The organism is Azospirillum doebereinerae (assembly GCF_003989665.1).
In the GTDB taxonomy this organism is placed as follows: domain Bacteria; phylum Pseudomonadota; class Alphaproteobacteria; order Azospirillales; family Azospirillaceae; genus Azospirillum; species Azospirillum doebereinerae.
Genome location: NZ_RZIJ01000004.1, coordinates 221,941 through 277,699 on the forward strand (window position 1 = coordinate 221,941; position 55,759 = coordinate 277,699).

General features: G+C 69.6%; 54 protein-coding genes (1 of these 54 cut by a window edge). 33 read left to right on the plus strand and 21 right to left on the minus strand.

Translation table 11 applies throughout. The features are described 5' to 3' along the window. The 9 genes in view from EJ913_RS32945 to EJ913_RS07645 are tightly spaced (at most 56 nt apart) and all read left to right on the plus strand, a layout consistent with a single transcriptional unit that may run on beyond the window. On the plus strand, positions 1-145 hold the end of the coding sequence (locus tag EJ913_RS32945) for a methyl-accepting chemotaxis protein (RefSeq protein ID WP_126996387.1). It extends 2,420 nt beyond the left edge of the window; 145 of the gene's 2,565 nt are visible here — the last part of the coding sequence; its start codon lies beyond the left edge, outside the window; its stop codon occupies positions 143-145. Between the two features lie 15 nt (positions 146-160). After that, the gene (locus EJ913_RS07610) at positions 161-1,072 is read left to right on the plus strand and encodes a CheR family methyltransferase (protein ID WP_126996389.1); all 912 of its coding nucleotides are present in this window, start codon (positions 161-163) and stop codon (positions 1,070-1,072) included. Positions 1,073-1,075: 3 nt separating this feature from the next. Continuing rightward, a complete protein-coding gene (locus EJ913_RS07615) occupies positions 1,076-1,777 on the plus strand; it encodes a chemotaxis protein (RefSeq protein WP_126996391.1) in 702 nt (233 codons plus the stop codon). A gap of 4 nt (positions 1,778-1,781) precedes the next feature. Then, positions 1,782-2,840 carry a protein-glutamate methylesterase/protein-glutamine glutaminase gene (locus EJ913_RS07620; protein WP_126996393.1) on the plus strand — a complete coding sequence of 353 codons (1,059 nt, stop codon included), beginning with the start codon at positions 1,782-1,784 and terminating at the stop codon, positions 2,838-2,840. Between the two features lie 25 nt (positions 2,841-2,865). Continuing rightward, positions 2,866-3,984 carry a methyl-accepting chemotaxis protein gene (locus EJ913_RS07625; protein WP_238521166.1) on the plus strand — a complete coding sequence of 373 codons (1,119 nt, stop codon included), beginning with the start codon at positions 2,866-2,868 and terminating at the stop codon, positions 3,982-3,984. A 56-nt stretch (positions 3,985-4,040) separates the two neighbouring features. Then, positions 4,041-4,346, plus strand: a complete 306-nt coding sequence (locus tag EJ913_RS07630; RefSeq protein ID WP_126996397.1) for an STAS domain-containing protein — start codon at positions 4,041-4,043, stop codon at positions 4,344-4,346. Then, positions 4,346-5,140, plus strand: a complete 795-nt coding sequence (locus EJ913_RS07635) for an ATP-binding protein (protein WP_126996399.1) — start codon at positions 4,346-4,348, stop codon at positions 5,138-5,140. The genes EJ913_RS07630 and EJ913_RS07635 overlap by 1 nt, the downstream gene beginning before the upstream one ends. Then, positions 5,140-6,345 (plus strand): fused response regulator/phosphatase, encoded by a 1,206-nt coding sequence (locus EJ913_RS32950; RefSeq protein WP_126996401.1) that lies wholly within the window; start codon positions 5,140-5,142, stop codon positions 6,343-6,345. Before EJ913_RS07635 ends, EJ913_RS32950 begins: the two co-directional genes overlap by 1 nt. After that, a complete protein-coding gene (locus tag EJ913_RS07645) occupies positions 6,342-7,565 on the plus strand; it encodes a PP2C family protein-serine/threonine phosphatase (RefSeq protein ID WP_238521164.1) in 1,224 nt (407 codons plus the stop codon). Before EJ913_RS32950 ends, EJ913_RS07645 begins: the two co-directional genes overlap by 4 nt. Before the next feature lie 213 nt (positions 7,566-7,778). Here the strand turns inward: EJ913_RS07645 and rpsD are convergent, their stop codons facing one another. Further along, positions 7,779-8,393 (minus strand): 30S ribosomal protein S4, encoded by a 615-nt coding sequence (gene rpsD / locus EJ913_RS07650; protein WP_126996403.1) that lies wholly within the window; start codon positions 8,391-8,393, stop codon positions 7,779-7,781. 228 nt (positions 8,394-8,621) lie between these two features. Between rpsD and EJ913_RS07655 the strand changes: the two genes are divergently transcribed. From EJ913_RS07655 to EJ913_RS07675, 5 genes are all read left to right on the plus strand, one after another. Beyond that, the gene (locus EJ913_RS07655; protein ID WP_126996405.1) at positions 8,622-9,743 is read left to right on the plus strand and encodes an NAD(P)/FAD-dependent oxidoreductase; all 1,122 of its coding nucleotides are present in this window, start codon (positions 8,622-8,624) and stop codon (positions 9,741-9,743) included. A gap of 142 nt (positions 9,744-9,885) precedes the next feature. Beyond that, entirely contained in the window at positions 9,886-10,362 is a 477-nt protein-coding gene (locus EJ913_RS07660) for an Hsp20 family protein (protein ID WP_126996407.1), read from the plus strand. Positions 10,363-10,367: 5 nt separating this feature from the next. Further along, positions 10,368-10,589: a DUF1150 family protein gene (locus tag EJ913_RS07665; protein ID WP_126996409.1), complete on the plus strand. Its 222-nt coding sequence runs from the start codon at positions 10,368-10,370 to the stop codon at positions 10,587-10,589. A 207-nt stretch (positions 10,590-10,796) separates the two neighbouring features. Next, complete coding sequence (locus EJ913_RS07670; RefSeq protein ID WP_126996411.1) at positions 10,797-11,879, plus strand: hypothetical protein; 1,083 nt, start codon at positions 10,797-10,799, stop codon at positions 11,877-11,879. Between the two features lie 132 nt (positions 11,880-12,011). After that, complete coding sequence (locus tag EJ913_RS07675; protein WP_185909707.1) at positions 12,012-12,437, plus strand: tellurite resistance TerB family protein; 426 nt, start codon at positions 12,012-12,014, stop codon at positions 12,435-12,437. Between the two features lie 83 nt (positions 12,438-12,520). Here EJ913_RS07675 and EJ913_RS07680 read toward each other — a convergent pair whose 3' ends face one another. Continuing rightward, positions 12,521-12,967 carry a DUF2141 domain-containing protein gene (locus EJ913_RS07680; protein ID WP_126996413.1) on the minus strand — a complete coding sequence of 149 codons (447 nt, stop codon included), beginning with the start codon at positions 12,965-12,967 and terminating at the stop codon, positions 12,521-12,523. A 156-nt stretch (positions 12,968-13,123) separates the two neighbouring features. Between EJ913_RS07680 and EJ913_RS07685 the strand changes: the two genes are divergently transcribed. Both EJ913_RS07685 and EJ913_RS07690 read left to right on the plus strand, forming a co-directional pair. Next, positions 13,124-13,984 carry a LytTR family DNA-binding domain-containing protein gene (locus EJ913_RS07685; RefSeq protein ID WP_244939281.1) on the plus strand — a complete coding sequence of 287 codons (861 nt, stop codon included), beginning with the start codon at positions 13,124-13,126 and terminating at the stop codon, positions 13,982-13,984. Between the two features lie 301 nt (positions 13,985-14,285). Beyond that, on the plus strand, positions 14,286-17,285 hold the full coding sequence (locus EJ913_RS07690; protein ID WP_126996415.1) for a PAS domain-containing protein: 3,000 nt from the start codon (positions 14,286-14,288) through the stop codon (positions 17,283-17,285). Positions 17,286-17,319: 34 nt separating this feature from the next. Here the strand turns inward: EJ913_RS07690 and EJ913_RS07695 are convergent, their stop codons facing one another. Together EJ913_RS07695 and EJ913_RS07700 are read right to left on the minus strand one after the other, a co-directional pair. Further along, a complete protein-coding gene (locus EJ913_RS07695; protein WP_126996417.1) occupies positions 17,320-17,967 on the minus strand; it encodes a 3'-5' exonuclease in 648 nt (215 codons plus the stop codon). A gap of 14 nt (positions 17,968-17,981) precedes the next feature. Further along, positions 17,982-18,596 carry an NUDIX domain-containing protein gene (locus EJ913_RS07700; protein ID WP_238521160.1) on the minus strand — a complete coding sequence of 205 codons (615 nt, stop codon included), beginning with the start codon at positions 18,594-18,596 and terminating at the stop codon, positions 17,982-17,984. 256 nt (positions 18,597-18,852) lie between these two features. Here EJ913_RS07700 and EJ913_RS07705 point away from each other — a divergent pair, with 256 nt between their 5' ends. The 4 genes from EJ913_RS07705 to EJ913_RS07720 all read left to right on the plus strand — a co-directional run bounded on the left by EJ913_RS07705 (position 18,853) and on the right by EJ913_RS07720 (position 24,931). After that, positions 18,853-19,902 (plus strand): class I SAM-dependent methyltransferase, encoded by a 1,050-nt coding sequence (locus tag EJ913_RS07705; protein ID WP_238521159.1) that lies wholly within the window; start codon positions 18,853-18,855, stop codon positions 19,900-19,902. Between the two features lie 515 nt (positions 19,903-20,417). Beyond that, positions 20,418-23,108 carry an aconitate hydratase AcnA gene (gene acnA, locus EJ913_RS07710; RefSeq protein ID WP_126996423.1) on the plus strand — a complete coding sequence of 897 codons (2,691 nt, stop codon included), beginning with the start codon at positions 20,418-20,420 and terminating at the stop codon, positions 23,106-23,108. Between the two features lie 106 nt (positions 23,109-23,214). Further along, positions 23,215-24,186, plus strand: a complete 972-nt coding sequence (locus tag EJ913_RS07715; protein WP_126996425.1) for an amidoligase family protein — start codon at positions 23,215-23,217, stop codon at positions 24,184-24,186. Positions 24,187-24,199: 13 nt separating this feature from the next. Then, a complete protein-coding gene (locus EJ913_RS07720; protein ID WP_126996427.1) occupies positions 24,200-24,931 on the plus strand; it encodes a gamma-glutamyl-gamma-aminobutyrate hydrolase family protein in 732 nt (243 codons plus the stop codon). Between the two features lie 136 nt (positions 24,932-25,067). Here EJ913_RS07720 and EJ913_RS07725 read toward each other — a convergent pair whose 3' ends face one another. Continuing rightward, the gene (locus tag EJ913_RS07725) at positions 25,068-25,421 is read right to left on the minus strand and encodes a hypothetical protein (protein ID WP_126996429.1); all 354 of its coding nucleotides are present in this window, start codon (positions 25,419-25,421) and stop codon (positions 25,068-25,070) included. 271 nt (positions 25,422-25,692) lie between these two features. Between EJ913_RS07725 and EJ913_RS07730 the strand changes: the two genes are divergently transcribed. Then, on the plus strand, positions 25,693-27,309 hold the full coding sequence (locus EJ913_RS07730) for a phospholipase D-like domain-containing protein (RefSeq protein ID WP_126996430.1): 1,617 nt from the start codon (positions 25,693-25,695) through the stop codon (positions 27,307-27,309). A 92-nt stretch (positions 27,310-27,401) separates the two neighbouring features. Here EJ913_RS07730 and EJ913_RS07735 read toward each other — a convergent pair whose 3' ends face one another. The 3 genes from EJ913_RS07735 to EJ913_RS07745 all read right to left on the minus strand — a co-directional run bounded on the left by EJ913_RS07735 (position 27,402) and on the right by EJ913_RS07745 (position 29,424). After that, positions 27,402-28,178: an OmpA family protein gene (locus EJ913_RS07735; RefSeq protein ID WP_126996432.1), complete on the minus strand. Its 777-nt coding sequence runs from the start codon at positions 28,176-28,178 to the stop codon at positions 27,402-27,404. Continuing rightward, positions 28,175-28,702 (minus strand): DUF4398 domain-containing protein, encoded by a 528-nt coding sequence (locus EJ913_RS07740; protein WP_126996434.1) that lies wholly within the window; start codon positions 28,700-28,702, stop codon positions 28,175-28,177. The genes EJ913_RS07735 and EJ913_RS07740 overlap by 4 nt, the downstream gene beginning before the upstream one ends. Positions 28,703-28,806: 104 nt before the next feature. Continuing rightward, the gene (locus EJ913_RS07745) at positions 28,807-29,424 is read right to left on the minus strand and encodes a DedA family protein (RefSeq protein ID WP_126996436.1); all 618 of its coding nucleotides are present in this window, start codon (positions 29,422-29,424) and stop codon (positions 28,807-28,809) included. A gap of 153 nt (positions 29,425-29,577) precedes the next feature. On the opposite strand from EJ913_RS07745, the gene EJ913_RS07750 reads away from it, so the two are divergent. The 3 genes from EJ913_RS07750 to EJ913_RS07760 all read left to right on the plus strand — a co-directional run bounded on the left by EJ913_RS07750 (position 29,578) and on the right by EJ913_RS07760 (position 31,008). Further along, the gene (locus tag EJ913_RS07750) at positions 29,578-30,243 is read left to right on the plus strand and encodes an NnrU family protein (protein WP_126996438.1); all 666 of its coding nucleotides are present in this window, start codon (positions 29,578-29,580) and stop codon (positions 30,241-30,243) included. A 61-nt stretch (positions 30,244-30,304) separates the two neighbouring features. Beyond that, positions 30,305-30,739, plus strand: coding sequence for a CBS domain-containing protein (locus EJ913_RS07755; RefSeq protein ID WP_126996440.1), 435 nt, complete (start codon positions 30,305-30,307; stop codon positions 30,737-30,739). Positions 30,740-30,768: 29 nt separating this feature from the next. Continuing rightward, complete coding sequence (locus tag EJ913_RS07760) at positions 30,769-31,008, plus strand: DUF2934 domain-containing protein (RefSeq protein ID WP_126996442.1); 240 nt, start codon at positions 30,769-30,771, stop codon at positions 31,006-31,008. Between the two features lie 171 nt (positions 31,009-31,179). Here EJ913_RS07760 and EJ913_RS07765 read toward each other — a convergent pair whose 3' ends face one another. The 3 genes from EJ913_RS07765 to EJ913_RS07770 all read right to left on the minus strand — a co-directional run bounded on the left by EJ913_RS07765 (position 31,180) and on the right by EJ913_RS07770 (position 32,803). Continuing rightward, positions 31,180-31,917, minus strand: coding sequence for a cold-shock protein (locus tag EJ913_RS07765; protein ID WP_126996444.1), 738 nt, complete (start codon positions 31,915-31,917; stop codon positions 31,180-31,182). A 130-nt stretch (positions 31,918-32,047) separates the two neighbouring features. Further along, positions 32,048-32,224 (minus strand): hypothetical protein, encoded by a 177-nt coding sequence (locus tag EJ913_RS31560; protein ID WP_185909708.1) that lies wholly within the window; start codon positions 32,222-32,224, stop codon positions 32,048-32,050. 24 nt (positions 32,225-32,248) lie between these two features. Further along, complete coding sequence (locus EJ913_RS07770; protein WP_126996446.1) at positions 32,249-32,803, minus strand: hypothetical protein; 555 nt, start codon at positions 32,801-32,803, stop codon at positions 32,249-32,251. A gap of 223 nt (positions 32,804-33,026) precedes the next feature. On the opposite strand from EJ913_RS07770, the gene EJ913_RS07775 reads away from it, so the two are divergent. After that, complete coding sequence (locus EJ913_RS07775) at positions 33,027-33,899, plus strand: DMT family transporter (protein ID WP_244939282.1); 873 nt, start codon at positions 33,027-33,029, stop codon at positions 33,897-33,899. A 33-nt stretch (positions 33,900-33,932) separates the two neighbouring features. Here EJ913_RS07775 and EJ913_RS07780 read toward each other — a convergent pair whose 3' ends face one another. The 7 genes from EJ913_RS07780 to EJ913_RS07810 form a co-directional block, all read right to left on the minus strand. After that, entirely contained in the window at positions 33,933-36,506 is a 2,574-nt protein-coding gene (locus tag EJ913_RS07780) for an ATP-binding protein (RefSeq protein ID WP_244939283.1), read from the minus strand. Between the two features lie 162 nt (positions 36,507-36,668). Then, positions 36,669-37,307: a maleylacetoacetate isomerase gene (gene maiA / locus EJ913_RS07785; RefSeq protein WP_126996450.1), complete on the minus strand. Its 639-nt coding sequence runs from the start codon at positions 37,305-37,307 to the stop codon at positions 36,669-36,671. A 158-nt stretch (positions 37,308-37,465) separates the two neighbouring features. Next, a complete protein-coding gene (locus tag EJ913_RS07790; RefSeq protein ID WP_126996452.1) occupies positions 37,466-38,170 on the minus strand; it encodes an ABC transporter ATP-binding protein in 705 nt (234 codons plus the stop codon). A 12-nt stretch (positions 38,171-38,182) separates the two neighbouring features. Further along, complete coding sequence (locus EJ913_RS07795) at positions 38,183-39,007, minus strand: ABC transporter ATP-binding protein (RefSeq protein WP_238521149.1); 825 nt, start codon at positions 39,005-39,007, stop codon at positions 38,183-38,185. Beyond that, complete coding sequence (locus EJ913_RS07800; RefSeq protein WP_126996454.1) at positions 39,004-39,963, minus strand: branched-chain amino acid ABC transporter permease; 960 nt, start codon at positions 39,961-39,963, stop codon at positions 39,004-39,006. Before EJ913_RS07800 ends, EJ913_RS07795 begins: the two co-directional genes overlap by 4 nt. Before the next feature lie 11 nt (positions 39,964-39,974). Next, entirely contained in the window at positions 39,975-40,850 is an 876-nt protein-coding gene (locus EJ913_RS07805) for a branched-chain amino acid ABC transporter permease (protein ID WP_126996456.1), read from the minus strand. Between the two features lie 152 nt (positions 40,851-41,002). After that, positions 41,003-42,157, minus strand: a complete 1,155-nt coding sequence (locus tag EJ913_RS07810; RefSeq protein WP_126996458.1) for an ABC transporter substrate-binding protein — start codon at positions 42,155-42,157, stop codon at positions 41,003-41,005. 309 nt (positions 42,158-42,466) lie between these two features. On the opposite strand from EJ913_RS07810, the gene paaX reads away from it, so the two are divergent. The 3 genes from paaX to EJ913_RS07825 all read left to right on the plus strand — a co-directional run bounded on the left by paaX (position 42,467) and on the right by EJ913_RS07825 (position 45,891). Continuing rightward, positions 42,467-43,423: a phenylacetic acid degradation operon negative regulatory protein PaaX gene (paaX, locus tag EJ913_RS07815; protein ID WP_126996460.1), complete on the plus strand. Its 957-nt coding sequence runs from the start codon at positions 42,467-42,469 to the stop codon at positions 43,421-43,423. Positions 43,424-43,689: 266 nt separating this feature from the next. Next, entirely contained in the window at positions 43,690-44,718 is a 1,029-nt protein-coding gene (locus EJ913_RS07820) for a hypothetical protein (RefSeq protein ID WP_126996462.1), read from the plus strand. Between the two features lie 117 nt (positions 44,719-44,835). Further along, entirely contained in the window at positions 44,836-45,891 is a 1,056-nt protein-coding gene (locus EJ913_RS07825) for a 2Fe-2S iron-sulfur cluster-binding protein (RefSeq protein ID WP_126996464.1), read from the plus strand. A 45-nt stretch (positions 45,892-45,936) separates the two neighbouring features. Here EJ913_RS07825 and EJ913_RS07830 read toward each other — a convergent pair whose 3' ends face one another. Next, positions 45,937-46,953 carry a fumarylacetoacetate hydrolase family protein gene (locus EJ913_RS07830; RefSeq protein ID WP_126996466.1) on the minus strand — a complete coding sequence of 339 codons (1,017 nt, stop codon included), beginning with the start codon at positions 46,951-46,953 and terminating at the stop codon, positions 45,937-45,939. A 148-nt stretch (positions 46,954-47,101) separates the two neighbouring features. On the opposite strand from EJ913_RS07830, the gene EJ913_RS07835 reads away from it, so the two are divergent. Then, the gene (locus EJ913_RS07835; RefSeq protein WP_126996468.1) at positions 47,102-47,644 is read left to right on the plus strand and encodes a MarR family winged helix-turn-helix transcriptional regulator; all 543 of its coding nucleotides are present in this window, start codon (positions 47,102-47,104) and stop codon (positions 47,642-47,644) included. 29 nt (positions 47,645-47,673) lie between these two features. Here the strand turns inward: EJ913_RS07835 and EJ913_RS07840 are convergent, their stop codons facing one another. Further along, positions 47,674-48,291, minus strand: a complete 618-nt coding sequence (locus EJ913_RS07840) for an acyltransferase (protein ID WP_126996470.1) — start codon at positions 48,289-48,291, stop codon at positions 47,674-47,676. Between the two features lie 439 nt (positions 48,292-48,730). Between EJ913_RS07840 and EJ913_RS07845 the strand changes: the two genes are divergently transcribed. The 3 genes from EJ913_RS07845 (at position 48,731) to EJ913_RS07855 (ending at position 52,850) form a co-directional block, all read left to right on the plus strand. Further along, the gene (locus tag EJ913_RS07845; protein WP_126996472.1) at positions 48,731-50,992 is read left to right on the plus strand and encodes a hypothetical protein; all 2,262 of its coding nucleotides are present in this window, start codon (positions 48,731-48,733) and stop codon (positions 50,990-50,992) included. A gap of 291 nt (positions 50,993-51,283) precedes the next feature. After that, positions 51,284-51,541 (plus strand): hypothetical protein, encoded by a 258-nt coding sequence (locus tag EJ913_RS07850; RefSeq protein ID WP_126996474.1) that lies wholly within the window; start codon positions 51,284-51,286, stop codon positions 51,539-51,541. Positions 51,542-51,626: 85 nt separating this feature from the next. Next, entirely contained in the window at positions 51,627-52,850 is a 1,224-nt protein-coding gene (locus EJ913_RS07855) for a BaiN/RdsA family NAD(P)/FAD-dependent oxidoreductase (protein WP_274389965.1), read from the plus strand. A 4-nt stretch (positions 52,851-52,854) separates the two neighbouring features. Here EJ913_RS07855 and EJ913_RS07860 read toward each other — a convergent pair whose 3' ends face one another. Next, positions 52,855-55,101, minus strand: coding sequence for a transglycosylase domain-containing protein (locus EJ913_RS07860; protein ID WP_238521143.1), 2,247 nt, complete (start codon positions 55,099-55,101; stop codon positions 52,855-52,857). A gap of 238 nt (positions 55,102-55,339) precedes the next feature. Here EJ913_RS07860 and EJ913_RS07865 point away from each other — a divergent pair, with 238 nt between their 5' ends. Further along, positions 55,340-55,651 carry a polyhydroxyalkanoic acid system family protein gene (locus tag EJ913_RS07865; RefSeq protein WP_126996480.1) on the plus strand — a complete coding sequence of 104 codons (312 nt, stop codon included), beginning with the start codon at positions 55,340-55,342 and terminating at the stop codon, positions 55,649-55,651. Positions 55,652-55,759 lie beyond the last annotated feature (108 nt).

The window sequence follows — 55,759 nt, forward strand, 5'->3', positions numbered from 1 at the left end:
CGAGATGACCCAGAAGAACGCCGCGCTGGTCGAGGAAAGCACCGCCGCCGCCCGCTCCCTTGAGGATCAGGCCGACCAGCTTCGTCAACAGATGACCTACTTCACGCTCGACCGGGCTGGCGACGCCCGCCGCCGCCGCGCCTAAGACTGACAGCCCCCAATGACCGAACCCGCGTTCCTCCCGCCCGCCGATGCCGACGACAACGCCAGCTCCCTTGGCCGCCTCCCCGGCCGGGCGCGGGAGTTCCGGTTCGAGCGGCACCATTTCGACCGGATCGCCCGGCTGCTGCACCAGCTGGCCGGCATCGCGCTGGCCGCGCACAAGGTCGAGATGGTCTACGCGCGGCTCGCCCGCCGGCTGCGCGACCTGCGGCTGCCCGATTTCGACGCCTATTGCGCGCTGCTCGACAGCGAGGAGGGGGCCAAGGAGATCGGCTTCCTGGTCAACGCGCTGACCACCAACCTGACCAGCTTCTACCGCGAATCCCACCACTTCGCGTTCCTGGAACAGACCGTCCTGCCCGAGTTGCGCGCCCGCAACGCCGGGGTGCCGAAGCCCCGGCTGCGCGTCTGGTCGGCCGGCTGCTCCTCGGGGCCGGAGCCCTACAGCATCGCCATGGTGCTGGCCTCCACGCTGGGGCCGGATCTGCGGCGCTGGGACGCCCGCATCCTGGCGACCGACATCGACACCCACATGGTGGAGACCGCCCGGCGCGGCGTCTACGCGGCCGAGGGCACATCGGGCATCCCGCCGGCCATCCGCACCCGCTACACCGAGCCCGCCATGCTGAACGGCGAGCCCGCCATCGCGATGAGCGAGGAGCTCAAGCGGCTGATCACCGTCAAGCCGCTGAACCTGCTGGAACGCTGGCCGATGTCCGGTCCGTTCGACGCGATCTTCTGCCGCAACGTGCTGATCTACTTCGACCGCCAGGGCCGCACCCAGGTGATAGAAAGCTTCTCCCGTCTGCTGGCGAGTGGCGGCTACCTGTTCCTGGGGCATTCGGAGAGTCTGTACGGCGTGTCGAACAGCTTCCGCCAAGCTGGCCCGACCATCTACCAGAAGGTCTGAGCGATGACCGGCCGCCTCCAGCGCCGCGCCGCTCTCGCCGCCATCGCCGGCCAGACCCTGCCTCAACCGGCGGCGACCGAAACCTCGTTGCCGCGCCGGCTGGGCAGCGGGCGCTACTACAACGCCGAATTCAAGGCCGACACCGTCAAGGTCTTCCTGGGCCAGCACGAGGTCAGCGACCGGCCGGACGTGATGATGGCGACGACGCTGGGCTCCTGCGTCGCCGCCTGCGTCCATGACCCGGTGCGCGGGGTCGGCGGCATGAATCACTTCCTGCTGCCCGACCTGCCGGAAACGGAACTGCGCGGCGACGGCGCCGCCGCGCGCTACGGCTCGGTCGCCATGGAGCGGCTGATCAACGCGCTGCTGGCCTTGGGGGCGGAGCGCCGGCGCCTCCAGGTCAAGCTGTTCGGCGGCGCCCGCGTCATCGAGTCCAGCTACGACATCGGCGGCTTGAACAGCCGCTTCGCGCTGGAGTATGTGCGAACGGAGGGGCTGACGCTCGCCGGGCACGACCTGGGGGGCGCGTCGCCACGCCGCATCCATTATTTTCCACACTCCGGACGTGCGATGCGCCGTATGCTGCGCCCCGAGGCCGCGACCGAGACAATGACCCAGGAAAGGCGTTTCATGTCCGATCTGCGGCGGCAGCCGGTGGATGGCGACGTGGAACTGTTCGACCCCGGCCTTTCGGGAGGCAACTGAGAAAATGGCACGCCCCATCCGTGTCGTGATCGTCGACGACAGCGCGTTGATGCGCGAGATGCTGAAGGACATCCTGACCAACGAGCCGGGAATCGAGGTCGCCGGGGTCGCCCGCGACGCCGCCGAGGCGCGTCAGGTCATCAAGGTCGCCAACCCCGACGTGGTCACGCTGGACGTCGAGATGCCGGGGATGGACGGTTTGTCCTTCCTGGAAAAGATCATGACGCTGCGGCCGACGCCGGTCATCATGATCTCCTCGCTGACGCGGGAGGGGTCCGACGCCGCCATCCGCGCGCTGGAGCTGGGGGCGGTCGACTGCCTCGCCAAGCCCGGCGGCTCCGACGGCAAGGGCTTCGAGGAGACCGCGCGGGAGCTGGTGACCAAGATCCGCGTCGCCGCCACCGCGCGGCTGTCGATGCGCCGCCCCCCCACCGCGCCGGCCACGCTGCCGGCGCCGCGCCGCGCCGGGATCGGCGGGCGGCTGGTCGCCATCGGCGCCTCGACCGGCGGGGTGGAGCGCATCCGCGACGTGCTGGCCGTGATGCCGGCCGATTGCCCGCCCATCGTCATCACCCAGCACATGGGGCCGGGCTACGTCGCCAGCTTCGCCGCCCGGCTCGACCGGCTGTCGGCGCCCGCGGTGCAGGTCGCGACGCACGGCGCGCGGCTGGCCCCCGGCCTCGTCTACATCGCCCCCGGCGACCGCCACCTGACCGTCGCCCGCGACGGCACCGGCCTCGTCTGCCACATCCAGGACAGCCCGCCGGTCACCGGCCACCGCCCGTCGGTGGACGTGCTGTTCGGCTCGGTCGCCAAGGCCGCCGGCCACAACGCGGTCGGCGTCATCCTGTCCGGCATGGGCCGCGACGGCGCCGTTGGCATGAAGGCGATGCGCGACGCCGGCGCCCACACCATCGGGGAGCAGGAATCGAGCTGCGTCGTCTACGGCATGCCGCGCATGGCCTTCGAGGCCGGCGGCGTCGCCGTGGAATTGCCCCTGCACCAGATCCCCGCCGAGATGCTGCGCGCCTACGACGCCATCGGCGAGCGGCCCCGCGCCTGACGCGGAGGAATTGAGGAAGATGACCATGGCTTTCGACGGCGCAACGCAGAAGACCGACACCCCGAACGGCGGCGGGCCGGACGGCAAGGTCGCCGTCACCACCGAACTGCTGTCCACATGGCTCGGCTTCGCCGACGTCCAGCGCCGCACGCTGGATGTGGTGCAGGGCGAGCTGACGCGCACCTCCACGACCGTGGAGAATGCCACGCTCGACCTGTCCGACCGTTTCCGCCAGCTGGCGGAGAAGGCGCTGGAGCAGTCGGAGAGGGTCGAGCAGATCGTCCAGCTCGCGGGATCGGTGTCCATCGACGGCGAACGGGTGCCGATGGACCAGCTGGTCGTCGGCATGCAGGACATGATCACCGACATGGTGAGCAACATCGTCACCCTGTCGCGCCACGCCATGAGCATGGTCTACCTGCTGGACGACGTGCAGAAGGACGTCGGCGACCTGGAGAAGGCGATCGGCGACATCGACGCCATCAACCGCCAGACCAACTTCCTGGCGCTGAACGCCACCATCGAGGCGAGCCGGGCCGGCGAGGCCGGGCGCACCTTCGCCGTGGTGGCGCAGGAGGTGCGGCACCTCTCGCGCTCCACCGGCGAGCTGGCGGACCGCATGCGCAACAAGGTGACGGCGGTGGTCAAGGGCGTGCGCAACGGCCACGACATCCTGCGCCAGATCGCCAACACCGACATGTCGCCGCAGATGCTCGCCAAGGAGCGGGTCGATAAGACCATGGACAGCCTGGTGGAGCAGACCTCCCATTTCCAATCGGTGCTGGAGACGGCGGCCGGCGTGTCGTCGGACATGTCCTCCACCATCGCGCACGTCATCACCGGCATGCAGTTCCAGGACCTGACCAAGCAGCGCATCGAGGCGATCAACGACAGCCTCGCCATCATGGGCGCCGGGCTGGCCGAGCTGGAAACCCGCATCCGCGCCCAGATCCCGCCCGGAATCGGCGCGCAGGAACCGCAGGAATGGTTGAACCATCTGCTCGACCGGTTCACGCTCAGCGAGATGCGCGAGCGCTTCGTCCGCCGGCTGCTGCTGGAGGGCACGGCGCTCGACGAGAACGGCGTGCTTGACGTGGACGCTGGGGCTGGCGACAGTTCCGGCGGCGACATCGAACTGTTCTGACATGAAAATTGCCACGAATAGACGAATAATAACAACGAATTGAGGATCACTCGGCCATGGATTACGGTGTTGAGCAGCGCGACCAGGAAGCCGTCGTCCGCCTGCGCGGGCGCCTGACCTTCAACGACCACGCCAAATTGCGGGCGCTGATCGGCGAGATGGCGCAGAACAAGGCCAAGCGGCAGGTTCTCGACCTGTCGTCGCTGGAATTCGTGGATTCCGCGGGCATCGGCATGCTGCTGATCGCGCGCGAGGAGATGGTCAACGCCGGCAAATCCCTCGTCCTGCGCACCGCCGCCGGGCAGGTGAAGCGCGTGCTGACCGTCGCCCAGATCGGCAAGATCGTAACCATCGAGGATTGATGCCTTTGGCCAGCACCTCCGCCCTCCGGCCCGCCCGCACCCGTTTCACGGCCCTGCACGGCTTGGCCGTGGCCGCCGACCGGCTGGCCGCCCTGGCGACGGCGCTGGCCCTGCCCGTGCGCGCGGCGGACGCTCCCGAGCCGGTGCTGGCGCTGATGGACGGCCCGGCGGGGGCCGGGGATGTGGAGGCCTGGGAGCGCCCCTTCGCCGCCTGGATCGAACCGGACCGCGTGGGCGGAACCGGCGGCGGATCGGGCGGCGCGACCGGCGGCGTTCCGGCGCTGCCCACCCATCTGGCCGCCCCCCTGCCGGTGCTGGTGGAGCGGGCCGGCGCTTCCGATCTCTACATCAACCTCACCACGGCGACGGCGAACGAGCTGCATCTGGCCGGGCGCGTGCTGACCGCGCTGGCCGAGCGCCACCCCCTGCCCGACGACCGCCGCAACGACCTGGAACTGGCGCTGCACGAGGCGATCAGCAACGCGCTGGTCCACGGCAACCTCCAGGTCGACGGCATGAAGGAGCTGAGCGCCGTCGAGCTGGAGCGCTTCTCGCACGAGCTGGTGGCGCGGCTGGCCGATCCGGCGCTGGCCCACCGCCGGGTCGAGGTCGCCGTCCTGCTGGAGGCCGGAACCGCCGTGATCGACGTCGCCGACGAGGGCGCCGGCTTCACCCCCACCCCGCAGGACGGGCGGGGCGCCTCGGGGCGCGGGCTGGACCTGATCGCCACCATCGCGGAATCGGTGGAGCTGTGCGACGGCGGCCGCCGCATCCGCATGAGGTTCCCCCTCTGATGCCGATGACCGCCGTCCCCATCGCCGCCGAGGCGGCCGAGGCCGAGGCCCGCGCCGCCATCCTCGACTGCGCGATCCTGGTGGTCGACGACACCGCCTTCAACCGGACGCTGATCGGCGCCATCCTGGAGGAGGCCGGCTTCCGCAACGTGGCCTACGCCGAGGGCGGGCGGGAGGCGTTGGAGATGATCGCCGCCAAGCTGCCCGACCTGCTGATCCTCGACATCATGATGCCGGGGATGGACGGCTTCGAGGTCTGCCGCCGCCTGCGCGCCGATCCCGACAAGGCCGATTTGCCGATCCTGGTGCAGACCGCGCTGTCGTCGGGCGACGACCGCAACAAGGCGTTCGCCGCCGGCACCACCGATCTGGTCTCCAAGCCGCTCGACCGCACGGAACTGCTGGCCCGCGTCCGCATCCATCTGGAAAGCCGCGTGCTGATCCGCCGGCTGCGCGCCTACCGGGCGCGGGTGGAGGGGGAGCTGGCCATCGCCCGCTCGATGCAGGAACACCTGCTGCCCTCGCCCGCGCTCTGCGCCGCGCTGGGCGAGCCGGCTGGGGCGGCGCTGCGCGCCCACACGGCGATCGCGCCCAACTTGGGCGGCGATTTGTGGGGCGGCGTGCGGCTGGACGGGCGCCGCTTCGGCGTCTTCCTGCTCAACATGGGCGGCCAGGGCGTGTCGGCGGCGATGAACGCCTTCCGCCTGCACACGCTGGTCCACGAGTTGGCGCCCGACCACGGCGGCGATCCGGCCACGCTGCTCGCCATCCTCAACGACCGCGCCGTGGAGTTGCTGAGCGACGGTCAGCACGCCACCGTGATCTACGGCGTGGTGGACGCCGCCGCCGGCCGCTTCGTCTACGCCGCCGCCGATGCCGCCCCGCCCATGGTCCTCGATCCCGCCGGTGGCGAGGCCCCGGTCTTCGGCGAGACGGAAGGCATCCCGGTCGGCGTCAGCCCCGGCACCCGCTACGAGACGCGGAGCCTGCCGCTGCCGCCCGGCGCGGTGCTGGTGCTGTGCTCCGTCGCGGTGCTTGACGCGCTGGAGGGCGAGGACGGGTTGGGCCGGATCATCGGCGAGGCCGTCGCCGACGGCGGCGGCGAAACCGGCTTCACCGCCATCGTCGGCTTCCTCACCGCCGCGCTGGGCAACGCCAGCGGCGACGACCACACCCTTCTGTGGATCGAACGGAGCGACGCATGAGCAGCCAGGGCATGAACGACCAGGGCACGCCCGCCGGCCTGTTTTCCGCCGAGGCGCCGGACGCGCCGTTCACCCTGGGGCAGGCCCGCGTCCTCGTGGTCGACGACAACCGGGTCAACCGTCACCTGCTGCTCGCCCTGCTGGAGCGTGGCGGAGTCCGGCAGGTGGAGGAGGCGGAGGACGGCAACGACGGGCTGGCCCGGCTCGACAGCTTCAAGCCCGATCTGGTGCTGCTCGACCTGATGATGCCGCACCTCGACGGCTTCGAGATGTGCCGGCGGATGCGCGCCGACCCGCGCTGGAAGGGCTTGCCGGTGCTGGTGCAATCGAGCCTGAACCGGGCCGAGGACCGCGCCCGCGCCTTCGCCGCCGGGGCGACCGACTACGTCACCAAGCCGATCAACGCGGTGGAGCTGGTCGCGCGGGTGCGCATCCATCTGCAGAAGCGCGCCCTGCTGCGCGACCTGGAGCAGTACCACACGCGGGCGCGGCGCGAACTGGCCCAAGCCCGGCGGATGCAGGAAAAGCTGATGCCGGGGCCGGCGCGGCTGGCCGAGCTGCGGAGCACGCTGGGGATCGCCATCGACTCCCATTTCGCGCCCTCCTCGGAGCTGGGCGGCGATTTCTGGGGGATCCAGCGGCTGCCCGACGGGCGGACCGGGGTCTATCTGGTCGATTTCTCCGGGCATGGCGTGGGAGCGGCGCTGAACACCTTCCGCCTGCACGCGATCTGCCAGCAACTGGCCCCGGCTTGCGGCGACCCGGAGGATTTCCTGGCGGCGGTGAACACGCGGCTCTGCGCCCTGCTGCCGAGCGGGCAGTTCGCCACCATGCTGACCGGCATCGTCGACACGGAGGCCGGCGTCTTCGACTACGCCTCGGCCGGATCGACCGCGCCGATGGTGTGGGCGCCGGGCGAGACGGAACCGCGGCTGGGGGACGGCACCGGCCTGCCGCTGGGGCTGCTGGCGTCGATGCGCTACGAGCGCCGCAGCCTGCCCCTGCCGCCGGGCGGGCGTTTGTTCCTCTACTCCGACGCGGCCATCGAGATCCAGCAAGGCTGCGACGTGCTGGACGAATGCGGCCTCGCCGCGCTGGTCGGCCGCCACATGGCGCAGGCCGAGGGCGCGCGCTTCCTGGAAGGGGTGCTGGAGGATCTGCGAGCGGCCGGGCCGATCGACGACGATCTGACCGCGCTGGTGCTGACGCGGTTGTCATAGAAGCGCCGGGCTCCGTTTGCCCCCTCCCCATCCCTCCCCCGCTGCGCGGGAGAGGAAGCCGGAACCTTGTCGGCGCTCGGCGGCAGTTCCCTCTCCCGCCAAAGGCGGGGGAGGGTTAGGGAGGGGGCAAACGCAACCTTCCCTCCAAAGCCCCAAAAAGAAAAAGGCCGCTCCCGAGGGAGCGGCCTTTTCCGTTCGACCGAAGCCGACCGATCAGCGCGAGTAGAACTCGACGACCAGGTTCGGTTCCATCTGGACCGGGTACGGCACGTCGGCGAGCAGCGGCGCGCGGACGAAGCGGCCCTTCAGGGCGCCGCCGTCGACTTCCAGGTAGTCGGGGATGTCACGCTCGCCCGAGGAGGCGGCTTCCAGGATCAGGGCCATCTGCTTGGACTTGGACTTCACCTCGACGACGTCGTTGTCCTTGAGGCGGGCCGACGCGATGTTCAGGCGGCGGCCGTTGACCAGGATGTGGCCGTGGTTGATGATCTGGCGCGCGGCGAACGGGGTCGGCGCGAACTTCATGCGGTACACGACCGCGTCCAGGCGGCGCTCCAGCAGGCCGACCAGGTTCTCGCCGGTGTCGCCCTTGCGGCGGACGGCTTCGGCGTAGATGCGGCGGAACTGCTTCTCGCCGATGTTGCCGTAGTAGCCCTTCAGCTTCTGCTTGGCCATCAGCTGCAGACCGTAGTCCGACGGCTTCTTGCGGCGCTGGCCGTGCTGGCCGGGGCCGTACTCGCGCTTGTTCAGCGGGCTCTTGGAACGGCCCCAGAGGTTGACGCCGAGGCGGCGGTCGATCTTGAACTTGGACTCTTGACGCTTGCTCATAACGCTCAATGCCTCGTTGGAACACGAGTTGATGTTGTCCCGGTAGTTCCGCCAGCCTCGCGGCGACGGACGGGGCGCGCGCACGAAGGCGGCACCCGCTTTCCCAGGAGACGAAGTCGCGCACTATACGCATCGGCGTTCCGGAGTCAAACGCCGAGTCAAACGTCCCTTGCGCGCCGCACCGCTTTGCGCTCCCCTTCCCCCGGAAACGCGGAGCGGGGACGGGCGATGGAGTGGGTCGAGTGCGTGGTGGTCGGGGCCGGGGTGGTCGGGCTGGCGGTCGCCCGGCGGCTGGCCCAGGCCGGGCGCGAGGTGATCGTGCTGGAGGCCGCCGACGCCATCGGCACCGGCACCAGCTCCCGGAACTCCGAGGTCATCCACGCCGGCATCTACTACCCCACCGGCAGCCTGCGCGCCCGGCTCTGCGTCGCCGGGCGGGACGCGCTCTACCGCTACTGCGCGGAGCATGGGGTCGAACACCGCCGGATCGGCAAGTTGATCGTCGCGACCGAGGACAGCCAACTGCCGAGGCTCGACGCGATCCGCGCCCAGGCCGCCGCCAACGGCGTCACCGACCTGTACGCCATCGACGCCGCGACCGCCCGCGCCTGGGAGCCGAACCTGCGCACGGTCGGCGCCTTGGTCTCCCCCTCCACCGGAATCGTCGACAGCCACGGGCTGATGCTGGCGCTGCTGGGCGATGCGGAGGATGCCGGCGCCATGCTGGCGCTGCTCAGCCCGCTGGAGCGCACGCGCCGCGCGGCGGACGGCTTCGTGCTGGAGGTCGGCGGGGTGGAGCCGATGCGGCTCGGCTGCTCGCTGCTGGTCAACGCCGCCGGGCTCGGCGCCTGGGGCGTGGCGCGGGGGCTGGAGGGCTTCCCCGCCGATCAGGTCCCCCCGCGCGTCCTGGCGAAGGGCAACTACTACGCGCTGGGCCAGGGGCGGTCGCCCTTCGCGCGGCTCGTCTATCCGGTGCCGGTCGAGGGGGGGTTGGGCGTCCATCTGACCCTCGACCTCGCCGGACAGGCGCGGTTCGGGCCGGACGTGGAGTGGCTGGACGGTCCAGAGGGTGCCGCCATCGACTATGCCGTGGACCCGGCGCGGGCGGAGACCTTCTACGACTCGGTGCGCGCCTATTGGCCGGGGCTGCCCGACGGGGCGCTGGTTCCGGCCTATTCCGGGATCCGCCCGAAGCTGGGCGGTCCGGGCGTCCCCCAGGCCGACTTCCTGCTGCAAGGCCCTGAAACCCATGGAATTCCGGGGCTGGTCAACCTGTTCGGCATCGAATCGCCGGGGCTGACCTCCTGCCTCGCCATCGCCGATGCGGTCGCCGGGCTGGTGGACGTATGACGGGATCCTTGACCGGGACGCCGCGTCCCCCAATCTAGGAGATACGGCAGCGCCGAAACGCGTTTGGGCTGCCGATCCACCGGACGCCGGAAACGGGTCCATTTTCGTGCAACTCGCTCGCGCCTGGAGGAGAATTGCGCCCATGACGACCCGTCTGTCCCTCTTCAACAGCCCGCTTCTGCTGGGCTTCGATCAGTTCGAGCGCACGCTCGACCGGATCGCCAAGAATTCCGCCGAGGGCTACCCGCCCTACAACATCGAGCAGACCAGCGACGACGGCCTGCGCATCACGCTCGCGGTGGCCGGTTTCACCTCGGAAGACCTGTCGGTCCAGATCGAGGACAACCAGCTGGTCATCCGCGGCCGCCAGACCGACGACAAGTCGCGCATCTATCTGCACCGCGGCATCGCGGCCCGCCAGTTCCAGCGCAGCTTCGTGCTGGCCGACGGGATCGAGGTGATCGGCTGCTCGCTCGACAACGGGCTGCTAAACATCGACCTGACCCGCCCGATGCCCGAGCCCAAGGTCCGCACGATCAAGATCGAGCAGCCGGGACCCAGCGCCAGCGGCGCCGCCGGCCCGCAGACGATCGATGTCGCCGCCGACCGCCAAGGATGAACGCCATGATGAACAGCACGCTCACCCAGCTGCGCCAGCTCTCGACCCAGGATTTCGCGGCCTTCGGCGTCGATCACGTCGCCTACATCCGCACCGTCGAGGTTGAGGGCGCCACCGCCTATTCGATCCACGCCGCCGACGGCACGCCGCTGAGCGTCCTGCCGGAGCGCGAGGTGGCCTTCGCGGCCGTCGTCCAGAACGATCTGGAGCCGTTGAGCGTCCACTGACCACGCCCATCACCATCGGCCAAAGGCCGGCCTTGCCAGCTTGGGCGGGGCCGGCTTTTTCTTGGGGACCGGCAGCCGCCGCAAGTGGCGGCGTGAATCCCCTATAGAAGTGGTGACGCAAAGCGTGGCATCTCGTGGCTTGTCTGCCGGTCCGCCTGTTGTATGGTGCGGCGGTGACGGTGGTTGCATAGTCCAGGAGACGGTGGGGTGGAGGGCGACACAGCGCAGGCCGAGACCGAGACAGCGAAACCCGCGACGCCCGGCGGTGGCGAGGCCAGGCGCAGGACCTCGGACGACGAGGCGCGCGATTCGCTGCACATCCTGCCGCTGTCCAGCATCCCGCTGGAAACCCCCGGCCTCCAGCACGCCCGCCTGATCAAGAACGTCCGGCTCCAGACCGTCGTCGAGATGTTCCACGACGCGCAGACCGGCAGCGGCCAGGTCATTCCCCGGCACATCCCGGCCTATTTCGAATCCTACAAGGAGGAGGTCGAGCGCGATCTGGTGAAGATCGAGAAGATCGCCACCGCCTCCAGCTTCGACGTCTACTCCTCGCGCATCGAGCTGCGCCGCCTGAACATCGACGTCAACAGCGTCGAGTCCCTGACCCTGTCGGACAGCAAGAAGGCGGAGTTGACCAACTACATGCGCGTCTTCACCCGCCCGCTGATGGAATACGTCTACGGGCAGGAGGAGGTGCAGGTCGCCGACGTCAGCGACATCATCCGCATGTTCGCCACCCCCAACCGCGACGAGGCCCTGCGCAACCTGCGCATGATGGCCGACCGGCTGGACATCGGCCTGACCGAAATCCCGCAATTCCTGGAGGAATACGGGGACATCTTCCTGTCCTTGGCCTATTTCCGCAAATGCCTGGACGAGATCGTCCCCGAGGTCCAGAAATTCGTCACCTGGATGGGCGAGATCCGCAGCTCCGCCGAGGTGAAGCGCGACTCCCGCCAGATGAAGATGCTGGAGGACATCGCCAACGACCTGACCGACATCTCGACCTCGATCACCGGGCGGTTCGAGAGCTTCGACAACCGGTCGAAGGACTTCTGGAACGACATCAACGCCGACACCTTCCGGGCGATCCGCGAGCTGATCGCCTCGCACCACGTCACCATCGGCGGCGTGCTGTGCGGGCTGGCGGTGAAGATGAACCTGTGGAAGAGCCGCTTCCTGCGCGGCGGCGGCGGCCCCAACCGCCGCCTGGAGTTCGTTAAGTCCGAGATCCTTCCCGGCCTGTCGCACATCAAGGCGCTGGAACAATCGGCGCGCAACGTCTGAAGGACCGCGCCCGCCCTGCCCCCGCCCCTGCGGCAACGCCGCGACATGAACGATTTGTCATCTTCCGTTGCCCTGTGACGGCCGCCGGACGCCCCCATATGCGCGGCAGTTTCACAGAGACGGAGGACTTCCATGGGCCTGTTCGACAAGTTCAAGGGCGCCGCCCCGCTGGACATCACCCCCCGCCGCGCGCTGGCGGTGGCCCTGATCCAATGCATGGGCTCGGACGGCGAGATCGACCCGGAGGAGGTGGCGCATCTCGTCTCCGTCCTCGGCCGCAACGCCACCCGCGACGAGTTGAACAACTGCCTGAAATTCGCCCGCGCCACGACCCCCGCCGCCTTCCTGCAGGAGGTGACGCCCCGGCTGAACCAGCCGCAACGGCTCTGCATCCTGCTGAACATGATCGACAGCGCCATGGCCGACGGCGAGGCCGAGCCCGGCGAGCGCGACCTGATCATCCAGTACCAGCGCGCCTTCGGCTTCGACGACGCGACGATGGAGCCGTACTTCAACGCGCTGGTCGCCAAGAACGAGCGCAGCGTGCTCGACGTCTGACGCCGAACGGGAGTCACGGGATCGCGGGCGGCTCCGGAAGGGGCCGCCCGTTTCCGTTTCGGCACGGCGCCGAAGGCGTCGGATCACGGAGTCATCCGGACGTCCGTGGTCACCACGCCATCGGCGGCGACGGTCAAGGCGAACCGGTCGAAGGACGGGGGCAGGCGCGGGGCCGGGCCGGGCATGCCGAAACCATAGGGCTCGGTCGGGATGCCGACCAGATTGGTGTCGAGCCGGCCGTTCCCGTCGCGGTCCTGGTAGACGGCGACGCCGTAGCGGCCCGGCGGCAGGCCGGTGAACACCACCGTCAGCTCCGACCCGGTCGAGGGCAGGAACTGCCCGGCCCAGGGCCGGTCGGCCTGCCGGGCGGCCTCGCTGTCGTAGAGCGCGACCATCAGCCTCCCCTGATTGGGCTTGACGTTGTGGATGGTTGCGCGAAGCTCCCCGGCGTCAACGTCGGCGGCGGCGCCCACCAGCGCCAGCAGCGTCAGCGGAACGGTCCAAAAGGCGGTCTTCAGCGGTGCGGTCATCGGTCGTCTCTCCCCTGGTTTTCCCATGGCGTCCATGGGCGTCGCCGGCCGGTCTCCGGGACCGCCGCATTGCGGATCGGCGTCCCCATGGGGCGCCAGCCCGCTTGCGGCAACGGACGGCTCCGCTTCGCGAAACGCGACGGAAGGCGGTTCGCGATGCGTGAAGCGACCGGTCGTTTCCAGGGGCCGCCCGCCAACGGCGCCCCGAGCCGGATGCTGACCCACCGCTTCGCCGTGCTGGGCGTCACCGTCGCCGCCCTCACCATCCTGGGGCCGTTCGGGACCTTCCAGGACATGGCGCTGCCCGCCCGGCTGGCCTATTGGGGTGGACTGATCGCCGTCGGGGCGCTGCTGTTCGATCTGGTCATGCTGGTCGCCCAGCGCGTGCTGACCGACCACGCCCGGACATGGCCGCTGATGCTCGGGGCGGCGGTGCTGACCGTCAGCCTGGTCCAGACCCTGCTGGTCGCCACGCTGGAGCACGAGCTGCGCCGGTCGAGCGTCGCCGCCTCGCTGGGGTTGGTCGAGTTGTATGGCTACGTCCTGGTCGTTACCCTGCTGGTGTCCGCCGTGCCGATCCGGCTGGAGCTGCACGCCCGTGGATTGCTCGGGCATCCACCGCAGGCGGAGGACCCCGTGGAAGCGACACCGGTCGCGGCACCGGCACCCGTTTCCCCCGCCCCGCTCACCGCCCCTTTCCTCGACCGCATCCCGGACCGGCTCGGGCGCGAACTGCTGGCGCTGGAGATGGAGGACCATTACGTCCGCGTCCACACCACGGCGGGCAGCGATCTGGTCCTGATGCGGCTGCGCGACGCCATCGCCACGCTGAACGGGATCGACGGCTTGCAGGTCCACCGGTCCCACTGGGTCGCCGCGTCGGCGGTGACGGGGGTGGAGCGCAGGCCGGACGGCAAGCTTGTCCTGCGCTTGAGCAACGGTCTGCGTGTTCCGGTCAGCCGCAGCCACGCCGCCGCCGTGCGCGCCGCCGGCTGGGCGGAACACCGCGCCCCCTGACGCAATCGATGGACTCAGGATCGATCCAACTTTAGGAATCTACTGGATCGCTCCATTGAAACTTTCGCAAAACCGACCACCCAAAGATCATATATCTTAAATTTTATGATATTTTCTTGGACTATTGCCTTTTTCCCAAGCCATGTCCCTTTGCGACGGCCGGGGATAACTGTACGGTCCTAGAATCGTTTGCCTCAATTAACCTTGATTTAACCATGATAGGGCTATTCCAGGATCTGCGGTGCGACGGGCACGAACGGTGTCCGGTACGGCCCGCTTCGGGTGGGAGCCTGTCGACGCCATGACCCTTCTGGCACGCCTCTTCGTCCTGGTCCTCCTCGCCGTGCTGCCGGCCATCGGCATCCAGGTTCACGGCGTGCTGAAGTTCCGCGCCGAGCGCGAGGCGGAGGTCGCCGCCCAGGCCGAACGCATGCTGAGCCTCGTGGAAGGCGAACAATCCCGCATCGTCGACAGCGCCCGCCTGATGGTCACCGCCGTGACCGAGGCCTCCTTCCTGCGCAGCGGCGACACCGCGCGCTGCCAGGAGTATTTGGACCGGCTGGCCCAGCGCTCCGCCGACTACCGCACCGCCTCGGTGGCGGGCGGCGACGGCCGGGTGCTGTGCAGCGGCGATCCCTCCAGCATCGGCGTCTCCCTGGCCGGCCAGCCGCATTTCCGCCGCGCGATGGCGGAGGACCGCTTCGTCATCGGCGAATGGACGCCGGGCCGTTCCGGGGAAACCGGCGGCGAGCTGCCGATGGCGGCCCCCTTCTACGACGACGCCGGCAAGCCCGCCGGGGTGGTCACCCTGTCGCTCGACGTGTCGTGGCTGACCGCCAACTTCGCGGCGCGCCCGCTGCCGGACAACGCCACGCTGACCGTCGCCGACCGGGCCGGCACGATCCTGGTCAAGCTGCCCGGTGGCGTCGCCCAATCCGGCGAGCGTCTTCCCGAAGCCCATCTGCGCCTGCTGCGCGGCACGGCGGACGGGGTGACCACGCTCGACGGGCTGGACGGCGTGCCGCGCGTCACCGCCTTCTCCCCCGCCGCCGTCGGGGTGCCCGACCTGTTCGTCAGCGTCGGCATCGACCAGCGCACCGCCATGGGCGCCGCCGACCGCGCCACCCGCGACGGGCTGATGATGAGTCTGGTCGGCTTCCTGGTCGCCGCCGCCGCCGCCTGGATCGGCGGCACCCTGTTCATCCGCCGCCCGGTGGACGCGCTGGTCCGCGCCGCCCGCGACTGGAGCGCCGGGGAGACGTCGGCGCGCGCCAACCTGCCCGACCGCTCGTCGGAGATCGGCCAGCTCGGCCGCGCCTTCGACGCCATGGCCGACACGGTGGAGGCCCGCGCGGCGGCGCTGCGCCAGTCCGAACGCCACACCCGCGCCGTGCTCGACGCGCTGCCGGCCTTCATCGGCGTGCTGACGCCCGACGGGGTGGTGGCCCAGATCAACCACGCCGCCGCCGAGGCCGCTGCCCTGCCCCTGAAGGACATCGTCGGCCGTCCCTTCGACTCGATCTGCTGGCTGTCCTTCGACGAGGACGGGCGCGCGCGGCTGCGCGCCGCCGTGGCCAGCGCGGCGGCCGGAACGGCCGACCGCTTCGACGCCGACATCCGCGTCGCCGGCGGCCGGACGCTCAGCGTCGACGTCGGGCTGACCCCGATGTTCGACCAGCAAGGCCGCGTCACCCACCTGATCGCGTCGGGCATCGACATCACCGAGCGCAAGCGCACCGAGGAGGCCCTGCGGGTCGCCGAGGAACGGTTCCGCACCGGCCTGCGCAACTCGGGCGTGGTGGTCTTCAACCAGGACCGCGAGCTGCGCTACACTTGGGCGCACGCCGCCATGCTGGGCCGCAGCCCGGAGGCGATGCTCGGCCGCACCGACCACGACCTGTTCGAGCGCGCCGAGGACGCCGACCGCACCACCGCGCTCAAGCGCCGCGTGCTGGAGACCGGCGAGGGCGCCCGCGCCGAAATCTCCATCCGCAGCCAGGGCGAGGACCGCTTCTTCGACCTGACCGTCGATCCGCTGCGGGTCGGCGACCGGGTGGAGGGGGTGACCTGCGCCGCCGTGGACGTCACCGCCCGCAAGCAGGCCGAGGCCGACCTGAGCCGCGCGCGGGAGGAGGCCGACCGCGCCAACGAGGCCAAGTCGCGCTTCCTCGCCGCCGCCAGCCACGACCTGCGCCAGCCGGTGCAGTCGCTCTACCTGTTCGCCGCCGCTCTGGCCGACCGGCTGCAGGGCCACCCCGGCCTGCCGATGCTGGAAAGCATGCGCCAAGGGCTCGACTCGCTGAAAACCCTGCTGGACGGGCTGCTCGACATGTCGCGGCTGGAATCGGGCAAGATCGCCGTGGCCCCGACCGACGTGCGGCTGAACCAGCTGCTTGGCCGGCTGGTGGTCGAATACGGCCCGCGCGCCGCGCAGAAGGGGCTGGAGCTGCGCGCCATCCCGACCCGCGCCTGGGTCCGCACCGACCCCGCCCATCTGGAGCGCATCCTGCGCAATCTGGTGGAGAACGCCCTGCGCTACACCCAGACCGGCCGCATCCTGCTGGGCTGCCGCCGCACCGCCGCCGGGGTCCGGGTCGAGGTGTGGGACAGCGGCGTCGGCATCCCCGCCGACCGGCTCGAGGACATCTTCGAGGAGTTCACCCAGCTGGGCGAACCCAACGAGCGCGGCCTGGGGCTGGGTCTGGCCATCGTCCAGCGGTTGTCGCGGCTGCTCGGCCACCGGGTGACGGTGCGCTCGACGGAGGGCAAGGGCTCGGTCTTCGCGGTGGAGCTGCCGCGCGTCGTGCTGGGGGGCGCGCCGCGCGCCGCCGCCCGGCCGGCCATCGCCCACCCGGCCGCCACCCGCTCGGGCGGCACCGCCGCCGCCGCCGCGTCGCTCGCCCTGCGCTCGGTCGCCAACGACGGCGCCACCAAGGGGGTGGTGCTGGTGATCGACGACGAGGCGATCATCCTGCTGGGCCTGAAGGCGATGCTGGAGGGCTGGGGCTACGACGTGCTGACCGCCAAGTCGGGCGATCAGGCGCTGGAACGCCTGCGCGCCGACGGCCGCCGCCCGCAGATCGTGCTGGCCGACTACCAGCTCCAGCAGGGCCGCACCGGTCCGGAGGCCCTGGTCGCGGTGCAGGGGATGGTGGGCAAGGACGTGCCGGGCATCATCCTGACCGGCGACACCGCCCCGGAACGCCTGCGCGAGGCCGAGCGCAACGGCTTCCAGATTCTGCACAAGCCGGTCTACCCGAACGACCTGCGCCGCATGATGGCCAGCGCCGGGGCGGCGTGAAGGTTTCAGGGGCGAGGGAAGCCCCTCGCCTCGCTCAGGCCACCACCGCCCGCGGGCGGCGCGGCGCCTTGCCGCCCTTGCACGGGCTGTAGCCGCCGGCCGTCAGCCGGCCGAAGGTGATGCCGGTCGCCTTGGCGATCTCCGACAGCCCGCCCAGCCCCAGTTCCCGCGCCGCCGCCAGCGCGATGCGGCCACAGGCCTCGGCGTCGCTGCCGGCTTGGTGATGGGTCAGCGCGATGCCCAGGAAATCGGCCAGATGGTTCAGCTTGTGCGCCGTCAGCGTCGGCCAAGCGCGGCGCGCCAGCACCACCGTGCACAGATACGAGCAGTCCGGCCAGTCCAGCCCGTAATCGGTCAGCGTGTGGCGCAGCACGCTGAGGTCGAAGGAGGCGTTGTGGGCCAGGATCAGCCGCCCCTCCATCCGCGCGCGCAGGCGCGCCCACACCGCCGGGAACTCCGGGGCATCGGCCACGTCATCGGCGCGGATGCCGTGGATGGCCGAGTTGAAGGGGTTGAAACGCATCTCGCGCGGACGGATCAGATGCTCCTCCGTCGCCGTGACCCGGCCCTTGTCGATCCAGGCGACGCCGATGGAGCAGGCGCTGGTGCGCAGCTCGTTGGCGGTCTCGAAATCGATGGCGACGGCCGGGCCGTCGTTCGGGTTGTCCAGGGGAAGCAGCATCGCGGTCCGAAGGTCTAGGGGCGGATCAGGCGGGCGACGTCGTCGGGCAATTGCCCGCCGTCCGCCATCAGGCGCAGCTTGAAGAGGCTCGCCACCGCCATCGAGTCGGTGATCTCGCCCCGCATCGCCATGGCGACGGCCTCGGCGAAGGGAACCCGTCGGGTGGCCAGAACCTCCGTGTCGTCGGGGCAGGCGGCGCCTTGCTCCAGCCCCCAGGCCAGGAAGGTATAGGCCACCTCGTCGGTGATGCAGTTGGACAAATGAAGGGTCATCAGCGGCATCCAGTGCCGCGCCGTCTGGCCGGTCTCCTCCAGCAGCTCGCGGGCGGCCGAGACCTGCGGATCGACACCTTTTTCTCCGCCGCCTTCCGGGATTTCCCAACTGTACTGTTCCAGCGGAAAGCGGTACTGGCCGACCAGGGTGACGTTGCCCTCGTCGTCGATGGGAATCACGCCGGTGGCGAGGCTGCGCGGACGGACCACCCCGTAGATGCCCGGAGTCCCCTTCGGCGTCAGCACCGTGTGCTCGATCACCTCGATCCAGGGGTTTTCGTATTTCATCGTGCTGGTCAGCACGGTCCAGGGATTGCCCTCGGGATTGTCCCCCGGATTGCCGGTGTCGTGCGGCACGCCAAAACCCTCCATCGATTGCGTTCGAACTATAGGCAGGCCCGGCCAGCGCCGCAACGGCCACGCCAGGAAGAAACTTCATAAAATTTTTGCAGAATTGATCTCAACCAATAGAAAAGAGTTAAATATTGGTTTCTTGACAGAAAAGAACTCTCCTCTTACTTCTATATTGCACGATAGAAAGTGGGGACGGCCCCAAGAATGCGGTTTGGCTAAAATGCCATTCATCTCGGGTTCGATCGGAAAGGGAACGGCCTTGGTCCCGCGCGACGTCGAACGTTGGCACAACCCGGACTGGCGCACCCGGCTGGCCGCCTGGTGGGAAGGCTACGACCTTGCCCGCCTGCCCCGCCGCCCGCCGACCCGTTTGCCCGCCCGGTCGCCGCTCGACCGCCGCCCCGACCTGCGCCCCATCGACGCCCCCGGCCTGCCGGTCGCCGGCCCGACCTCGCCGCTGCCGGCGGCCGCCACCGACGCCGCCGCGGAAGCCCTGCGGCAGGATCTCGACCGGCTGTCCCTGATGCAGCTCGACCGCCACGGCGAACCGGTGTGGTCGGCCGCCCGGACCGAAGGCGCGCAGCTGCTGTGGGGGGAGGACCAGACCGGGCCGGGCGACGCCCAGTGGATGGTCGACTCGGTTCGACCCTTCGGATTGAACGCGGCCAAGAGCGTGCTCGACCTGTCCGCCGGGCTGGGCGGCCCGGCCCGCGCGCTGGCGAACGCTTGCGACACCTGGGTGACCGGGCTGGAGGCGTCGCCGCTGCTGGCGAAGCTGGCGATGGACCGTTCTAAGACGCTGGGCGTGTCCAAGAAGGCGCCCATCGCCCATTACGACCCGGAGCATTTCAACCAAGCCGGCAGCTTCGACCTCGTGATGGCCGACCGCATCGTCCACCGGGTGCGCGACAAGGAGCTGTTCCTCGACCGCATCGGCGATTGCGTCAAGCCCAAGGGCGGCATCCTGATGTTCGACTACGTCATCGACGGCACGCCCGGCTCCTGGGACAACTGGAACGGCTGGCGCGAGGAGGAGCCGATGGAGGTCTACCCCTGGACCGGCACCCGGCTGGCCGACGAGTTGACGCAACGGAACCTGGATCTCCGCATCACCGAGGACTTGACGCAACTCCATCGCCGCCAGATCGTCGACCGTGTCCGCAAGCTGGGCGAGGCGCTGAAGACCTGCGCGCCGGAGCGGCGCGTGCTGAACGCCTTGGCGCGTGAATTGAAGCTGTGGTGGGCGCGGCTGCGCGTGCTGGGCAACGGGCTGCGGTTCTGCCGCTACGTGGCGATGAAACCGGCGTGACGCTTGTCGGCACGCACGGGCTGCGTTGGTTTTTATTTTCAACAAAGATAGACACAGATGAAATAAGACGGATGATTCATAATCATCCCCGAATACCATTCTCTCTTTTTTATCTTTATTAATCTGTGTTCATTTGTGTCAGAAAATCATTACCCCATACAGCAAGCTCAACGAAGATCCTCCACGCCCCACCCTTCGCGCCGACACCATCCTCATCGGCATGCGGAACAAAGGCCCATCACCCGACCGCTTAACGACTTGCTCCCTTGTGGCACCTCCGCCCTTCGGATGGGTAATCCGAAATGGTCGTATGATCAAAGTCTGAATTCATCGGCCACTGGTACTGTACTCCACAAGACCCAACATGCTCTGTGGACAGACGCGACACGCCGCTTTTCTTGAGGCATCGCGTTGATCTTGCGCGCGCTTCGCGCTAGATCTCGCGCTCAAGACACACGGTCGCCGCCGCTCACCGGACTCCGTCGCCGCAAGAAGACAAGCCAAGGAGACACCCCGTGACCACTTTCACCGGTCAGGACTCGCTGAAGACCCGCCGTTCCATCGATGTGGGTGGCAAGAGCTACGACTATTTCAGCCTCAAGGCCGCCGAGGAGGCGGGGCTGGGCGACGTGTCGCGGTTGCCCTTCTCGATGAAGGTGCTGCTGGAGAATCTCTTGCGCTTCGAGGACGGCCGCACGGTCTCCGTCGATGACGTCAAGGCGATGGCCCAATGGCTGGTCGACAAGCGGTCCGACCGTGAGATCGCCTACCGCCCGGCCCGCGTGCTGATGCAGGACTTCACCGGCGTGCCGGCGGTCTGCGATCTGGCGGCGATGCGCGAGGCGATGGTGGCGCTGGGCGGCGACCCGACCAAGATCAACCCGCTGGTCCCGGTGGATCTCGTCATCGACCACTCGGTGATGATCGACTATTTCGGCACCGCCGACGCCTTCGACAAGAACGTCGTGCTGGAGTTCGAGCGCAACCTGGAACGCTACGCCTTCCTGCGCTGGGGCCAGAAGGCCTTCGACAACTTCCGCGTCGTGCCGCCCGGCACCGGCATCTGCCACCAGGTGAACACCGAATATCTGGCCCAGACCGTCTGGACCGACACCGATCCGTCGGGCAAGCTGGTCGCCTACCCCGACACGCTGGTCGGCACCGACAGCCACACCACCATGGTCAACGGGTTGGCCGTGCTGGGCTGGGGCGTCGGCGGCATCGAGGCCGAGGCGGCGATGCTGGGCCAGCCGATCTCCATGCTGATCCCCGAGGTCGTCGGCTTCAAGTTGACCGGCCGGATGAAGGAGGGCAACACCGCCACCGATCTGGTGCTGACGGTCACCCAGATGCTGCGCAAGAAAGGCGTCGTCGGCAAGTTCGTCGAGTTCTTCGGCCCCGGCCTCGATCACATGACGCTGGCCGACCGCGCCACCATCGGCAACATGGCCCCCGAATACGGCGCCACCTGCGGCATCTTCCCGATCGACGCCGAGACCATCCGCTACCTGTCCTTCACCGGCCGCGACCCCGACCGCGTGGCGCTGGTCGAGGCCTACGCCAAGGCCCAGGGCATGTGGCGCGACGCCAGCACTCCGGACCCGGTCTTCACCGAGACGTTGGAGCTGGACATGTCCACGGTCGAGCCGTCGCTGGCCGGGCCGAAGCGCCCGCAGGACCGCGTCGCCCTGTCCAACGCCGCCCAGTCCTTTGGGTCCGAGCTGACCGGCGCCTTCAAGGCCGCCGAGCCGCGGAAGGCCGTCCCGGTCAAGGGCGCCGACTACACGCTGGACCAGGGCGCGGTGGTGATCGCCGCCATCACCTCCTGCACCAACACCTCCAACCCGGCGGTGCTGGTCGCCGCCGGCCTCGTCGCCAAGAAGGCGGTGGAGAAGGGGCTGACGCAGAAGCCCTGGGTCAAGACCTCGCTGGCGCCCGGCTCCCAGGTCGTCACTGACTACCTCGCCAAGGCGGGGCTCCAGCCCTACCTCGACACGCTCGGCTTCAACGTCGTCGGCTACGGCTGCACCACCTGCATCGGCAACTCCGGCCCGCTGCCCGACGCCATCGCCGGCGCGGTCGAGGAGGGCGATCTGGTCGTCGCCGCCGTGCTGTCGGGCAACCGCAACTTCGAGGGCCGCGTCAACCCGCACACCCGCGCCAACTACCTCGCCTCGCCGCCGCTCTGCGTTGCCTACGCGCTGGCCGGCAACATGCTGATCGACCTGACCAAGGACGCCATCGGCACCGGATCGGACGGGCAGCCGGTCTACCTCAAGGACATCTGGCCGACCAACCGCGAGGTCCAGGACGCCATCGAGGCCTCCCTGACCGCCGAGATGTTCCGCAGCCGCTACTCCGACGTCTTCAAAGGGCCGGAGCAGTGGCAGGCCATCGCGACGGCCGAAGGGCAGACCTACCAGTGGCAGGACAGCTCCACCTACGTGAAGCTGCCACCCTTCTTCTCGGGCATCAGCAAGACTCCGGGGGCCGTGTCGGACGTGCGGGGTGCCCGCGCGCTGGCGGTGCTGGGCGATTCGATCACCACCGACCACATCTCCCCCGCCGGCTCGATCAAGAAGACCAGCCCGGCCGGCGAGTATCTGCTAAGCTATCAGGTGCGCCCGCAGGACTTCAACAGCTACGGCGCCCGCCGCGGCAACCACGAGGTCATGATGCGCGGCACCTTCGCCAACATCCGCATCAAGAACGAGCTGGTTCCGGGCGTCGAGGGCGGCGAGACCAAGCATTACCCGTCGAACGAGCGCCTGCCGATCTACACCGCCGCCATGCGCTACGCCGACGAGGGCGTGCCGTTGGTCGTCGTGGCCGGAAAGGAGTACGGCACCGGCTCGTCGCGCGACTGGGCGGCGAAGGGCACCAAGCTGCTGGGCGTCAAGGCGGTCATCGCCGAGAGCTTCGAGCGCATCCATCGCTCGAACCTTGTCGGGATGGGCATCCTGCCCTTGCAGTTCAAGGACGGGCTGACCCGCGCCGACCTGCGGCTGGACGGGTCGGAGACCTTCGACATCGTCGGCATCGAAGACGACCTGCGCCCGCGCAAGGACGTGGACCTCACCCTGACCCGCGCCGACGGAACCCAGGAGCGCCACAAGTTGTACCTGCGCATCGACACGTTGGACGAGGTCGAATACTACCGGAACGGCGGCGTGCTGAACTTCGTGCTGCGCAACCTCGCGGCGTAAGCTCCGCCGAACCTCGGGGATCACGACGCAACGGCCGGAGCCTCACCGCTCCGGCCGTTTCGCGTTCGCGGGAACAGACACCGGCACGGCGTGTTGAACGGACGCCATGATCATCCCCCCGATCCTCCCCCCGCTCCGCTCCGCTCCCGACGGCTCACCGCGCCGCGTCGGCGTCGAGTTGGAGTTCGCCGATCTCGACGCCCCCTCGGCCGCCGCCGCCGTGCGGGCGCTGTATGGGGGAACCGTCACCCAGGAGAACCCCCACCGCTGCATCATCGCCGGCACCCGCTTCGGCACCTTCACGGTGGAACTCGACATGCGCTCCGCCCATCCCGGCGGCGGACCGAAGATCCTCGACCCGCTGCGGCCTCTGTGGGGCAACATCGGCAGTCTGGTCATGCCCTTCGAGATCGCGACCCCGCCGATGCCCTTCGACCGGCTGGGGGAGCTTGAGGCGCTGGTCGGCGCGCTCCGCGAGCGGGGCGCGGCCGGGACGCAGGCCAGCCCGCTCTTCGCCTTCGGCATGCACCTGAACCCGGAGGTGGCGCGGACCGACGGCGACTACATCCTCGACCATCTGAAGGCCTTCCTGGTCCTGGCGCCCTGGCTGCGCGGGGAGATCAAGGTCGACCCCACGCGCCGGCTGTCGGGTTTCATCGCCGCCTTTCCGGTGGAGTACGCCGTGACGGTGGTCGATCCGGACTACCGCCCCGACCGCGACCGGCTGATCGGCGACTACCTCGCCGCCAACCCGACCCGCAACCGCGAGTTGGACCTGCTGCCGCTGTTCGCCCATCTCGACCCGGACCGGCTGGCCGCCACCATGGCCGACCCCCATGTCCGGCCGCGCCCGACCTTCCACTACCGGCTGCCCAACGCCCGGCTGGGCGATCCCGGCTGGTCGCTGACCGCCGACTGGAACCGCTGGGTCGCGGTGGAGGAACTGGCCGCCGACCGCGAACGGCTCGACCAAATGGGACGCGACTACCGCGACTTCGCCGCCCGCAAGGCGTTGGACTCCTGGGCGGCCGAGGTGGCGAGCCGCCTCCCCACCCCAATCGACCCGGTCGCGGGCTGAAGGAGGGACCGCCATGGCCGCCCTGATCGGCAAAGCCCGCCCCGTGGTCGGGCTCACCGCCTCGGTCCACGGCAGCCGCATCGCGTGGTGGGCGAACCGGCTGGCCCTGCGCCGCGCCGGAGCCTCGGCCGTCCGCATCACGGCGGAGCAGACCTACCCCATCGACCGGCTGGACGCGCTGGTGGTCGGCGGCGGCGACGACATCGACGCGACGCTCTACGGCGAATCGGTGAACCCGCAGATCCGCATCGACCCGGAACGCGACCATCTGGAAATGCGCGCGCTGGACTGCGCGGCCAAGCTGGGCCTGCCGGTGCTCGGCATCTGCCGGGGTTCGCAGATGATCAACGTGCATCGCGGCGGCTCGCTCCACATGGACATCCACGCGATCTACGAGGAAGCGCCGCACATGCGCACCGTGCTGCCGCGCAAGCGCATCCGCATCGAGCCGGACAGCCGGCTCTACAGCATCCTGGGCATCGCCGAATGCCGGGTGAACGCGCTGCACCACCAGTCGGTGGACCGGCTGGGTGACGGGTTGCGGGTCGTCGCCCGCGAGCGCGCTGGGATCGTCCAGGGCATCGAGGCGTCGGCCGAGCCCTTTCTGATCGGCGTGCAATGGCACCCCGAATACCTGCTCACCGACAGCCGCCAGCAGGGGCTGTTCCGCACGCTGGTGGACACCGCGCTGGGACATCCCCCCGCCTACGAACCGCTGCCGGACGCCGTGCAAGCCGCCGACTGACGACGCCGGATCCGCGCCCCCACCCTTGGAAAGGAAGCCGGAACGGAAAACGGGCGCGCCGGACCGATCCGGCGCGCCCGTTTTCCGCGCGGGGTCCCCGCTCCGCCGAAACGGAGCGGGGAAAAGCCTCGACTCCTTATTGGTCGGGGCCGCAGTTCGGGGTGCCCGGAGGACAATGGGTGCCGGTGCCGGTCTGGCTGTCGCGCGGAACGTTGCTGCCGGTGGCGTTGCCCATGCCCGACGGAGCGGTCGTGATGCCCGGCATGCTGCTGGAGCTGCCCGAACCGTTGGTCATGGTGCCGGTCGAACCGGCGGTGCCGGGAGAAACCGGGTTGATCGGGTTGGCGGGGCCGGCCGTCGAGTTGCCAGCCGACGGCGACGTGGTGGAACCCGGATAGGTCGGGGTCGCGGGAGACGACGACATCTGGGCCATGGCCGAGCCGGTCATCAGGAGAACCGCCGAAACGGCGCCGATCATCAGGTTACGCATCCTCGAAATCTCCTCATCTGGTGGCGACGCCGCGCGTTCGGGCGCCTTTCCGAAAGGAACGGGGGCCGGTTCTGACCCCGCCGGGGGTCCGGCCCCTTTCACCCATCCTCAACAGGCGCCCGGCGATATGGTTTCCACCGGCACCCAAGCATTTTGGGGAAGGCAATCGCGCCAATGGACAGCCCTCGAAAGCCCCACCCGCGGCCGTGGAACCGGAGCGCTGCAAGGGGGTTGCATCGCCAGCCCCCACCATGCCGAGCCGCCCTCAACCATGCCGGATGCGACCCCCGCCAAACGCGACCGCCACGCCCAGCGCCCGGTCCGGCGCCCGGTCCGGCCCCCAGTCCAGCCCCCGGTTCTGCGTCCCGGCGAGACCTGCTGGCGGGTCGAGCGGGCCGACCGGCTGGCCGTGCTGATCGACGGCGCCGCCTTTTTCGACGCCGCCCGCGCCGCGATGGAGAAGGCGCAGCGCTCGATCCTCCTGGTTGGCTGGGACATCGACCCGCGCATGTGCCTGGACCCGGACCATCCCGAACCGCTCGGCGATTTCCTAGCCCGGTTGGTGGCCGAGCGCCCGGAGTTGCGCGTGCGCGCCCTGAAATGGGACATGCCCTTCCCCATCACTCTGGAGCACCCGCACGAGCCGCTGGAGGATCTCGACCGCCACACCGGAGACCGGCTGAACGCGCGGCTCGATGGCGAATTGCCGGTCGGCGCCGCGCAGCACCAGAAGATCCTGGTGATCGACGACGCGCTGGCCTTCTGCGGCGGCATCGATCTGGCCGGCGACCGCTGGGACACGCCCGAGCACCGCGACGACGAGCCGCGCCGCTGCTGGCCGAACGGCGAAGCCTACGCACCGCGCCACGACGCGATGATGATGGTGGACGGCGCCGCCGCCGCCGCGCTGGCCGATCTGGCCCGCGAACGCTGGCGCTGCGCCACCGGGGAGACGCTGGCCCCCTGCTCTCCGCCCGATCCCGATCCCTGGCCCGGGACCGTCGCCCCGGCCCTGACCGGCGCCACCGTGGGCGTGTCGCGCACGGTTCCGGAAACCGCCGATCACCCGGCGATCCGCGAGAGCGAGGCCCTGATTTTCGCCGCCATCGCGGCGGCGGAGCGGACCATCTATCTCGAGAACCAGTATTTCGCCTCGGCCCGCCTCGCCGACGCGCTGGCCGCCCGCCTGTCCGAGCCGGACGGGCCGGAGGTTGTGCTGATTGTGCCGATGGAAAGCCCAAGTTGGTTCGACCGCATGGCCATGGACACGCCGCGCTCGGTGGCCCTGCAATGCCTGCGCGCGGCCGACCGCCACGGGCGGTTGCGGGCGATGACCCCGGTCACCCCGGCCGGGACCGGAATCGTCGTGCATTCGAAGATCGTCGTGGTGGACGGGCGGCTGCTGCGGGTCGGGTCGTCCAACCTCAACAACCGCTCAATGGGCTACGACACCGAATGCGACCTGACGGTGGAGGCGGCGCCGGAGGAAATGGCGGTGTCGGAGGCCATCGTCGCCACCCGCGACCGCCTGCTGGCCGAGCATCTGGGGGTGGAGCCGGTCCTGCTCTCCGCCACGGTCAAGCGGACCGGCAGCCTCGCCGCCGCCATCGACCAGTTGAACAAGGAGGAGGGCCGGCGCCTGCTGGCCCTTCCCGACACCGACCCCAGCCTGACCGAGCAGGCCTTCGCGACGCTGCGCATCGCCGATCCCGACCATCCGGACGAAGCCTGGGCGGTGTGGAAACGCGTGCCGGTGCCCGCCCCCGCCCGCCCGGCCTTGCGCGCGGCGGCGGCGGTGCTGCTGACGGCCGGCGTCGCCATGGGCGTGTGGAGCGTGGCGCGCGGGCTGAACAGCGCGACGGCGGAAACGGAGCATCCCGAGGATTGAGCTGGGGCCGCCCCGTTCACGCCCCTTCCCCCCAGGCAAGGAAAAGGCCCCTCCTTCCAATCCAGGAAGGAGGGGCTCTTTCCTTGCGTCGATCAGTAGCGGGTTTCCGCGACGGTGCCGTCGTCGGAGATCACCACATCGACCCGGCGGTTCTGCTGGCGGCCGGAGTCGTTGGTGTTCGACGCCACCGGCTGGGTCTCGCCGAAGCCCTGGGTGACGATGCGCGACGGGTTCACGCCACGCGCGGTCAGGGCGTCGCGCACCGCCTGGGCACGGGCCTCCGACAGGCGCAGATTGCTGTCGGCGTTGCCGGTGCTGTCGGTGTGCCCCTCGATCCGCAGGGTGCGGGCCGGGTAGCGCTGCATGAACTGGGCAAGCCGCTCGACCCGGTCGAAGGCGCCCGTCGTCAGGTCGGCCCGGCCGGTGGTGAAGAGGATGTCGCCCAGCGTCATGACGAGACCGCGCTCCGTGCGCTCGGCCTGGAGGTCGCGGAGCTGCTGCTCCAGCTCGCTGTTGCGGGCCTGGAGGCGGTAGCTGTCGGCGTTGGCGACCACCGTCTGCGCGCCCTTCACCCCGGCGGTCTCCTGCGCGATCTGGGCGCGGCGGCTGGCGACGTAGGACTGGTTGTCGATCTCCGACACGCTGCCGCCCTCGTTGCGGACGGCCTCGGCGCGGCGCAGGGCCTCCTCGGCGCGGCGCAGTTCCAGCGGCGCGTTGGCGCCGACGTCGGGGTTGGCGGCGGCGACGTTGTAGTCCTGGCGGGCCTGGACCAGGGCGGCGGTGTCCATGGTCTGCGTGGCGCAGCCGGCGACGCTCGCCCCCAGCCCGGCCAGGACCAGCAGGGTCCGCGTTGCGGTCATCGTCTTCATGGCTGCGCTCCCGGATAGGTGCCCGGCGTGTAGGTGTAGGTGCTGCCCCAGCTGGTGCCGTTGTTCATCGGCACGGTGCCGCCGGACAGCGGCGGGGCGATCGTCGTGGACGGAGCGGTCAGGGAGGGCGTCGCCGGCGGCGGCGTCATGGCCGACTGCGGGGAGGTGCGGGGGATCGCCTGCTTCTGCACGGCGACGGCGGCCTGCTGGGTCACCGCGCGCTGCGACCGCGCGGTGGCGAGTTCGGCGTCGACCTGCGCCTGCTCGGCAAGGTGGCGGGCCTTGGTGCGCTCGTCGGCCCGCATGGCGGCGTCGGCGGCGGCCAGCTTGTCGCGGGCGGACTGAAGCTCGACCGGGGCGTATTGCAGGGCGTTGGCGCGTTCCGCCGCCGCCACGGCCTGGGAGGAGGCACCGATCTGGGCGGTCGGGGGCGGCACGTCGGTGGCGCAGGCGGCCAGCCCAAGCGCCGCCGACAGGGCGGCGGCAACCGGCCAGCCGCGCGTGGTGAGGAGGGAGGGGTTCATCGCATGGCGTTCCTTGTTCGGCCGAAGGGCCATGTCCCTTCGCGTGGATCGCACCACCAACGCGCCGCAACGGCGAAAGTTCCGCCGTTGCGTCAACCTGTGCATCAGCCGCCGCTTGGGATCCGGACGCGGCGGCGGTGGCGGACGAGGCGCAGGATGTAGGCCAGCAGCAGCCCGGCGAACAGCGCCAGAGCCCCCGGCACCATCCAGTCCGCGATCCAGGGGAAGCCGATCCGCACCAGATAGCCGGTGGTCGCCAGCACCAGCGCCCACAGCGCCGAGCCGACCGCCGCGTAGGCCAGGAAGACCGGCATGCCGAGGCCGCAGGCCCCGGCGGGAATCGAAATCAGCGTCCGCAGCCCCGGCAGCGGCTGGCACAGCAGCACCGCCACGCCCCCGCGCCGCGAGAACCAGTCGGTGGCGCGGCTCACCTGCTCGGGCCGCACGGTCAGCCAATGGCCGTGGCGGCGCAGGAACGCCTCGAAGCGCTCGCGCCCCATCCAGTGGGCCGGCAGGTACCAGACCAGTTCCCCCACCGCCGATCCCAGCCCGGCGGCCAGCGCCACCAGCAGCAGGTTGAACTGGCCGCTCGCCGCCCCCATCCCGGCCAGCGGGATCACCGTCTCGGCCGGGATCGGCGGCAGCACGCGGGCCAGGACCAGCATCAGGAAGATGCCGACATAGCCGAAATCCTGCACGATCTGGATGATCCATTCGGTCATGGCGGTCCGGGGGATGGAGGTCGCAAAAGGGGTGTCTTGTGAACCGCGCTCGCCCCCGGCCGTTCCATCGGCCCTCGATTGCCGGACCCGATTGCCGGACCCGATTGATCGTCATCAAGGCGTAGCGGCGGCGCCGCTGGTTGGATAAACGCCATGACCATGCCCCTGCTGCTCTCCGCCCTTCTGCTGTTCGTCAGCCACGCCCTGCCCTCCTGGCCGGGGGTTCGGCCCGCGCTGATCGCGCGGCTCGGGCGGCCCGGCTTCATGGCGCTGCATTCGGTGGGGTCGCTGCTGACGCTGGGGCTGTTCGTCTGGGCCTACCGCGCGGCCGACGGCGGCGACGTCCTGTTCGTTCCCGCCGGCTGGGCGCCGCCACTGGTCGCCCTGGTCATGCCGCTGGTCTTCCTGCTGCTGGTCGCCCGCGTCACCACCAAATTCGGCAGCCTGAGCGCCCCCAACCCGCCGCGCGGCGTCTACCGGATCACCCGCTGTCCGGGCAGCCTGGGGCTTCTGCTGTGGGCGCTGGCCCATCTGAATGCCACGGGAGACGAGCGGCGGGTCGCGCTGTTCGCCACCATGGCGGCCATCGCGCTCTTCGCCCTGGTCAAGAACGACCTCGTCCTGAGGCGCAGCGATGCCGGGCGGGCGTTCCGCGCGGAGACCTCGCTGCTGCCCTTCGCGGCCCGGCCGGGCGGGTTGGGCGCGGCGCTGGCGGAGATCGGCTGGGCGCGACCGTTGGGAGGGCTCTCCGCCTACGCCGCCATGCTGGCGGCGCATCCCTGGCTGTTCGGTGTCGATCCCCTTTATTGGATGGCTTGAGCGGGACAACCGTCCGCCCCGGCTGTTGTCGCATCCAGACAACGGCGATAGGGGCCACCCGATGAAGATCCGCGAGATCATGACCCGCGACGTCCAGACCGTTCGGTCGGACGACAGCATCCGCCACGCGGCCAAGCTGATGGACGAGTTGAACGTCGGCATCCTGCCGGTCTGCGACGGGCGGACGCTGGTCGGCGTGCTGACCGACCGCGACATCACCATCCGCGCCACCTCCGCCGGGCTGACGCCCGACCGCTGCACCGTCGCCGACGTGATGACCGCCAACCCACGCTATTGCTACGAGGACGATCCGGTCGGCAGCGTCACCGAGCTGATGGCCGGCCAGCAGATCCGCCGGGTCCCGGTGGTCGACCGCAACGACCGGCTGAGCGGCATCGTCTCGCTGGGGGATCTCGCCACCGACGCGAAGAACGACCGCGCGGTCGGCGACGCGTTGGAACGCATCTCCACCCCCTCGCGGCCCGACCGGGACTGACCCCGTTTCAAAATTTGGAGGAGAGCGCCATGGAACACAGCCTCGGCCCCGACGACCCGCGCGTCCGGGCGCGCGCCTACGATCTGTGGGAACAGGCGGGCCGGCCGGACGGCCGCCATCTGGAGCATTGGCAACAGGCGGCGCGCGAGGTCGCGGAGGAGGATTCCGTGAACGGTCCCGACGCCGGCCTGCAAGTTCCCGACAACGCCAGCACCCGCGTCCTGCGCGAGGCGGCGGAGCATCTCAACGGGAAGACGGGCGGGGGTTGATGCCCTTTGCTCGATCCACGCCGTGGAGAGCGCTGCCTTCTTTGACACAGATGAACACGGATGAACCTCGATAAGCCCAGCGCCAGACCACGCGGCTTACAAACGCGGACGACCACGCATCGTGGTTCATCCGTGTTCATCTGTATCAAAAACAAAAAGCTTCGGAAGCCGTCACTCCGCCGACAGGCTGACCGCTTCCATTCCCTTTTCGCCCTGCCGCACGGTCATCCGCACACGCTGGCCGTCGTCCAGGCCCCGCAGGCCCGCGCGCTCCAGCGCCCGCGCCGGGATGAACACGTCGCGGCCGCCGTCGTCGGGGGAGGCGAAGCCGAAGCCCTTGCTGGTGTTGAACCACTTCACGGTGCCCGACATCTCCGAGGTCGGACCCGAGGCGGCGTCGCGGCGCGGAGCCGGAGCGCCGCCGCGCGGGGCAAAATCGCGCGATCCGGAATCGCGGGGAGCACCACGGCCACCCCGGTCGCCGCCACGGTCGAAGCCGCCGCGATCGCCGCCACGGTCACCGAAATTGCGCTCCCGAGGCCCGTAGTCCCGCGCCCCGCCACGGTCACCGCCGCGATCGCCGAAACCGCCACCCTCACGGCGCGGCGGACGGGCCGGCGCGGCGGTGGAGAGGTCGACGGAGTGCAGCGCGCTGACCTGCTTGCCCTTGCGGTCCTCGACGAGGTCGACCACGACGGTGGCGCCCTCGGGGAGGGTGGCGTGGCCGGCCGGCACGACGATGGAGGCGGGGATCAGGGCGTCCTTGCCTTCCGCCCCCAGCGTGACGAAGCCGAAGCCGCGCTCCGGGTCGAACCACTTGACGGTGGCCGTCACCTGGGTGCCGACCACGTTGGGCTGGCGGAAGACGTGCTGGCGGTGCTGGCGGGGGGGGGGCGGCTGGCGATTCATGGGGAACCCGAACTCCGGCGAACAATAACGGCGCCCGCGGAACTCGCGGGCGCGCATTCCAGACACATCGCCCGTCCCGCCGCGCTTGGCAAGCCGCCTGTGCGCGAATCGGGGATTCTCCCGGTGGAAATCACATCGACACGTGCTCGGGAACTGGCGGCGGCTCGCGCGGGGGGACCGGGATGGGCATCGGCGGCTCGCCCATCGGCGGGCGCGACGGGTCGCCCGGCATCGGCAGGGGCGGCGTCGGCAGGGGCGTGTCCCCCGGCGTCGGCGCCGGGGGGTAGGGACCGAGATGGATCGTCATGATGGCTCCTTCGCTTGTGTCGTCTCAGCCGCCGCTGCCGCCGGGCGCGGTGCGCGACAGCCGGCGGGCCTCGCTCAAGCCTTCCAGGCAACGGGCCTCGTCGCCGTCCTTGGCGGCGGCGCGCGCGGCGGTGACCAGGGATTCGAGCTGCGCGTTGCGCGCCGCCTGCCCCATCAGGTCCCCCGTGCTGCCGGCCGACGGCGGCGTGTCCGTCCGCGTGTCGGGTCGCACCGCCGGGGCGGTCGGCATGTTGCTGGCGCCCGCGCGCGGCGGATCGATCACCGCCTGGTCGCCGACGGCCGGCGGCGTGATCAGGCCGCCCGACTGCGCCAGACGCTCCGAGGATGCCGCCCCGCTGCCCGTCGTCCCGCCGTTCGCGGTGGAGCCGGCGCTGCCCGGCGGGGCCGGCACGGCGGTCGGCGGCGGCTGGTTGGACAGGCTCTGGTCGGCGGCGAACTGCTCGACCATCGCGCCGCAGGTCTGCTGCGCGGCGGCCGGCAAAGCCGCCAGCATGAACACGCCGGCGGCCAGCGCCGCCCGGCATCCCGTCCGTCTCGTCGGCGTCGGTCCTGCGCGCATCGTCGGCTCCTTCCGGCTTGTGAGAGGTGTTTCACGCCCATTAACGGAGAAAACACCGCGCGGGTTCCCGAAAAACGGGATCCGCACGCGCGTCGCGCTTCACACCTCCGCCGTGTGGAAAGGCGATCCGGCCATGCGTGTTGCTCATTTCGCGGGCAGAAAACGGCGTCGTAGAGTGCTGGCCCTTTCAACGGTTCGTACTCTCCTCATCATGATCGCAAACATGGCCGCCCTGGGCGCGGCGCTGTGCTGGGCGGCCGGCGGGCTGATCGCCATCGGGCCGGTGCGGGCGCTCGGCTCGGTCGCGTTCAACCGGCTGCGCCTGACCATCGTCGCCAGCGGACTGCTGGTCGCCGCTTCGCTGCTGGGCGGCTGGCACACGCTGGACACCGGCGCCGTCCTGACCCTGGCGCTGTCGGGGCTGACCGGGATCGTGCTGGGCGATCTGGCGTTGTTCTGGTCGCTCGGCCGGCTGGGGCCGCGCCGCAACGTCGTCGTCTACGCCGCCAACGCGCCGCTGACCGCCCTGCTCGGCTGGATCGTGCTGGGGGAGGCGCTGGGGACTTGGACGACGCTGGGCATCCTGTTGGTCACCGCCGGGGTCATGATGGCGGTCGCGCTGCGCTCCGGCTCGACCCATTCCCTGGAGGCCATCCAAGGCAGTTTGCTGGCCGGCGTTGCCGTCTGTCTGGTCGCGGCCTGCGGGCAGGCGATCGGCTCGGTCATCGCCAAGCCGGTGATGGCGGCCGGCGCCGACCCGGTCGCCTCGGCGGCCGTGCGCGTCACCGCCGCCGCGCTGACGCTGACGGTCATCGGGCTGCTGCCGGGCCAAAAGCTGGGGTTCGGCCCCGGCCTGACGCCGCGCATCGCCCTGCTGGTCGCCGGCAACGGCTTCATCGGCGTTGGCTTGGGGATGACCCTGCTGCTGGTCGGGCTGGCCCACGGCAACGCGGGCGTGGTCGCCACCCTGTCGGCGCTCAGCCCGGTGCTGATTCTGCCGATGCTGTGGATGCTGACCGGCCAGCGTCCGGGGTTGGGCGCCTGGGCCGGCGCCGCCGTCGCGGTGGCCGGAGTTGCGCTGATCGCCAACCGCTGAGTCCGGCGCGGGCGCCTTGCAGGTGAGGGAACGTCAGACCGCCGGGATGACGCCGCCGGGCAGCGCCTCGCCCAAGGCGTAAGACGCGCGGGCCAGCGCCGCCTGCACCTCCTCCTTCAACGCGGCCGCCGCGTCCGTCCGCCCCTGCTCGCAGGCGTGCTGGAGCTTGCGGGCCAGCCGCGACAGCTCGACCAGCCCGAGGTTGCCGGCCAGCGACACCATGGCGTGAGCGTCGAAGCCGGCGTCCTTGGGGCTGGCCGGGTCCAGGACCCGGCCGATCCGCTGGTGCAGCTCGCTCAGCGTGCCGGCGACGAAGCGGGGCAGCGCTTCCTCCCCCAGCGTGTCGGCCAGCGCGGCCAGGGTCGCCGGATCGAGCACCACGTCCTTATCCGGCCGCGTCGGAACCGGGGGATGCGCGTCGGCCGGCTGCGCGCCCGCCAGCAGCGTCGCCTGGACCTGCGGCGCCATTCCCAGCCAGCGGTCGACGGTGGCCAGCAGCGTGTCGCGCTCGATGGGCTTGGTGACGTGGTCGTTCATGCCGGCGTCGAGGCAGCGCTGGAGCTGGTCGGGCAGCGCGTTCGCGGTCAGCGCGACGATGGGGACGGCGCGGCGCCCGCCCTCCATCCCGCGGATCGCCGTCGTCGCCTGCACCCCGTCCATGCGCGGCATCTGCATGTCCATCAGGATCAGGTCGAACTGGCCGGTCCGCACCGCCTCGACCGCCGCCTCCCCGTCCTCCGCCACCTCCACCATGTGGCCTGCCTTGCACAGGATGGAGGAGGTGACGATCTGGTTCATCGGCACGTCCTCGGCCAACAGGATGCGGGCGGTGCGACGGCCGGGCGCGGCGGCCGGGCGCCCCTCCGCCTTGCCGTCCGTTTTGCCCTCCACCGCAGCCGGCAGCGGCAGCTCGAACCAGAAGGTGCTGCCGATTCCGGGGCTGCTGTGGAAGCCGATGCGCCCGCCCATCAGCTCCGAGAGCTGCTTGGAGATGATCAGGCCCAACCCTGTGCCGCCGTAGCGCCGCGTGGTGGAGCTGTCGCCCTGGCTGAAGCGCTGGAACAGGTTGGACTGTTCGGAGGGCGCGATGCCGGTCCCGGTGTCGCTGACCGAGAAGCGCAGCGGCGCCACCCCTGTCGCTTCGTCCGCCGACAGCACGCCGACCGAAAGCAGCACCGACCCGCGCTCGGTGAACTTCACCGCGTTGCCCAGCAGGTTCAGCAGGATCTGGCGGATTCGCGACTCGTCGCCCCGGACAAAGCGCGGCACCGAGGCGCCCAGCGCCAGTTCCAGCGCCAGTCCCTTCTGGGAGGCCGCGTTGCTCATCAGGTCGCGCGCATCGCGCATCAGCCGGTGCAGGTCGAAGCCGCGCTCCTCCAACTCCAACTTGCCGGCCTCGATCTTCGAATAGTCGAGAATGTCGCCGATGATCGCCAGCAGCCCGCGCCCGGCCTCGCGCTGAAGCGCCACGTACTGGCGCTGCTCCGCCGTCAGCTCGGTCCCCAGCAGCAGGTCGGCGAAGCCGATCACGCCGTTCAAGGGCGTGCGGATCTCGTGGCTCATCGAGGCGAGGAATTCGGACTTCACCCGGTTCCCCGCCTCCGCCGCCGCGCGGGCCTCGTGCAGTTGCTCCTCGTAGAGCTTGCGCTCGGTCACGTCACGGACGGCGGCGACCACGGTGAAGGCGCCCGACGCGTCGCGCGCCGGGCGCATGCTCGATTCGGCCCACAGGAAGCGGCCGTCGCGGTGGCGGATGCGGTGGATCACGCTGACCGTCGGCGATCCCGACTCCAGCCCGCTGAAGGCTTCGGCCGCCGGACGCTGGTCGTCGGGATGCAGCAGGGCGGCGGCGTGGCGGCCGACGATCTCGGCCGGCTCATGGCCCAGGATCTCCCGCACCGACGGCGAGACATAGGCGATCTCCCCACCGGCGCGGATCACCAGGATCATGTCGGTGACGTTGTCGGCCAGGAGGCGGTAGCGCGCCTCGCTCTCGGCCATGCGCAGCTCGGCGTCGCGGTGGCGCTGCTCGCGCAGCAGCAGCGCGCCGAGGAACAGCGTGCCGAGCGGCAGCATGGTCAGGAAGGGCAGCGCCGTCCGGTCGAAGACCTCCACGGTCAGCGCCCAGTTCGGCAGCAGCAGCAGCGAACTCAGCGAGCAGCCGGCGAGCAGAAGCCCTAAGCCGAACAGATACCGCAGCCGCAGCGCCCGTCCGCCGCGCGTCACCCACCACGAGAACCCGACCCCGGCCGCCAGCGACAGCGCCGGGTTGGCCATCCCCGCCGCCATTCCCGCCCCGCCGAGCGAGAAGCGGTAGGCGGCGGCCAGCGCGGCGGTGACGACGGCGGCGAGCGGCCCGCCGAACAGCGCGGTCAGCCCGACCAGCGGCGTGCGCGCGTCGATGAAGATGCCCGGCCCGATGTGGATCGGGTGCATCATCGAGAAGACCGCCGTCAGCCCCATGAACAGGCCGAAGACGCCCTGCCGCTTCAGATTCCCCCAACCCTCGGGCCGACGGACGACGAAGGTGTAGGCGAGCACGACGAAGGCGCTCGCCGCCAGATTCTGGGCGAGGTCGTAGGCCAAGGATGGAAAACCGCCCAGCATCGTCCGCTGCCCACCCGCCTCTGGTCCGATGGCAAGAACCCCCGGCGATCCCGCCGGACGGCGCGGTCGATGGAAGGCTCCGACAGAAGTTATACCACGCGAACGGGTGGGCGAATCGTTAATGCAGCGCGGGAGAATTTTCCCTCCGGCCCCCGGAGGTTGTCAGGATTCGGCGTCGGGCTGGTTCTCCGGGGCGGCGGCGGCGAAGGCGGGCAGCGCGCAACACGCCGCATCGATGCGCAACAGCGTCGGGTAGGCGTCGAGCGGGCAGCCGAACCGCCGCGCGTTGTACATCTGCGGCACCAGCACGAGGTCGGCCAGCCCCGGCCGGTCACCGTGGCAGAAACGCCCGGTGCGGGGATCGCCGGCCAGCCGGGCCTCCAGCGCGGTCAGACCGACGGCGATCCAGTGGCGGTACCAGTCGTCCACTTCTCCTTGCGCGTGGCCCATGGACTTCAGATGGTTGAGGACGCGCAAGTTGTCGATGGGATGGATGTCGCAGGCGACGAGTTGGGCCAGCCCGCGCACCCGCGCCCGGTCCAGCGGACCGATGGGCAGCAGGGGCGGCGCCGGGTGGGTCTCGTCGAGGTACTCGACGATGGCCAGCGACTGGGTCAGGACTTGGCCGTCCACCTCCAGGGCGGGGACCAGCCGTTCCGGGTTGAGCGCGGCGTAGCCGGGATCGCGCTGCTCGTTCCTGCGGAGGTGGACGAAGGCGAGATCCGGCGTCAGCCCCTTCAGGTTCAGGGCGATCCGCACGCGGTAGGAGGCGGAGGAGCGGAAATAGGTGTGGAGTTTCACGGGTCGGGTTCCTGAAGGGTTGTCGTCACGGTTGCTCCCACCCCGTCCCTCCCCCGTTAACGCAGGGGAGGGGGCAGAAGCTTTGTCGGCATGCTGCAACGTTCCCCTCCCCCCGCCCAGCGGGGGAGGCAGGGAGGGGGCATTGCCAGCCGACGATGTTAAAGCCCCAGATACGCCTGACGCACCCGCTCGTTGCTCAACAGGGCGCTGCCGCTGTCGCTCAGCACGATCTCGCCGGTTTCGATGACGTAGCCCCGGTCGGCGATGGACAGCGCGGCGTGGGCGTTCTGCTCGACCAGCAGGATGGTGGTGCCCTCGCGCTTGAGCCGCAGCACCGCGTCGAAGATCTCGGCAACCAGCAGCGGGGCCAGCCCCATGCTCGGCTCGTCGAGCAGCAACAGGCGCGGCTTGCCCATCAGCGCCCGGCCGAGCGCCACGATCTGCTGCTGCCCGCCCGACAGCGTCCCGGCCGGCTGGTCGCGCTTGACCTTCAGCACCGGGAACAGCGTGTAGAGCCGCTCCAGGTCGGCGTCCGGCTGGCCGCTGCCCCGGCGGAAGGCGCCGAGCCGCAGATTGTCTTCCACCGATTGCGGGCCGAAGAGCTGCCGCCCCTCCGGCACCTGGATCACCCCCTCGGCGACGCGGCGCGACGGCTTCATCCGGGTGATGTCGCAGCCGTCGAAGGTCACCCTTCCGCTCGACGCCGGATGGACCCCCGACAGCGTGCGCAGCAGGGTGGTCTTGCCGGCCCCGTTGGCACCGACCAGCGCCACCAGCTCGCCCTCGCGCACCGTCAAGCTGGCGGATTTCAGCGCGTGGATGCGGCCGTAATGGCTGTTCAGCCCGTCGATCTCCAGCAGCATGTCCCGCCCCCCTTACGGCGCCGCGCCGAGATAGGCGGCGACGACCTCCGGGTTCGCCGCCACCTCCGCCGGAGTGCCCTCGGCCAGCTTGCGCCCGTGATTCAGCGCGGTGATCTTGTGCGAAATGCCCATCACCATCTTCATGTCGTGCTCGACCAGTACGATGGTGACGCCGCCGGCCGCCACCTTCTTGATCACCGCGTCGATCTCCCGGCTCTCGGTGGCATTCAGCCCGGCCGCCGGCTCGTCGAGCAGCAACAGCTTGGGCTCGGCGGCCAGCGCGCGGGCGATCTCCAGCCTTTTCAGCGCGCCGTAAGGCATGGAGGCCGCGTCGGCGTCGAGGTATTTGGACAGCCCGACCTCCGCCATCAGCGCCGCCGCGCGGTCCCTCGCCTCGGAATCCTTGCGGACCAGCGAGGGGAAACGGAACAGCGCCGGCAGCAGCCGGGTGTTCAGGTGCAGGTGGCGCCCGACCATGACGTTCTCCAGCGCCGTCATGTTGAAGAAGATCTGGAGGTTCTGGAAGGTGCGCGACATGCCGCGCGCGGCCAGCCGGTAGGGCGCCTGCCCCGACACGTCGGCCCCGTCGAACAGCACCCGTCCGCCGGACGGCTTGTAGACTCCGGTCACGAGGTTGAAGAGCGTCGTCTTGCCCGCCCCGTTCGGCCCGATGATCGAATGGATGTCGCCGGCCGCGACGGTGAAGCTGAGGTCGCCGATGGCCAGCACCCCGCCGAACTCGCGGCTGAGATGCTCCACCCGCAGCAGCGGCGGGCCGTCGCGGCGCGCCACAGGGGCGGCGTCGAGCGAAAGCTCCGGATCGGTCCGCATGTTCATGCCCGCCTCCGCGCCGGCAGCAGGGCGGCCAGCGTCGGCAGCAGCCCCTTGGGCATGAAGACCATGGTCGCCATCAGGATCGCGCCCAGCACGATCTGCTGGTAGTCCTGGAACACCGTCAGCGCCTGCGGCAGCAGGGTCAGCACCACCGCCCCCACCACCGCCCCGAAGGTGGAGGCCATGCCGCCGAACACCACCATGGTCACCAGCTCGATGGATTTGAAGAAGTCGGCCTTGGCCGGGGTGATCAGCCCGGCGTAATGGGCGAACAGGCTGCCGGCCACGCTGGCGAAGACCGCCGACAGCACGAAGACCGCCGCCTTGAAGCGCGCGGTGTCGACGCCGACCACCTCGGCCGCGACCTCCGACCCGTGGACGGCGCGCAGGGCGCGTCCCATCGGGCTGTCGATCAGATTCAGCGACAGCCAGACCACCGCGACCAGCAGCGCGCCGACCACCCAGTACCACGTCTTCTCGCCGTACAGCTCGAACCCGAAGATGCGGAACGGCTCGACCGTCATGCCGTCGGGACCGCCGGTCAGGCCGCTCTCGGTGCGCAGCACGATGGAGACGATGATGCCGATCCCCAGCGTCGCCATCGCGAGGTAATGGCCCTTCAGCCGCAGGATCGGCTTTGCCACCGCGAAGGCCAGCAGCCCGACGAAGACGGCGCCGGCCAGCAGCGCCAGAACCGGCGGCCAGCCGTAGTTTCCGGCCAGCACGCCGGACGCGTAGGCGCCGATGCCGAAGAAGCCGGCATGCCCCAGGCTGATCTGCCCGGCGTAGCCGATCAGCAGGTTCAGCCCGACGCAGACCACCGCGTTGAAGCCGGCGAGGATGGCGATGTCGAGGTAGAAGTTGTTGGGCAGGAACAGCGGCAGCACCGCGATGACCGCGCCCAGCACCAACAGCCCGGTCAGCCGTCCGTGGAGGATGGTTTGGAAAAGGGAAGGCATGGATCGGGTCCTCACACGCGCTCGGTGCCGCGTTTGCCGAACAACCCGTTCGGCAGGAAGAGCAGGACGGCCAGGATGATGACGAAGGCAACCGCGTCCTTGTAGGCCGACGAGATGTAGCCAGCGCCCAGCGCCTCGGCGACGCCGACGATCAGCCCCCCGGCGACGGCGCCCGGCCCGTGGCCCAGCCCCCCCAGCACGGCGGCGGTGAAGCCCTTCAGCCCCAGCATGATGCCCATCTCGGTGTAGGAGAAGGTGATCGGCGCCACCACCGCTCCGCCGATGGCGCCCAACGCCGCCGACAGCGCGAAGGAGGCGAGCACCACCCGCTTCACGTCGATGCCCACAAGCTGCGCCGCCAGCCGGTTGTGCGAGGTGGCGAGCATCGCCTTGCCGGTCAGAGTCCGGTTGAAGAACAGGGCGATGGCGACGATCAGGAGCGCGGCGGTGCCGACCACCCACAGCGACTGCGGCTGCATCGAGGCGCCGAGGAATTGGATCGGCGTCTCGCCGGAAAAGGCGTCGAGCCGCTTGAAGTCCTTGCCCCACACCAGCTCGGCCACCCCGCGCAGGAAGATCGAGGCGCCGATGGTGATGATGATCAGCGTGACGGTGGAGGCGTTGCGCGCCCGCTCCACCGCGAATTTGGCGACCAGCACCCCGACCAGCATCGCCCCGCCGCAGCCGATCAGGATCGCCAGCGGCAGCGGCACGCCCGACGCGGTGAGCGTGGCCGAGGCCATGCCGCCGATCATGATGAACTCGCCCTGGGCGAAGTTGATGACGTGGCTGGCGTTGTAGACGATCGAGAAGCCGAGCCCCGCCAGCGCGTAGATCGCGCCGATGGTCAGCCCCGACAGCAGGTATTGCAGCAGTTCCGCGAACATCGTGGGTCTTCCGCGATTTGTGAGCTTTTCCCCTCCCCCGCTGGGCGGGGGAGGGTCAGGGTGGGGGCACCATGCGAATACGCTTGCAAACGCGATGCTCGTTCACCCCCATTCCAGCCCTCCCCCGATAGGCGGGGGAGGGGGCACGCCCCTCACTTCACCAGCGCCCAATCCCCCTGCTTGACCTCGACCATGTGGAAGGCGTCCAGCGTCAGGCCCATGTGGTCCTTGGCCGACATCGTCACGGTGCCGCCGGTGCCGACATAGCCCTTGGTCTGCTCGATGGCGTCGCGCAGCTTGGCCTTGTCGGTGCCGCCGGCCCGCTTGACCGCGTCCAGCGCGATCATCAGCCCGTCATAGGCATGGCCGGCGAAGGTCGAGACCTCCGAGCTGAAGGCCTCCTCGTAGACCTTGGTGAACTCGGTCACGACCTTCTTCTGGGGATCCTCGGCGGGAAGCTGCGCCGCGACGACCAGCCCGGCCGCCGGCAGCCGCACGCCCTCGGCGGCGCCGCCGGCCAGCCGGATGAACTCCTTCGACGCCACGCCGTGCGACTGGTAGAGCGGCAGCGCGATGCCGAGCTGGCGGTAGTTCTTGGTCACCACCGCCGGCCCCTGCCCCAGCCCGAACACCAGCACGGCCTGCGCCGCCGCGTTGTTGCGGATCTTGGTCAGCTGCGCCGTCACGTCGGTGTCCTTGGCACCGTAGGTCTCGTCGGCGACCAGTTCGATCCCGCGCTCCTTGGCGACGGCGAGCGTCTGTTCGCGGCCCGACTTGCCGAAGCCGGAATCCTCCGAAACCAGCGCCAGCTTGGTCAGGCCGCGCGCCTTCATGTCGTCCATGACCTTCTCGGCGGCCATGCGGTCGGTGTGCGGGGTCTTGAACACCCATTTCCTCACCGGCTCGACGATCACGACGGCGCCGGCCAGCGAGATGAAGGGCACCTCGCCGCGCTCCACCAGCGGGGCCGCCGCCATGGTCGCCGCCGTCGTCGTGCCGCCGACGATCACGTCCACCTTGTCGCTCTCGATCAGACGCTTGGTGAAGGACGCCGCCTTGTCCGCCGCCCCGCCGTCGTCGTAGACGGTCAACTGCACCGGGCGCCCGTCGACGCCGCCGGCCTGGTTGATGCGGTCGGCGTAAAGCTCCAGCACCTTCTTCTCCGGGTCGCCCAGGAAGGAGGCCGGGCCGGTCGCCGAGACGATGGCCCCGATCTTGATCGGCTCGGCGGCCGACACCGTCCCCGCCAAGCCGCCGAGCGCCAGACCGACCACGCCGGCCATGGTGGAGAGCAAGCGATTGCGCATGGTTTCCTCCCGTTCGGATCCGCCCTTCGTTGGATCAAAGGACGATTTGCGTTCCATAATGTTTCAAAAGAAATGATTTCGGAAGGGGAATTCTGGACCTGCCCCAAGGACGGCAGCCGGCATTATGACACAATTTTCTTTTGCTAACCGAAAGCTATTGTATCACGTTATTGTTTGTCAAACGGAAAGTCCGGAACAGTGCGCATTGAGTTTCCGGCCCCATGCCGCTGGCCCTGAGGGGGAAGGGTTGCGTATACGTTGCGTCTTCAAGGACACCCCAATCTTTTGCGAAAAGGACGCCCTGTCCGCATGGCCCGCCCGCGCCGTCTCGACGATCTCGCCGCCCAACTCACCGAGGCGGTCGCCCCCCGCGCGAAGTCGCTGATCATCACCGTCTACGGCGACGCGGTGCTGCCCCATGGCGGCTCGGCGTGGCTGGGCGGGCTGATCGACCTGATGGCGCATTTCGGCATGAGCGAGCGGATCGTCCGCACCTCGGTCTTCCGGCTGTGCAAGGACGATTGGCTGGCCAACACCCAGATCGGGCGGCGCAGCTTCTACCGGGCGACCGACAGCGGAAAGGAGCGCTTCGCGGCGGCGGGGCGGCGCATCTACGCGCCGCTGACCCGCGAATGGGACCGGGGCTGGGACCTGCTGATGGTGCCGCCCAACGCGCTGGACGGCGAGACCCGCGATTCGCTGAAGCGCGAGCTGCTGTGGCAGGGCTTCGGCGCCGCCTCGGCCACGGTCTACGCCCACCCCAACTGCGACGAAGCGGCGATGCACCGTCTGCTGGCCGCGTTGGGGGTCGCCGACAAAGTCGTCCATATGAAGGCGACGCTGGACCGCGCCGGCGGGTTCGGGGCGCTGCGCGATCTGGTGCGCGGCTGCTGGGACGTGGATCAACTGGAGCACGACTACGCCGCCTTCCTGGATCGCTTCCGCCCGGTCTGGGCGGCGTTGGACGTCCGGGAGGCGCCCGATCCGCGCACCGCCTTCGTGATCCGGACGCTGATGATCCACGACTTTCGCCGCATCCTGCTGCGCGACCCGATGCTGCCGCCCGACCTGCTGCCGGCGGATTGGCCAGGGCAGGAGTCGCGGATGCTGACGCGCAACCTCTACCGGCGGCTGGCCGGGCCATCGGAATCCTATCTGATGTCGGCCCTGACCACCGCCAACGGCCCGCTCCCCGAGGCCGATCCCGCCTTCGCCACCCGCTTCGGCGGCTTGGCCGACAGCGAGGCCTTCGCCGGGGCGCTCTGAACCGCCCCGGCGCCGCGCGTGGCTCCCCCACGCGCACGCATCCGATACCCATATCCCCAGATTGCTTGACCAACGGAACGATTTGATCTGGATCAATCGCTTCCAATGCCAGGGATTCGTTTTCTTACAGTGGCTTGAGTGGAAACGCCACCCCATTTATGCGATACAGATATCGTTGATAGATGGAAAATTATGTGTCATTAATGACCACAAGGCGCCGATGGACAAACGCGAGCGCACAATCGAATTCCCGGAGGAAACGCCCCATGGCCAAGGACTACGTCCCCATCGCCAACACGATGGACCTGCCCCCCGCCACCCCCCAGCCCAACGTCTACCCGCTGTCCTGGGACTCCCACACGAAGAAGCTGGAGGAGGTCTACGCCGCCGCCCAGCGCGAGGTCTGGGATCCCGCCAAGCTGCCCTGGGACAGCTTCGACGTCTCCCGCTACTCCTGGGAGGAGCGCGAGGCCATCGCCTATTGGTGGACGATCCTCTCGGTGTTCGACGCCTCGGCTCCGCCGGTCTTCGCCCACGCGCTGATCAAGACCTACGAGGTCCATGAGGAGGATCCCGTCCGCCGCTGCTTCTTCTCCGTCACCCGCGACGAGCAGAACCACGAGCAGATGTGCGGTCTCGCCATCACCAAGCTGCTGGAATCCTCCAGCCCGCTGACCCACACGCCGCGCACCGAGCTCGGCCGCCGGCTGCAGCGCAACGCCCACTGGCTCTACTACAACGGCGGGCGTTACTGGGACGGCTACAAGAAGGCGGTGCCGAAATACTCGCTGGCGGTGCTGTTCAGCTCCTTCCTGATGGGCGAGATCGCGGCGGCGACCATCTTCCACCAGATGGCGGCGGGCTGCACCGAGCCGGTCTTCAAGGAGGCGTTCCGCAACATCGGCCGCGACGAAGGCCGCCACATGGCGATCTGCCTGTCGGTGATGGAGCGCGACTACCCCACCCTGGCGGTCGAGGACCGCGCCATCATCACCAAGCAGATCCGCGCCGGCTACCTGTTCCTGTCCGCCGTGCTGTTCGAGCCGCCGCCGCAGTTCTGGGACCTGCCCGACGACTTCATCGCCACCCAGCGCGAGGGCGAGGCGGTCGCCCGCAAGGCCGGTTTCCACATTCCGACCTACGAGGCGAAGAAGGACAACTGGTGCAACGCGATGCTGAACCTGAAGGGGGTTCTGGACCGCTACGGCATCCCCTTCCCGGCGATCCCGGAGGTCGGCATCACCGGCGAGGAGGTGCGCGACATCGACATGGACGAGATCATCCCGGTCTTCTGATGCGCGCTCCCCCGGCCCCCTTTCCAACCCTCTCCCGCGAAGCGAGGGAGGGAGGGACCCGCTTGCCAGAGCGGGAGGGTGGGGCATCCCCCTTTCCCCAAACCGAGGACTTCCCCGTTGAGCCGCATCCGCCTCCATCCCTCGGGTCGCACGGTGGACTGCCGCGACGGCGAGACCGTCCTGTCGGCGCTGGAACAGGCCGGCTACGCCCTGCCCAACAACTGCCGCGCCGGGGCCTGCGGCGAATGCAAGGTGAAGGTGCTGGAGGGGCAATTCGACCAGGGCATGGTGCTCGACATGGCGCTGTCCCGGACCGAGCGGGCCAGCGGCTACGGCCTGATGTGCATGGCCAAGCCGATCTCCGACGAGCTGGTGATCGAGTTCGGCACCGCCGACGCCAAGCCCAAGCTGTTTCCCCCGCGCGAGAACGCGCCCTTCGTCGTCACCGACCGCATCCCCCGCACCCCACGCATGGTGGAACTGCGCCTGCGCCCGCTGGGCCAGCCGCTGCGCTACTGGCCGGGGCAATACGTGATGCTGGGCGACGCGCGGGCCGGGGCGCCGCCGCGCTGCTACTCCATCGCCAACGCGCCGCGTCCGGACGGCGAGATCGCCCTCCAGGTCACCCGGATCGACGGCGGCCCAACCAGCGGCTGGATCCACGACCGGTTGGCGGTCGGTGCGACGGTGAGCCTGTCCGGCCCCTACGGCACCTTCATCGGCGACCCATCGGTGGACAGCCCGGTGCTGTGCCTGGCCGCCGGATCGGGGCTGGCGCCGATCCTGGCGCTGACCGACGCGGCGCTGCGCCGGGGCTACCGCCCGCCGGTAACCCTGCTGGTCTCCGCCGCGACCAAGGCCGACCTCTACGAGCAGGGCCTGCTGGCCTACTGGCAGGCCAAGCACCGCAACGTCACGGTCCGCACGACGCTGACCCGCGCGCCGGGAGAGGATTTGACCGGCCGCATCCCGGCGGTCCTGCCCGGTCTGTTCCCCGACCTGTCGGAGCATTCGGTGTTCGTCGCCGGCAGCCCCTCCTTCGTCGAGGACTGCGTCGTCGCCGCCAAGGCGCTGGGCGCCAGGGACGAGCGGATCCACAGCGAAGGTTACGTCTCGCAGCACATCCCCGAGACACCCCCGGTGGAACGGCTGATGGCCGGCGTCATGGCGTGAGTTAAGCGGGCGCGCCGGCTCTTGGGTCCCACGCGCCCACCCAACTCACGGCCCCTCGTAGCGCACGACCTCCTGGTCGATGGCGCCGAAGACGCTGGCGCCGGTCTCGTCGAACAGCTCGATCCGCACGCGGTCGCCGAAACGCAGGAAGGGCGTCTTCGGGGCGCCGGACTCGATGGTCTCGATGGTGCGCAGCTCGGCGAGGCAGGAATAGCCGACGCCGCCCTCGCCCACCGGCTTGCCGGGGCCGCCGTCCAGCTTGTTCGACACGGTGCCCGACCCGACGATGCTGCCCGCCGCCAGATGGCGGGTCTTGGCGGCGTGCGCCAGCAGGGTCGGGAAGTCGAAGGTCATGTCCACGCCCGCGTCGGGCGTCCCGAACAGCTGCCCGTTCAGCCGGGTCACCAGCGGCCGGTTGACCCGCCCGCCGTCCCAGGCCGCTCCCAACTCGTCCGGCGTCACCGCGACGGGGGAGAAGCTGGATGCCGGCTTGGACTGGAAGAAGCCGAAGCCCTTGCCCAGCTCGGCCGGGATCAAGTTGCGCAAGGACACGTCGTTGACCAGCATCAGCAGCCGGATGTGCCCGCCCGCCGCCGCCGCCGGCACGCCCATCGGCACGTCGCCGGTGACGACGGCGATCTCGGCCTCGAAATCGACGCCCCAGGCTTCGGTCACCGCCGGGATCGGGTCGGTCGGCCCGAGGAAACCGTCCGAACAGCCCTGGTACATCAGCGGGTCGGTCCAAAAACTGGGCGGCATCTCCGCGCCGCGCGCCTTGCGGACCAGCTCCACATGGTTGACGTAGGCCGATCCGTCCGCCCATTGGTAGGCGCGCGGCAGCGGTGAGGCCGCCAGCGCCGGGTCGAACGGTTCGCCCGCCGCCGGGTCGTCGTTCAGGCCACGATAGACCGCCTCCAGCGCCGGCTCGGCCACGTCCCAGTCGTCGAGCGCCGCCTGCAGCGTCCGCGCGATGCCGGGGACCGCGCGGGCGCGGGACAGGTCGCGCGACACCACGACCAGGGTGCCGTCGCGCCCGCCCGCCTTCAAACTCGCCAGCTTCATCGTCTCTCGTCCCTTGTCGGTGGCGTTCCCATCGGTGGCGCCGGTTGCGGACCGCGTTCGTCGGCACTCAAGATATTTTCGATTGAAACTGTTGCAAGCATAAAATTCCGGGTCAGGATGGATTCGGACAAACGACACGAAAACCGCCATGCCGCCCGCCCGCCGCCCCCGTTCGCCGAAAAGCGCCCCCGAAACCGCGTCCGATCAGCCAGCGGTGCTGCACCTGACGCGCTTCCTGCCCTACCGCCTGTCGGTGCTGGCCAACACGGTCAGCCACACGGTGGCGAAGCTGTACGAGAAGCGGTTCGGCATCACCATCCCGGAATGGCGCATCATCGCCGTGCTGGGCGGCGGCGAGACGCTGAGCGCCGGCGAGATCGCCCAGCGCACCGCCATGGACAAGGTGCAGGTCAGCCGGGCCATCAGCCGCATGCTGGACTCGGAACTGATCCTGCGCGAATCGGGCGACACCGACCGCCGCAAGGCGCTGCTGACCCTGACCCCGAAGGCGTTGGCGATCTACGCGGAGATCGTGCCGATGGCGCTCGCCTATGAGGCCAAGCTGACCGACGCCCTGCCGGAGGAGGAGCACGCCCTGCTCGACCGGCTGATCGCCCGGCTCCAGGCCCGCGCCGACCAGTTGGCCGCCGCTCCCCCGGCCACGGCGGAGCTGGAGCCGGCGGAGGACTGACGGCAGGGAACCGGGTGGCGCACCGCGCCTCAGGCGCCCTTCACCCGGTGCAGCGGCTGGCTGGTGCCGGCGTCCACACGGGCGCGGTCCGGTTCCACCGCCTCCAGCGGCGCGCAGGCGATCATCGTCGCGCGGGACCGCCGGGCGAGGCGCTGGTACTCCAGCGTGCCCTCGGCCTTCCAGGCGATCTCGTCGGGGCGCAGTTCGCGCACCAGCTTGGCCGGCAGCCCGGCCACCAGCGTGCGCGGCGGCACCACGAAGCCCGCCTTGACGAAGGCCATGGCGGCGACCACCGCCTCCTCGCCGATCACGGCGCCGTCCATCACCACCACGTTCATGCCGACCAGCGCGCCCTGTTTCACCACGCAGCCGTGCAGCACCGCGCCATGGCCGACATGGCCGTCGGCCTCGACGACGGCGTCGTGGCCGGGAAAGGCGTGCAGGGTGCAGTTGTCCTGCACGTTGCTGCCCGCCTCCAGCACGATCCGGCCGAAATCGCCGCGCAGGCTGGCGCAGGGGCCGACGTAGCAGCCGGGACCGACCACCACGTCGCCGATCAGCACGGCCGACGGGTGCACGAAGGCGGTCGGATCGATGACGGGAACCACGCCGTCGATGGCGTAGACGGTGGGACGCGGCAGGCTCATGGCGGAAAGGTCCTCACAACGGTTGGGCTGCCCAACGCTACACCGCCGCAATCCGTCCGCCATGCCGATTTTCCGCGGTCGCTCGCATGTCTGCCTCGCGGCGCTGGTTAAACGCTCCAAGCGCCCGCCTGGGCGTCATCCCAAAGTCCGGCCCTTCAAACACACGGGTTGCGAAAAACAACTTCGCCACAAAAACGCGCATCTCTTTACAAACCCCTCAGTTGTTTATTCCGGAAAATCGCAGAGCTTCTTTTTTCGCAATCAACCGCCATTTGCAATTTTGACGATATTTTTCGGCATATGTTTTTTGCGGATATGCGTTGAATCACATTTTAAACTGTGAACATCATACCCATAGGTTTAGTCATTCACAGAAAATATATTATTAGAGAGACTAAACCATCAAAAACACAATTTCCGGTCAACCGGGGGAACGAAAATGGCTGCAACAGCAAACGGCACAACCGATTTCGATGCGCTGAACTATCTGGCCGCCAATCCCGATCTCATTCGCACCTTCGGCCTCGATCTCGCCGCGGCCTCGCGGCATTACGAGACGCTCGGCCGAACCGAAGGGCGCGCCCTGTCTTTCGATTCGCTGGGTTATCTCGCCGGCAATACCGATCTCCTTCGCGCCGTCGGGGCCGACACCACCGCGGCGACGCAGCATTACGTCCGCTACGGCTATGCCGAGGGACGCGCGACCTCCTTCGATGCGCTGGGTTACGTCTCCGCGAACGCCGATCTGATCGGCGCCATCGGCGCCAACCAGCAGAGCGCCAAGCAGCATTACGTCGCCTTCGGGTTCAAGGAAGGAAGGACCACCTATTTCAACGCCGGCGGCTATCTGGCGGCGAACGCCGACATCTACGCGGCCGTCGGCGCCGACCTCGACGCCGCCCGCCTGCACTACATCCAGCACGGGTTCCAGGAGGGCCGCCAGTTCCAGGTCGACGACTACGCCGAGAACACCACCACGCTGGGCCGCCTCGCCGTCAGCAACGGCCGCACGACCGGCATGATCGAGCGCCCCTACGACGTGGACTGGTTCCGGACCTCGATGGTCCAGGGCACGACCTACACGCTCTCGGTGCGCTTCGCCACCACGGGGCTGCACGACTTCGCCCTGGTCGACGGGTCCGGGAACACCCTGGCGAGCGACCGCGACAAGGATGGCGACGGGGTCTACACGGTGTCGTACCGGCCGACCGTGAGCGGTTCCTACTACGCCGCCGTCAGCGGCTTCGACGTCGGCCTCTACACGCTGACGGCCAGCAACGATGGAGCCACGACCACCCTTCCCACGACCACCCCCTTCGGCGATCTTCCCGACGACCCGTCGACCCCCGGACGCCTGACCGTGAACGGCATCGTAAACGGCCTCATCGACCGCTCGGGCGACAAGGACTGGTACGCGATCACCCTCAACGCCGGTGTCATGTACCGCTTCGAAGCGCCATCACAGGATAATCTTGGGATCAAGGTCTATTCCGACGGCAACACGGTGTTGCCGCACACCAATGTGGATCTTTTCACCGGCAAAAACGCGATCATCGTGACGCCAACCACCACCGCCACCTATTATGTGGAGGTTTCCGGCGGCAGCTCCGCCAATCTGCCTTACACGCTGCGGTCATCCGTTGGCGACGATTACGGCAGCACGCCGGCCACGGCCGGACAAATAACCGTCGGCACGGCCATCTCCGTCGTAAGCAATTACGCGTACGACATTGATTGGCTTGCCGCAACGCTGACAAAGGGATCGACCTACCAACTGAATGGGACCTCGAACGCGATGGACCCGACGGTGACGCTCTACGACGCCCAGGGCTTCCGTGTATCGACCAACGACCTAGCCCCTTTCTCCTCGAATATTTCCCAAGAGGTCACGATTACCACGACCGGCACCTATTATTGGGCATTCGGAGCGCGTTCGGTTGGCGCTCATAACGCCACAATACAGGAAACCTCAAGGAATCCCGGCTTCGTCGACGATTACGGCAACAGCTTCGGCACGGCTGGCCGCTTGACCATGAACGCGACGACTCAAGGCGCCCTCGAATACCGCAAGGACACGGATTATCTGTCCGTATCCCTGGAGAAAGGGAAAAGCTACAGCTTCGTGGTCGACGGCCCCGCGCTCGGCAACACCCGGTTCGACATCTTCAGTCCCGGGAACAACGCCGCCTACCTGAAGCCGACACGAACGGAGAACGGCAAGTCGTTCTATGACTACACCGCCTGCGCGACGGGGAATTTCGTCGTCTCCATCGACAGCAGCGACTACAAGCTGGGCTCCTACAGCATCACGACCACCGACAACGGCATGGTGGACGAGTACGCCAACGATGCCACGACCGCCGGCCGGTTGGCCATCGGCGGCAGCGTCAACGGTCGCATCGACTATTACGGGATCGACGAATTCCAGGGGGACACCGACTGGATCGCCCTGTCCCTGGACGCCGGCCAAAGCTACTCCCTCTCCATGCGCAGTGAGTCAAGCAACACCCGCCTGTCTCTGCTGGACGCGCTGGGGCACAGCTACGGAGCCTCTCCGTACGTCAACGCCAGCGGCGACTACAGCCTGATGATCACACCGGTGACGTCCGGTACCTACTACGCCAGCGTGTCCAGGCCCGACGGCGAGCGCAGCTCTGCGCTCAACGGCTACACGCTGACGGCCGGCCTGTACGGCGCCTGAGCCACGAAAGGACGAGGGTGCAGGCGCCGGGATCGCATCCCTCGGCGCCTGTCCGTCCTCCAACGGTGGCGATAGCCCGCCGGGAGTCGGGAAACGCCGCCCGAAGGCCCCGCAAGACGCTTGTTCGCCGCCGGAAAAGGATTCTACAACAAGGGGGAGGCCGATGTTTCGCGGACGGCCGGGCCCCCGGCGCGCCCACCCCCGTCCGCATGTTCGGCCACCCCCGCCGCCCCTGGCTCCGGTTCGGTCAGGCGGGGTCGCGAAGCTCGACCGGAACGAGGATCCCCTGCGATGTCGACCCAACACAAGCAAGCCATGGATGCGGTCCTGCAAGCCGCCGCGCACGACATCGTCGTCACCCTGAAGGAGCGTGAGGTCGAGGATCGCCACAGCGAAGAGGCCGACCTCGCCGTGCTCGACGTGGCGATCCTGCACGCCTACCGCGTCTTCATGCGCATCTGCGAGGAGAACGGGATGGAGGTTGACGCCGGCTATTTCGCCGACCTCGCCGCCGATCTCGCCGAGGAAGTCGCCCAGGACGAGGATTGATCGCACGGGTTCTCCCCCTCCCTCCCACGCCCCGGCGCCGGGGGGAGGGGAAAAACGCCTTCCTCCGTCTGAAAGTCACCGCCCCTTGTCCGCCGCCCCCAATTTCTCCCCCGACGTCGCGGTCATCGGCGCCGGTCCCGCCGGTCTGATGGCGGCGGAGGTCGCGGCCGGCGCCGGCCTCTCCGTCGCGGTGTTCGACCACACGCCCAGCCCGGCGCGCAAGCTGCTGCTGGCCGGGCGCGGCGGGCTCAACCTGACGCATTCCGAACCGCTCGACCGCTTTCTGCCGCGCTACGGTGCTCAAGAAGCGCTGTTCCGCGACCTGCTGGCCGGCTTCTCGCCCGAAGAGCTGCGCGGCTGGGCGGCGGGGCTCGGCATCGAGACCTTCGTCGGCAGCAGCGGGCGCGTCTTCCCGGTCCAGATGAAGGCGTCCACGCTGGTGCGCGCGTGGCTGCGCCGGCTGGGTGGGCTGGGCGTCACCCTGCACAGCCGCCACCGTTGGACCGGCTGGGACGCCGAGGGGCGCTTGACCCTGCGCGATCCCACGGGCGCCACCGTCACCGCCGCCCCGCGCGCGACCCTGTTGGCGCTGGGCGGGGCGAGCTGGCCGCGCACCGGCTCCGATGGGGGGTGGACCGGAATCCTCGCGGCACAGGGGGTGGAGATCGTCCCGCTGCGCCCGTCCAACATGGGCTTCGAGGTGCCCTGGTCCGATCACCTGCGCGAGCGCTTCGCCGGCCAGCCGGTCAAGAGCGTCGGCCTGTCCGCCGCCGGGCGGCGCCTGAAGGGCGAGTTCGTCATCACCGAAACCGGCATCGAGGGCGGCGCCGTCTACGCGCTGAGCGCCCCCTTGCGCGACGCCATCGCGGCGGAGGGGTGGGCGGCACTGACGCTGGATTTGCTGCCCGATCTGGCGGAGGCCGAGGTTCTCAAGCGCCTGCGCCGCCGGGGAGCGGAATCGCTGGCGACCTTCCTGAAGAAGTCCCTGTCGCTGAGCGGCCCGCGCGCCGCCCTGCTGCGCGAGTTCGCGTCCGCCGCCGAACTGGCCGACCCGGTGACGCTGGCCCGCCGCATCAAGGCGCTGCCGATGGTGCTGACCGGCATCCGGCCCATCGACCGCGCCATCTCCAGCGCGGGCGGCGTGGCGCTGTCCGAACTGGACGAGCGCTTGATGCTGAAGCGCCGGCCCGGCGTCTTCCTGGCCGGCGAGATGCTGGACTGGGAGGCGCCGACCGGCGGCTATCTGCTGCAAGGCTGCTTCGCGATGGGCGTCGCGGCCGGGCGCGGGATGATCGGCCGGCTGGGGTAAGCCTCTACCGCACGCTGTTGTGCCCGTAATCGTACTGCACCTTCGGCGCGCTTCCGCCGCCGGCCAGCTTGTCGATCAGCGAGCCGATGCCGCTGTCGGCGCGCGGGGCATGCGCCGCCGGGGCGGCCGGGGCCGGACCCGCCGGGCGGGCGCCGTCCGCCGAGGCCACCGGCACCGCCCAAGCGGGGGCGCCGTCCAGGCCGGGCAGCGGGCGCGGCGGCTTGCCGGCGTGGGCGTCCATCATGAAGCCCTGCCACAGCTTGGCCGGCAGCGTGCCGCCGGTGACCTTCCTCATCGCCTCGTTGTTGTCGTTGCCGAGCCACACCCCGGCCACCAGATCGGCGGTGAAGCCGACGAACCACGCGTCGTGGTAATCCTGCGTCGTGCCCGACTTGGCCGCCGCCGGGCGGTCGAGCCGGGCGCCCTTGCCGGTGCCGAACTCCATCACGCCCGCCATCATGCGCGACAGCTGCACCGCGTGGACCGGATCGACCACCGCCGCGCTGCCCCCGCCCTGCCGGCGGTACAGCACGGTGCCGTCGCGGTTCTTGATTTCGCTGATGGCGTAGCCCCAGACCGGCGCCCCCCGGTTGGCGATCCCGGCGTAGGCGCGGACCAGCTCCAGCAACGTTACCTCGCTGGTGCCGAGCGCCAGCGACAGATCCTTGGTCAGCGGCGCGGCGATGCCCAGCCCGGCGGCGACGCGGCGGATGCGGTCGGTGCCGATGCGGTCGGTCAGCCGCACAGTGGCGGTGTTGGACGAATGGGCCAGCGCGGTGGCCAGCGTGATGTTGCCGCGGAACTTGCCGTCGTAGTTGCCGGGGCTCCAGTCGCCGATCTGCAGCGGCGCGTCCTCGATCAGGCTGTCGGGCGCCCAGCCGGCCTCCAGCCCCGCCAGATAGACGAAGGGCTTGAAGGCGGAGCCCGGCTGCCGCATCGCCTGGGTGGCGCGGTTGTACTCGCTGCCGTCGTAGTCGCGGCCGCCGACCAGCGCGCGCACCGCCCCGTCCGGGCTCATGGCGACCAGCGCGCCCTGCCGCACGTTGGCGGCGGCGCCGGGGCCGGACAGCAGGGCCTCCAGCCGCTGCTCGGCGGCGCGCTGCATCTTCAGGTCCAGCGTGGTGCGGACGATGACGTCGCCGTGCTCGGGGCCGACGAAGCCCGACACCAGATCGGTCACCCAGTCGGCGAAGTAGCGGCCGTCGCCGCCCGGCTTGCGGCGCGGGGCCGGGGGGGCGTCGCGGGCGGCTTCGAGCTGCTGGGTGGTGATGAAGCCGGCGTCGACCATGGCGGCCATGACGATGCGGGCGCGCACCGCCGATTCGTCCGGGTTGGAGGTCGGGGCGTAGCGCGACGGCGCCTTCAGCAGCGCGGCCAGCACCGCCGATTCGCGCAAATCCACCTGGGTCGCCGGCTTGCCGAAATAGGTGCGCGAGGCCGCGTCCACCCCGAAGGTCCCGGCGCCGAGGTAGACGCGGTTCAGGTAGGCGGTGAGGATCTGGTCCTTGGTGAAGCGGTGCTCCAGCCACAGCGCCAGCATCGCCTCCTGGATCTTGCGCTTGAGCGACTTCTCGGCCGTCAGGAACAGGTTCTTGGCGAGCTGCTGGGTGATGGTGGAGCCGCCCTGCACCGCGCGCCCGGTCCGCCAGTTGACGTAGACGGCGCGCATCAGCCCGATCGGATCGATGCCGAAATGGCTGTAGAAGCGCCGGTCCTCGATGGCCAGCACGGCGTTGACGAGGTGCGGCGGCAGGTCGCTGACGCCCAGCGTCGTGCCGTGCAGGTCGCCGAAGCGCGCGAATTCGGTCCCGTCAGCGGCCAGCACCGTCACCGAGGCGCGCCGTTCGAACTGCGCCACCTTGGAGATGTCCGGCAGGTCGAGCGCGAACCACGCCAGCACGGCGCCGAGCCCGACCCCGCACCAGATCGCGGCGACCAGCCCCCAATGGACCAGACCGCGCAGCCAACCCCCGCCGTTGCCGCGCGGCGCCGGGCGCTTGGGCGGGGCGGGGCGCTTCGGCGGCTTGGACGGCGGCGGGCGGGACGAGGACGGGGGCCGGGCGGGCGGCGGCGGGGGTGGCGGCTTGGCCTTGCCGCGCGGCAGCTTGGGCAGGGACAGGCCCTTGCCGGACAGCTTGGCCGACAGGGGGCCGGACAGCGTCCCGGACAGGGAGCCGAACGGCTTCGGGTCGTCCTGGCTGTGGACGGGGCGCGGTCCCGCGAAAAGCTGATCCGGTCGGTCGGCGGTCACGGCGCGGTCGCTGCCCCTTGGTTCCAGACACTGTCCGGCGGCCATCCCTGATCGCGGCCGCGTCCGTCATATAACGCCCGCCCCGCCCGCCTCGAAAGGGGTGGATCGGCCGGGCGGATTTTTGTCCCGCGACCGTGGCGAAAGGATGACGGTTTCTTCCATCGGGCGCTGCGTGAACCCACAGGCGGCCGGCGCTGTTGTGTCCTGCGAGACATTCGCCCTTTCCGGAGTTCCCGCGATGCCAAAGCCCCTGACCCTGTCCGTTCCCCATTCGCTCGGCCGCGCGGAGGCCAAGCGGCGTCTGGTCGACGGCATGGGCGACGCGCGCGCCCGGCTGAGCGCCGTCGCCACCAGCATCGACGACCATTGGACCGACGACCGGCTGGACTTCCGCGTGGTCGCCCTGGCCCAGACCGTGAGCGGCCACATCGACGTGCTGGAGGACCGGGTCGAGGTCGAGGTCGAACTGCCCTGGGCGCTCGGCATGCTGGCCGACCGCCTCAAGACCAAGCTGACCAAGCAGGGCACGCTGATGCTGGAGAAGAAGTGAGGCGGTCGGTTCACCCTCATCACCCTGCCCTCCGCAGGACGGGGAATGGAACGTTTGAAACACCATGAAACGTTTTTCCGGCCCTGTTCCACGTTCCATCCGCCACAC

Coding starts and splice junctions, on each gene's coding strand:
- EJ913_RS07655 (WP_126996405.1), top strand. CDS start 8,622: ATGGAGTGGGTCGAGTGCGTGGTGGTCGGGGCCGGGGTGGTCGGGCTG.
- EJ913_RS07795 (WP_238521149.1), bottom strand. CDS start 39,007: ATGAACATGCGGACCGATCCGGAGCTTTCGCTCGACGCCGCCCCTGTG.
- EJ913_RS07745 (WP_126996436.1), bottom strand. CDS start 29,424: ATGACCGAATGGATCATCCAGATCGTGCAGGATTTCGGCTATGTCGGC.
- EJ913_RS07820 (WP_126996462.1), top strand. CDS start 43,690: ATGGCCAAGGACTACGTCCCCATCGCCAACACGATGGACCTGCCCCCC.
- EJ913_RS07845 (WP_126996472.1), top strand. CDS start 48,731: ATGGCTGCAACAGCAAACGGCACAACCGATTTCGATGCGCTGAACTAT.
- EJ913_RS07720 (WP_126996427.1), top strand. CDS start 24,200: ATGGCCGCCCTGATCGGCAAAGCCCGCCCCGTGGTCGGGCTCACCGCC.
- EJ913_RS07835 (WP_126996468.1), top strand. CDS start 47,102: ATGCCGCCCGCCCGCCGCCCCCGTTCGCCGAAAAGCGCCCCCGAAACC.
- EJ913_RS07800 (WP_126996454.1), bottom strand. CDS start 39,963: ATGCCTTCCCTTTTCCAAACCATCCTCCACGGACGGCTGACCGGGCTG.
- EJ913_RS07760 (WP_126996442.1), top strand. CDS start 30,769: ATGGAACACAGCCTCGGCCCCGACGACCCGCGCGTCCGGGCGCGCGCC.
- EJ913_RS07610 (WP_126996389.1), top strand. CDS start 161: ATGACCGAACCCGCGTTCCTCCCGCCCGCCGATGCCGACGACAACGCC.
- rpsD (WP_126996403.1), bottom strand. CDS start 8,393: ATGAGCAAGCGTCAAGAGTCCAAGTTCAAGATCGACCGCCGCCTCGGC.
- EJ913_RS07675 (WP_185909707.1), top strand. CDS start 12,012: ATGGGCCTGTTCGACAAGTTCAAGGGCGCCGCCCCGCTGGACATCACC.
- EJ913_RS07840 (WP_126996470.1), bottom strand. CDS start 48,291: ATGAGCCTGCCGCGTCCCACCGTCTACGCCATCGACGGCGTGGTTCCC.
- EJ913_RS07830 (WP_126996466.1), bottom strand. CDS start 46,953: ATGAAGCTGGCGAGTTTGAAGGCGGGCGGGCGCGACGGCACCCTGGTC.
- EJ913_RS07790 (WP_126996452.1), bottom strand. CDS start 38,170: ATGCTGCTGGAGATCGACGGGCTGAACAGCCATTACGGCCGCATCCAC.
- EJ913_RS07635 (WP_126996399.1), top strand. CDS start 4,346: ATGCCTTTGGCCAGCACCTCCGCCCTCCGGCCCGCCCGCACCCGTTTC.
- EJ913_RS07735 (WP_126996432.1), bottom strand. CDS start 28,178: ATGAAGACGATGACCGCAACGCGGACCCTGCTGGTCCTGGCCGGGCTG.
- EJ913_RS07780 (WP_244939283.1), bottom strand. CDS start 36,506: ATGCTGGGCGGTTTTCCATCCTTGGCCTACGACCTCGCCCAGAATCTG.
- EJ913_RS07765 (WP_126996444.1), bottom strand. CDS start 31,917: ATGAATCGCCAGCCGCCCCCCCCCCGCCAGCACCGCCAGCACGTCTTC.
- EJ913_RS07695 (WP_126996417.1), bottom strand. CDS start 17,967: ATGCTGCTTCCCCTGGACAACCCGAACGACGGCCCGGCCGTCGCCATC.
- EJ913_RS07725 (WP_126996429.1), bottom strand. CDS start 25,421: ATGCGTAACCTGATGATCGGCGCCGTTTCGGCGGTTCTCCTGATGACC.
- EJ913_RS07750 (WP_126996438.1), top strand. CDS start 29,578: ATGACCATGCCCCTGCTGCTCTCCGCCCTTCTGCTGTTCGTCAGCCAC.
- EJ913_RS07620 (WP_126996393.1), top strand. CDS start 1,782: ATGGCACGCCCCATCCGTGTCGTGATCGTCGACGACAGCGCGTTGATG.
- EJ913_RS07645 (WP_238521164.1), top strand. CDS start 6,342: ATGAGCAGCCAGGGCATGAACGACCAGGGCACGCCCGCCGGCCTGTTT.
- EJ913_RS07660 (WP_126996407.1), top strand. CDS start 9,886: ATGACGACCCGTCTGTCCCTCTTCAACAGCCCGCTTCTGCTGGGCTTC.
- EJ913_RS32950 (WP_126996401.1), top strand. CDS start 5,140: ATGCCGATGACCGCCGTCCCCATCGCCGCCGAGGCGGCCGAGGCCGAG.
- EJ913_RS07680 (WP_126996413.1), bottom strand. CDS start 12,967: ATGACCGCACCGCTGAAGACCGCCTTTTGGACCGTTCCGCTGACGCTG.
- EJ913_RS07685 (WP_244939281.1), top strand. CDS start 13,124: ATGCGTGAAGCGACCGGTCGTTTCCAGGGGCCGCCCGCCAACGGCGCC.
- EJ913_RS07810 (WP_126996458.1), bottom strand. CDS start 42,157: ATGCGCAATCGCTTGCTCTCCACCATGGCCGGCGTGGTCGGTCTGGCG.
- EJ913_RS07865 (WP_126996480.1), top strand. CDS start 55,340: ATGCCAAAGCCCCTGACCCTGTCCGTTCCCCATTCGCTCGGCCGCGCG.
- EJ913_RS07740 (WP_126996434.1), bottom strand. CDS start 28,702: ATGAACCCCTCCCTCCTCACCACGCGCGGCTGGCCGGTTGCCGCCGCC.
- EJ913_RS07730 (WP_126996430.1), top strand. CDS start 25,693: ATGCCGGATGCGACCCCCGCCAAACGCGACCGCCACGCCCAGCGCCCG.
- EJ913_RS07805 (WP_126996456.1), bottom strand. CDS start 40,850: ATGTTCGCGGAACTGCTGCAATACCTGCTGTCGGGGCTGACCATCGGC.
- EJ913_RS07625 (WP_238521166.1), top strand. CDS start 2,866: ATGGCTTTCGACGGCGCAACGCAGAAGACCGACACCCCGAACGGCGGC.
- EJ913_RS07630 (WP_126996397.1), top strand. CDS start 4,041: ATGGATTACGGTGTTGAGCAGCGCGACCAGGAAGCCGTCGTCCGCCTG.
- paaX (WP_126996460.1), top strand. CDS start 42,467: ATGGCCCGCCCGCGCCGTCTCGACGATCTCGCCGCCCAACTCACCGAG.
- EJ913_RS07665 (WP_126996409.1), top strand. CDS start 10,368: ATGATGAACAGCACGCTCACCCAGCTGCGCCAGCTCTCGACCCAGGAT.
- EJ913_RS07775 (WP_244939282.1), top strand. CDS start 33,027: ATGGCCGCCCTGGGCGCGGCGCTGTGCTGGGCGGCCGGCGGGCTGATC.
- EJ913_RS07615 (WP_126996391.1), top strand. CDS start 1,076: ATGACCGGCCGCCTCCAGCGCCGCGCCGCTCTCGCCGCCATCGCCGGC.
- EJ913_RS07715 (WP_126996425.1), top strand. CDS start 23,215: ATGATCATCCCCCCGATCCTCCCCCCGCTCCGCTCCGCTCCCGACGGC.
- EJ913_RS07850 (WP_126996474.1), top strand. CDS start 51,284: ATGTCGACCCAACACAAGCAAGCCATGGATGCGGTCCTGCAAGCCGCC.
- EJ913_RS07690 (WP_126996415.1), top strand. CDS start 14,286: ATGACCCTTCTGGCACGCCTCTTCGTCCTGGTCCTCCTCGCCGTGCTG.
- EJ913_RS07755 (WP_126996440.1), top strand. CDS start 30,305: ATGAAGATCCGCGAGATCATGACCCGCGACGTCCAGACCGTTCGGTCG.
- EJ913_RS31560 (WP_185909708.1), bottom strand. CDS start 32,224: ATGACGATCCATCTCGGTCCCTACCCCCCGGCGCCGACGCCGGGGGAC.
- EJ913_RS07770 (WP_126996446.1), bottom strand. CDS start 32,803: ATGCGCGCAGGACCGACGCCGACGAGACGGACGGGATGCCGGGCGGCG.